The sequence below is a fragment of the Vibrio sp. 1-Bac 57 genome (assembly GCF_037546855.1).
Classification (GTDB): Bacteria; Pseudomonadota; Gammaproteobacteria; order Enterobacterales; family Psychromonadaceae; genus Psychromonas.
Map to the genome: position 1 here is coordinate 1 of NZ_JALAAC010000022.1, position 57,671 is coordinate 57,671.

General features: G+C 37.5%; 42 protein-coding genes and 2 pseudogenes (1 of these 44 running past the window's edge). 26 read left to right on the forward strand and 18 right to left on the reverse strand.

Annotated elements, in window-relative coordinates:
* Together MT391_RS13965 and MT391_RS13970 are read left to right on the forward strand one after the other, a co-directional pair.
* Positions 1–298: pseudogene (locus MT391_RS13965) on the forward strand (site-specific integrase); the annotation flags it as partial.
* A gap of 165 nt (positions 299–463) precedes the next feature.
* Positions 464–715, forward strand: coding sequence for a DUF2498 family protein (locus MT391_RS13970; RefSeq protein WP_166372060.1), 252 nt, complete (start codon positions 464–466; stop codon positions 713–715).
* Between the two features lie 228 nt (positions 716–943).
* On the opposite strand, the gene MT391_RS13975 is transcribed toward MT391_RS13970, so the two are convergent.
* Positions 944–1,195, reverse strand: coding sequence for a hypothetical protein (locus MT391_RS13975; protein WP_499498628.1), 252 nt, complete (start codon positions 1,193–1,195; stop codon positions 944–946).
* A 456-nt stretch (positions 1,196–1,651) separates the two neighbouring features.
* Here MT391_RS13975 and MT391_RS13980 point away from each other — a divergent pair, with 456 nt between their 5' ends.
* Complete coding sequence (locus MT391_RS13980) at positions 1,652–3,073, forward strand: MDR family MFS transporter (protein WP_499498629.1); 1,422 nt, start codon at positions 1,652–1,654, stop codon at positions 3,071–3,073.
* 39 nt (positions 3,074–3,112) lie between these two features.
* Here the strand turns inward: MT391_RS13980 and MT391_RS13985 are convergent, their stop codons facing one another.
* On the reverse strand, positions 3,113–4,837 hold the full coding sequence (locus tag MT391_RS13985; RefSeq protein ID WP_499498631.1) for a GGDEF domain-containing protein: 1,725 nt from the start codon (positions 4,835–4,837) through the stop codon (positions 3,113–3,115).
* Between the two features lie 255 nt (positions 4,838–5,092).
* Between MT391_RS13985 and MT391_RS13990 the strand changes: the two genes are divergently transcribed.
* Positions 5,093–6,325, forward strand: a complete 1,233-nt coding sequence (locus MT391_RS13990) for an NRAMP family divalent metal transporter (RefSeq protein WP_166372064.1) — start codon at positions 5,093–5,095, stop codon at positions 6,323–6,325.
* A gap of 184 nt (positions 6,326–6,509) precedes the next feature.
* On the opposite strand, the gene MT391_RS13995 is transcribed toward MT391_RS13990, so the two are convergent.
* The gene (locus MT391_RS13995) at positions 6,510–8,567 is read right to left on the reverse strand and encodes a bifunctional 2',3'-cyclic-nucleotide 2'-phosphodiesterase/3'-nucleotidase (protein ID WP_499498633.1); all 2,058 of its coding nucleotides are present in this window, start codon (positions 8,565–8,567) and stop codon (positions 6,510–6,512) included.
* Positions 8,568–9,469: 902 nt separating this feature from the next.
* Between MT391_RS13995 and MT391_RS14000 the strand changes: the two genes are divergently transcribed.
* The 3 genes from MT391_RS14000 (at position 9,470) to MT391_RS14010 (ending at position 14,477) form a co-directional block, all read left to right on the forward strand.
* Positions 9,470–11,140 (forward strand): diguanylate cyclase domain-containing protein, encoded by a 1,671-nt coding sequence (locus MT391_RS14000; RefSeq protein ID WP_499498635.1) that lies wholly within the window; start codon positions 9,470–9,472, stop codon positions 11,138–11,140.
* Between the two features lie 194 nt (positions 11,141–11,334).
* On the forward strand, positions 11,335–12,747 hold the full coding sequence (locus MT391_RS14005; protein ID WP_499498637.1) for an esterase-like activity of phytase family protein: 1,413 nt from the start codon (positions 11,335–11,337) through the stop codon (positions 12,745–12,747).
* 893 nt (positions 12,748–13,640) lie between these two features.
* Positions 13,641–14,477 carry a nitrate- and nitrite sensing domain-containing protein gene (locus MT391_RS14010; protein WP_499498638.1) on the forward strand — a complete coding sequence of 279 codons (837 nt, stop codon included), beginning with the start codon at positions 13,641–13,643 and terminating at the stop codon, positions 14,475–14,477.
* A 63-nt stretch (positions 14,478–14,540) separates the two neighbouring features.
* Here the strand turns inward: MT391_RS14010 and MT391_RS14015 are convergent, their stop codons facing one another.
* The 5 genes from MT391_RS14015 to betI all read right to left on the reverse strand — a co-directional run bounded on the left by MT391_RS14015 (position 14,541) and on the right by betI (position 20,413).
* On the reverse strand, positions 14,541–15,020 hold the full coding sequence (locus MT391_RS14015) for a MarR family winged helix-turn-helix transcriptional regulator (RefSeq protein WP_166372072.1): 480 nt from the start codon (positions 15,018–15,020) through the stop codon (positions 14,541–14,543).
* A gap of 149 nt (positions 15,021–15,169) precedes the next feature.
* Positions 15,170–16,387 carry a BCCT family transporter gene (locus MT391_RS14020; protein WP_499441723.1) on the reverse strand — a complete coding sequence of 406 codons (1,218 nt, stop codon included), beginning with the start codon at positions 16,385–16,387 and terminating at the stop codon, positions 15,170–15,172.
* A 269-nt stretch (positions 16,388–16,656) separates the two neighbouring features.
* The gene (gene betA, locus MT391_RS14025; protein WP_499441721.1) at positions 16,657–18,342 is read right to left on the reverse strand and encodes a choline dehydrogenase; all 1,686 of its coding nucleotides are present in this window, start codon (positions 18,340–18,342) and stop codon (positions 16,657–16,659) included.
* Positions 18,343–18,350: 8 nt separating this feature from the next.
* A complete protein-coding gene (gene betB / locus MT391_RS14030; RefSeq protein WP_499498640.1) occupies positions 18,351–19,817 on the reverse strand; it encodes a betaine-aldehyde dehydrogenase in 1,467 nt (488 codons plus the stop codon).
* Positions 19,805–20,413 carry a transcriptional regulator BetI gene (betI, locus tag MT391_RS14035; RefSeq protein WP_166372076.1) on the reverse strand — a complete coding sequence of 203 codons (609 nt, stop codon included), beginning with the start codon at positions 20,411–20,413 and terminating at the stop codon, positions 19,805–19,807. Before betI ends, betB begins: the two co-directional genes overlap by 13 nt.
* 728 nt (positions 20,414–21,141) lie before the next feature.
* On the opposite strand from betI, the gene glpT reads away from it, so the two are divergent.
* Together glpT and glpQ are read left to right on the forward strand one after the other, a co-directional pair.
* Positions 21,142–22,512, forward strand: a complete 1,371-nt coding sequence (gene glpT / locus MT391_RS14040) for a glycerol-3-phosphate transporter (protein ID WP_499498642.1) — start codon at positions 21,142–21,144, stop codon at positions 22,510–22,512.
* A gap of 377 nt (positions 22,513–22,889) precedes the next feature.
* Positions 22,890–23,969 carry a glycerophosphodiester phosphodiesterase gene (glpQ, locus tag MT391_RS14045; RefSeq protein WP_499441718.1) on the forward strand — a complete coding sequence of 360 codons (1,080 nt, stop codon included), beginning with the start codon at positions 22,890–22,892 and terminating at the stop codon, positions 23,967–23,969.
* A gap of 141 nt (positions 23,970–24,110) precedes the next feature.
* Here the strand turns inward: glpQ and MT391_RS14050 are convergent, their stop codons facing one another.
* The 6 genes from MT391_RS14050 to rhlB all read right to left on the reverse strand — a co-directional run bounded on the left by MT391_RS14050 (position 24,111) and on the right by rhlB (position 31,634).
* Complete coding sequence (locus tag MT391_RS14050; RefSeq protein ID WP_499441716.1) at positions 24,111–24,890, reverse strand: DeoR/GlpR family transcriptional regulator; 780 nt, start codon at positions 24,888–24,890, stop codon at positions 24,111–24,113.
* A 262-nt stretch (positions 24,891–25,152) separates the two neighbouring features.
* On the reverse strand, positions 25,153–26,682 hold the full coding sequence (gene glpK, locus MT391_RS14055; RefSeq protein WP_499441715.1) for a glycerol kinase GlpK: 1,530 nt from the start codon (positions 26,680–26,682) through the stop codon (positions 25,153–25,155).
* A gap of 109 nt (positions 26,683–26,791) precedes the next feature.
* Positions 26,792–27,610 (reverse strand): MIP/aquaporin family protein, encoded by an 819-nt coding sequence (locus MT391_RS14060; RefSeq protein ID WP_499441713.1) that lies wholly within the window; start codon positions 27,608–27,610, stop codon positions 26,792–26,794.
* A 676-nt stretch (positions 27,611–28,286) separates the two neighbouring features.
* On the reverse strand, positions 28,287–28,952 hold the full coding sequence (locus MT391_RS14065) for a DUF4136 domain-containing protein (protein WP_499441711.1): 666 nt from the start codon (positions 28,950–28,952) through the stop codon (positions 28,287–28,289).
* Positions 28,953–29,461: 509 nt separating this feature from the next.
* Positions 29,462–30,376, reverse strand: a complete 915-nt coding sequence (locus MT391_RS14070; RefSeq protein ID WP_499498644.1) for a Ppx/GppA phosphatase family protein — start codon at positions 30,374–30,376, stop codon at positions 29,462–29,464.
* 1 nt (position 30,377) lies between these two features.
* Complete coding sequence (gene rhlB, locus MT391_RS14075) at positions 30,378–31,634, reverse strand: ATP-dependent RNA helicase RhlB (RefSeq protein ID WP_166372084.1); 1,257 nt, start codon at positions 31,632–31,634, stop codon at positions 30,378–30,380.
* 124 nt (positions 31,635–31,758) lie between these two features.
* Here rhlB and trxA point away from each other — a divergent pair, with 124 nt between their 5' ends.
* From trxA to polA, 7 genes and pseudogenes are all read left to right on the forward strand, one after another.
* Positions 31,759–32,085: a thioredoxin TrxA gene (gene trxA / locus MT391_RS14080; RefSeq protein ID WP_025563658.1), complete on the forward strand. Its 327-nt coding sequence runs from the start codon at positions 31,759–31,761 to the stop codon at positions 32,083–32,085.
* 165 nt (positions 32,086–32,250) lie between these two features.
* Entirely contained in the window at positions 32,251–33,519 is a 1,269-nt protein-coding gene (gene rho, locus MT391_RS14085) for a transcription termination factor Rho (RefSeq protein WP_166372085.1), read from the forward strand.
* Between the two features lie 248 nt (positions 33,520–33,767).
* Positions 33,768–35,207 (forward strand): annotated as a pseudogene (ubiD, locus tag MT391_RS14090) (4-hydroxy-3-polyprenylbenzoate decarboxylase); the annotation flags it as partial.
* Positions 35,208–35,354: 147 nt separating this feature from the next.
* Positions 35,355–36,050, forward strand: a complete 696-nt coding sequence (gene fre, locus MT391_RS14095) for an NAD(P)H-flavin reductase (RefSeq protein WP_166372087.1) — start codon at positions 35,355–35,357, stop codon at positions 36,048–36,050.
* Between the two features lie 65 nt (positions 36,051–36,115).
* On the forward strand, positions 36,116–37,300 hold the full coding sequence (locus MT391_RS14100) for an HDOD domain-containing protein (protein WP_499498646.1): 1,185 nt from the start codon (positions 36,116–36,118) through the stop codon (positions 37,298–37,300).
* Between the two features lie 73 nt (positions 37,301–37,373).
* Positions 37,374–38,483: a 1-acyl-sn-glycerol-3-phosphate acyltransferase gene (locus MT391_RS14105; RefSeq protein ID WP_166372089.1), complete on the forward strand. Its 1,110-nt coding sequence runs from the start codon at positions 37,374–37,376 to the stop codon at positions 38,481–38,483.
* Positions 38,484–38,864: 381 nt separating this feature from the next.
* On the forward strand, positions 38,865–41,663 hold the full coding sequence (gene polA, locus MT391_RS14110; protein ID WP_499498648.1) for a DNA polymerase I: 2,799 nt from the start codon (positions 38,865–38,867) through the stop codon (positions 41,661–41,663).
* A gap of 206 nt (positions 41,664–41,869) precedes the next feature.
* Here polA and MT391_RS14115 read toward each other — a convergent pair whose 3' ends face one another.
* From MT391_RS14115 to MT391_RS14125, 3 genes are all read right to left on the reverse strand, one after another.
* Entirely contained in the window at positions 41,870–42,340 is a 471-nt protein-coding gene (locus MT391_RS14115; protein WP_166372091.1) for a chemotaxis protein CheX, read from the reverse strand.
* Positions 42,341–42,388: 48 nt separating this feature from the next.
* Positions 42,389–42,868 carry a transcriptional repressor gene (locus MT391_RS14120; RefSeq protein WP_299667499.1) on the reverse strand — a complete coding sequence of 160 codons (480 nt, stop codon included), beginning with the start codon at positions 42,866–42,868 and terminating at the stop codon, positions 42,389–42,391.
* A gap of 84 nt (positions 42,869–42,952) precedes the next feature.
* A complete protein-coding gene (locus tag MT391_RS14125) occupies positions 42,953–44,026 on the reverse strand; it encodes a helix-turn-helix domain-containing protein (protein WP_166372093.1) in 1,074 nt (357 codons plus the stop codon).
* Between the two features lie 158 nt (positions 44,027–44,184).
* Between MT391_RS14125 and MT391_RS14130 the strand changes: the two genes are divergently transcribed.
* The 4 genes from MT391_RS14130 (at position 44,185) to MT391_RS14145 (ending at position 48,963) form a co-directional block, all read left to right on the forward strand.
* A complete protein-coding gene (locus MT391_RS14130; protein WP_499498650.1) occupies positions 44,185–45,585 on the forward strand; it encodes an ethanolamine ammonia-lyase subunit EutB in 1,401 nt (466 codons plus the stop codon).
* Positions 45,582–46,442 carry an ethanolamine ammonia-lyase subunit EutC gene (gene eutC, locus MT391_RS14135; protein WP_499498652.1) on the forward strand — a complete coding sequence of 287 codons (861 nt, stop codon included), beginning with the start codon at positions 45,582–45,584 and terminating at the stop codon, positions 46,440–46,442. Before MT391_RS14130 ends, eutC begins: the two co-directional genes overlap by 4 nt.
* A gap of 29 nt (positions 46,443–46,471) precedes the next feature.
* Complete coding sequence (gene eat, locus MT391_RS14140; RefSeq protein WP_166372096.1) at positions 46,472–47,863, forward strand: ethanolamine permease; 1,392 nt, start codon at positions 46,472–46,474, stop codon at positions 47,861–47,863.
* Between the two features lie 332 nt (positions 47,864–48,195).
* Complete coding sequence (locus MT391_RS14145) at positions 48,196–48,963, forward strand: ferredoxin--NADP reductase (RefSeq protein WP_499498654.1); 768 nt, start codon at positions 48,196–48,198, stop codon at positions 48,961–48,963.
* 165 nt (positions 48,964–49,128) lie between these two features.
* On the opposite strand, the gene norR is transcribed toward MT391_RS14145, so the two are convergent.
* Positions 49,129–50,685 (reverse strand): nitric oxide reductase transcriptional regulator NorR, encoded by a 1,557-nt coding sequence (gene norR / locus MT391_RS14150; RefSeq protein ID WP_499441693.1) that lies wholly within the window; start codon positions 50,683–50,685, stop codon positions 49,129–49,131.
* A 193-nt stretch (positions 50,686–50,878) separates the two neighbouring features.
* Between norR and norV the strand changes: the two genes are divergently transcribed.
* From norV to dsdA, 6 genes are all read left to right on the forward strand, one after another.
* Positions 50,879–52,420, forward strand: coding sequence for an anaerobic nitric oxide reductase flavorubredoxin (norV, locus tag MT391_RS14155; protein ID WP_499498656.1), 1,542 nt, complete (start codon positions 50,879–50,881; stop codon positions 52,418–52,420).
* Positions 52,417–53,592, forward strand: coding sequence for an NADH:flavorubredoxin reductase NorW (gene norW / locus MT391_RS14160; RefSeq protein ID WP_499498658.1), 1,176 nt, complete (start codon positions 52,417–52,419; stop codon positions 53,590–53,592). The genes norV and norW overlap by 4 nt, the downstream gene beginning before the upstream one ends.
* 73 nt (positions 53,593–53,665) lie before the next feature.
* Positions 53,666–54,001: a TehB family protein gene (locus tag MT391_RS14165; RefSeq protein WP_028867844.1), complete on the forward strand. Its 336-nt coding sequence runs from the start codon at positions 53,666–53,668 to the stop codon at positions 53,999–54,001.
* Positions 54,002–54,229: 228 nt separating this feature from the next.
* Complete coding sequence (locus MT391_RS14170; RefSeq protein ID WP_499498660.1) at positions 54,230–55,720, forward strand: RCC1 domain-containing protein; 1,491 nt, start codon at positions 54,230–54,232, stop codon at positions 55,718–55,720.
* A complete protein-coding gene (locus tag MT391_RS14175; protein WP_499498662.1) occupies positions 55,720–57,036 on the forward strand; it encodes a di-heme oxidoredictase family protein in 1,317 nt (438 codons plus the stop codon). The genes MT391_RS14170 and MT391_RS14175 overlap by 1 nt, the downstream gene beginning before the upstream one ends.
* 408 nt (positions 57,037–57,444) lie before the next feature.
* Positions 57,445–57,671, forward strand: partial view of a D-serine ammonia-lyase gene (gene dsdA / locus MT391_RS14180; protein WP_499498664.1) — the 5' portion only. The gene runs 1,108 nt beyond the window's last position; only the first 227 of its 1,335 coding nucleotides appear in the window; the start codon lies at positions 57,445–57,447; the stop codon falls past the right edge of the window.

Sequence of the window (57,671 nt, forward strand, 5' to 3'; positions counted from 1 at the left end):
GTTAATAATAATGAATACATTAGATCATATAATTAGGCGGAATGGTATAAATCGGTTTGAACAATACTCCAAATTTAAGGACTTTAAACTGTTCCACTTTCAACAAGCAGTGGGTTTTAAAAAGCACTTAACGAATCAGAAAAATGAAGCCACAAATAATCCATTAAGTAAGGCAACCCTACATACAACATTACGCCATTTAAAAAGCTTCTTTCAATGGCTAGCAATGCAAGGTGGTTATAAATCACCGATTAATTATAGTGATACTGAATATTTTAATTTATCTCCCAAAACTTAGTTTTAATTTCTAATTTCTAATTTCTAATTTCTAATTTATTAATATTCTTAAATTCGCATAATAATAGCAATCTCGATTATTTAACAGTTTGCTGCTTTAACTTGCGGTTTACCTGTGACTCTGGGTAATATATTACCCATAAGTATTCATTACAGGAATAAAGCAATGAGCAACGATAAACAAACAATTAACAGTGCTGACATTATTAAACTAGCCAATGCACAGTTACCAGAGCATGAAGATTTTATCGAAGGCATTAAGGTAGAAGCTGTGTCAGAACAACATGGTGTGATCACCTTTAAAGGGGAATCCTTTTTAGATGACGAGGGCCTACCAACAGCAAAAAGTATGACTGCATTCAACCTATACAAATGGCTCTGCCACCATTTCTCAAATAAATACACGTTAGTTGATTGAGAGCGTAATAACAAAATACTCCATTCTTCTTATCTTATGTGTCTACTTTTAGAAAAATAAAGTAGGCAAATAAAAAGAACTAACCCCTGAAATTCACACCATGAACTATTTGTCAGAATAAGGCCCTGGATCAGATCTTTGTTTTTGCCTTTTCAACATTAATAAGGACAGCGTTTATTGCTCATCCTCATTATTCCATTTTAAATATTTCTATTTAAATGCTCTGTGTTAGTGCTGAGTGGGGTTGGTGCCATTGCGTACTAAATCTTGGCCTGTTTGAAAAACTTCTTCTGTAACCCAACGTGATAGTAGTAATTGATGCTTATCATCTAATACTGCGACGAAGCGGCGTCCATCTTTATTGTTTGTTGCTAATGCTAAACCTTCGATGTTCGTAAGCCCTAGTCCACCGTTTTCAACGAGTTTTAAAAAATTTTCTAACTCTGTTAACGTTGAAATTATCTCTGCATTGTTATTCATAGTGCTATTCCTATTGTTATTCTTTTTGTTGCCAAATAAATTATTGTTGGAATGTTACGGTGTTTACTTTTTTAAGGCAATCTTTGGCTCAGAGAAGGGGGCTTCTCTGCTATATAACTATTGATAATAATGCCAGGTTATAAAGTGAAATCTGCGTCATCCTTTTATCTCTCTCTGGTTTTATATTTACTAAGTGAATTCTTTACACTGGGGATTACTTACACCTTAAGTTTAATTATGTCAGTTCTGTTGTGCTTATATCTGTAGCTCTTTTACGATCAGAAATAGGTTGATGTGTCTTGGTAATCTGTCATTATTTAAGCTGTTAATTTTTAAACTGCTAATTTTTTGATTTGCTAACTATTATGTGAATCTAAGAAACGATTTGAAACTATTAATCATTAAAATAATGAGCGTCAACTTGAACCTATTATCTTCGTTATCTCTTCCAGTATCATGAGTCAGCCTTTAACGCGACAAGCTTTTTTAGTGTTTTTTTCTGCGGTCTTTTTACCGATGTTTTTGGCTGCCGTTGATCAAACTATTTTGGCAACAGCGACACCTAGTATTGTCGGTGATCTTGGTCAGCTTCATTTATCTTCATGGATAGCGATTGGCTATCTACTTGCTACCGTGGCATCTGTTCCTATATATGGTTGGTTAGGAGACCGTTACGGGCGTCGTAATGTATTGGTCTGGGCGTTAGGTATCTTTTGTATTGGTTCGGTCGTTGGTGGGTTGGCTGAAAACATGTCGCATATGATCATCGGCCGTATTATTCAAGGTCTCGGTGGCGGTGGCTTGATGAGTCTTTCTCAAGCGCTGATCGGTGAACTCATTCCACCCAGACAGCGTGCTAAATACCAGGGTTATTTTGCCTCTATGTTTGCTTGTGCAAGTATTGGCGGACCGGTGATAGGTGGTTTAGTGGTCACCCATTATTCTTGGCATTGGTTATTTTGGGCGAACATTCCATTAGCTGCGATTGCCGCTTGGCGTTTAATGCGTTTAACATCTAAAGTGGATTTAGCACATCGCCATCGACCTATCGATTGGGTTGGGCTGATGACTTTTCCCATTTTATGTTGTTTATTTCTTTATTGGGTCTCGGTTGCAGGGCAAAGTTTTGAATGGTTATCTTTGAACAGTGCTTATTACCTTGTCCTCATTTTGTTATTAGCGGTGGTTTTTTATCGTAATCAAGTTCGCCATTCGACGCCATTTTTACCCAATGAGCTACTCAAAAATCGCGCTATCTATATTCCGTTAATCACTTCGATGTTGTTTGCTGCTTGTATGTTTGCATTGATTTTTTTCTTGCCTATTTATTTACAGTTAGGTTTAAAGACTAATGCTGCTACTTCGGGATTATTGTTATTACCGTTAACTGTTGGGCAAATTTCTGGCGCGTTGATCAGTGGACGTGTGATGGCTAAAACAGGTGTGCCTAAATATATTCCAGTAGTGGGAATGAGCTTATCAACGGCTGGTTTTATTGCATTGGGAAGTATACCGCCTGAGCCTATGTTGATAGCAATACTAGGTATGTTTTGTGGGATTGGCTTTGGTACTGTTATGCCTACTACTCAATTAGTGATTCAAACTGTTGCTGGTAAAGCTAATATAGGCTCAGTGACTGCATTAGCGTCTTTGTCGCGTAATTTAGGTGCTGCGGTAGGTACTGCTTTGTTTGGTGTTTTGATTTATACCTTGCTTCCAGAGTTTGATCATAATACCAGTATTGAGATGTTACGTAGTGGCCCACAGGAACCGATTATTAATGCATTTCAAACGGCTTTTTATGTTGCTGCTGTGATCACTACTTTGGCTGCGCTTAATGCTGCTCGTGCGCCTTTAATTTTACTCGCTAACGAATAAACATAATGGTTTTACTCAAAGTATTTAAGCGGCCTAAGATTAATCAAAGGTAACTTGGTTTTTGCCGTTACCTTTGGAAACATACAAAAAGTTATCGATTCTTTTGAAGATTGAATCTTTATTATCTTGGTCTTTAATTTCAGTTAAACCGATGCTAAGCGTGACATTAGCCTTGTCTTGATAAGTCAGACTTTCATTTATTATGATCCTGATTTTTTCAATCACGGTTTTACTTTCTATCAAGGTCGTATTTGGGAAGATCACAATAAACTCCTCACCCCCTATTCTAAAAAGCATATCGTCATTTCTAATGCTGCACCTTAGCGTTTTGGTGATCGCTTTTAATACGCCATCTCCAAAGCTATGACCGTAAGTATCGTTTATCTCTTTAAAGTCGTCGGCATCAAAAATAGCTATGGAGAATGTTGTGCCATACCTTTTATATAAAGAGACTAATTCTTCAATTTTTTCATCGTAAGCTTTCCTATTTTTAACCTCGGTTAAGGGGTCGATATAGGATAGTTCTTTATTGATTCTAATTTGGTCATTTAACCTTGTTAGCATGCTGTTATAGCTATCGATTAGGATGCTGATATCTTTAATTGCTGATGTTTCATTTTCAATCATCTGATTGGTTTGAATGACCTTGGTGATAGAGGTGATTTTTGATGTTATTTCTCTCTCTTTAAACCACTCACAGAAAATTAACACCAGTAATACTAAAATAGTAATGAATAAAAAGGTACTCAGGTTATCGTTTAAATTTTTATCTAAAGGCTCCATAGGAAAAGACGTTTTGATAAATAATAAGGTGCCACTTTCATTGCCAAATAGTGAACTAGTCGCTGAGTAAAAGTTCATTGTATTTTCTGCTTTATCTACAAAACTTATTAACTCTTCATTCAATGGTATGATTTTTTGTAAGGCTTTATTTAAGCTGATGTCTCTGGTATCGACTTTGGCAAGATCAGCTAATCGTTGATCTTTTAGGGGAATGTTGATGTCTAATAAAAACTCATTGGTGATCTTTTTGCAATATTCATTATGCTCAAACTTAGAACTGAAATCTGTCGATTTTACGTTAATATCTTGAATAAAAAATTCAGTGGCTAGGTATAAATTAGTTTTACTTGCGTCAGAGGTAAGGTAATGTAATTGCTTGTTTATTTCATTACTATAATCCAATGAAAAACCTATTTGAAGAATATATTTTCCATCATCGGATAATTTAATAAGGTATCTTTTGAGTCTTGAATCCATGTCGAGTTTAGGCGATGAAATATCAATGTTAATGGTTTTATTGAATATTTGGTCAAATAGACTTTTGACGCTTTTGAATTGCCCCAGATTAAGCCCTATTTCTTTTTCATAAGAGGCTTTTTCAATAATGTACTCTTTATTGATCATGAATATTTCATACTGACCAAAATCTACATTTTTGTTTAATTCTCTTTCAATTTTTTTGAGGTCGAAGTCTTCTTTCTGGTTTTTATATAATTCGAATAATTGATCTAGTTTTGCAAGGTTTTCTGCTTCAGATTGAATGAATTGATACTCTAGTTTATCGAAGATTAATCTAAATTTTTCTCTTATTTCTAATGATTTGTTGTAGCTAGTATTTTTGAAGTTTGCAGAGGTGTTTTCATTAGATGAAGTATATTGGTAATAGAGACCAGAAAATATAACGATGAAAAGGCTGACGAAGACAAATACGTTAAAAGCTTTTAAGCTAGTTTTGTTACGGGTAGGGTCATATATCCGCATAATATTTCAAAATATTTGTCATTTTCATGATGATTTCACTTTATTGTATATTAATAAATGATATTACATGATTAGTTAACAAAATAAAGTATTTCACTATGAAATAGGTTACTAAGTAAACGCTTATGCCATTCTGCTTCTGACCCCGCTAATTAGCTGGCTTTAAAGGTTTTTAAAAATAACGACTTACTCTTTTTTATTTGCATTAATTTCTGTATCTTAGCTGTCCATATTAATGCACATCTAGAGTTATTCATGAATCAATCCGTATCAACCCTAAAATCACGTCTTAATGCTTTTGGCCCCGGTATATTAATGGCTACTGCTGCCATTGGTGGCTCTCATCTCGTTGCTTCTACACAAGCTGGTGCTATTTTTGGTTGGCAATTGTTATGGTTAATTGTTGCCGTTAACGTCCTTAAATATCCTTTCTTCCGGTTTGGTGTTGAATATACATTGGCCACAGGTAAAAGTTTAATTGAAGGTTATCAGAGTCGAGGCCCATGGTTTTTCTATAGCTTCATCGTACTCAATATTATTGCCGCGATAGTTAATACGGCAGGGGTGATTTTATTAACCGCTAGCCTGTTGCATTATGCCTTGCCCGTTAGTGTTTCTATTACTTTATTATGTTGGTTAATTTTAGCGGTCTGTTTAGTTATTTTATTACTTGGGCACTTCAAAGCGTTAGATAATGTCGCCAAAGTGATTATGGTGATCCTCACGATTACCACTGTGATTGCTTTTATTATTGCCTTTAATAATGGTGCAATGGCGCCTGCTGATTATGTTGGCCCATCTCCCTATGAATTAGTCATGCTAAGTTTTATGGTTGCGTTAATGGGTTGGATGCCAGCACCTATTGAAGTTTCTGCATTAAGCTCTTTATGGTTAAAGGAAAAGCAAACGCAACAGGTGATCAGTAGAGAGCAAGGTTTACTCGACTTTAATGTAGGCTATTGGCTAACGGCTGGACTCGCGTTAGTCTTTTTTGGGTTAGGCGTATTAGTTCAATACGGACAAAGTAGTACGGTTGTATTAGGTGGTGTTGCATTTGCGAAACAACTTATTGATATGTATGCCATGACCATCGGTGAATGGGCACGTCCTTTAGTGTCTATTATTGCTTTCCTGTGTTTATTTGGTACGACCTTAACGGTACTTGATGGTTATGCTCGAACGCTTAACGAATCTCATAAGTTGTTAGGTTTTAAGCAATCTAAGCATAGTTTGAATATTTGGTTATTATTGCAATCTTTTACAGGGATGGCGGTTATTTTATTTTTTAAATCATCGTTAGCCCCAATGCTAACCTTTGCTATGACACTGGCTTTTGTGACGACCCCTGTATTTGCTTGGCTTAATTTTAAGTTGGTTCGTTCTGAAGAAAGTATTAAACATGGTCCATTATTACGAAGCTTAAGTTGGTTAGGTTTATTGTATCTGGTTGGCTTTGCTGCCACCTTTGTTATCTGGAAAATGTTGTAACTTAATCTATTTTACTGGGCATTGGTTAGTGGGTGTTGGCTAGTGAGTAATGGCTAGTGCTTAGGGAATTAAAAAAAGCTTGAAAGCAGACGCTTTCAAGCTTTTTGTTTGGCTCTTTTTACAGGCTAAAAATTGCCTGTTAAAGATTGGTTAGTAGTACACTCTTTAATCTTGTTTAACTGTATTATTTTATTGTAGGTGTTAAATCAATATTATAAACCGCAAATCCTAGTTCATCGCTATCTGCTCGTTTGGTTAATGAACGTTGTCCGTAGGTTGCAATAAAACTATCTGCTGTTTCACTATTTTGTGTTTCAAAACGAACATCTAATATCACTGATGCATCAATATCTAGAAAATCCCAGTTATTATCTGCAGAAGGATTAACAGTTCCGTTAGCCTCTGTTTCAGAAGTTATGTAAGCCGCCAACACATCACGGTTAGTATCTGGTTGCTCCATCACCACATAATTACTACCTGTACCTGCAAACTTACCGCCGAATGCACGATAATTATTGGTCGCAATAATAAATTCTTGGGCTGCTAGCTCGTCGCCTGTGATTTCATTGTCTTGATCATCGGTATAGGTTAAATCAACAATACGTTGAGCATTAGGGTTAATAACGGCACAGTCACCATCAAATTTGCTGGCTTGAGTAACATCGACTTTGTAAGTGACTCCATCAATGACATCAAAGTTATAAGTACGGTGATCTTGCCAATTAATTAAGTATTGAGGTTCGGTACTATTTTTATCAATTTGATTAAACTGATTAACACTACACTCTAGCCAATCTTGTAATTGTGCGCCTGTCACTTTAAGTGCAACGACTGTATTTGGATAAAGGTATAAATCGGCTGCATTTTTGTAAGTTAGGTCGCCGCTCGGTACTTGAACATAAGAATCAGCATCTGAACCTGCACTATGTCGGCCACCTGCTTTAAAGGGAGCAGCAGCAGACAACACTGGTAATCCTTTGAGTGATTGGTTATCCGATGCTGCTACTTGATCTTTAACGTATTGCATCTGTGCATTAGAAACAATCTGAACCGTTGGATCGTCTTGTACCAAGGTTAAGTAACTGTACATATCACTATCAGCTTTACCGATTGGGGCATTTACAAACTCCAAGGTTGCAGCATGTTCGATAGCGACTGCATCTTGTATATCTTTGTCTGCATCAACTACGGCTACATTAATGTTTTCTTGATTGCGAGCATAGATTTGGCGTGACTCGGATGTGGCACTTTTTATTGTCCATTTTTGGTTGCTGTATGTTAAATCAAAATCGATAACGCCTAGGTTATCGCCCCATCGTCCAGGCATTACCGCAGGAATACCGTTAATTAATCCCTTTTCTATATCAACATTTGGGATATCGGCAAACTGTGCACTTGGGAAAACAGAATGGCTGTGGCCAAACATGATGGCGTCGATACCGTCAACGGTTGTTAACGCATAGGTGGCATTTTCTGCATTAACGTCGCTAGGGTTCTCACTTGAACCAATACCAGAGTGAGGAATCGCGATAATAATATCTGCGCCTGCCACTTGCATTTCAGGGATAAATTTCTCAGCGGTTTCGACGATACCTTTAACGGTAACTTTTCCATCAAGATTTTGTTTATCCCACTGCAGGATTTGTGGTGGAACAAAACCAATATAACCAATATTAATACTACGTTCTTCACCATTGTTATCAGTTATTAGCGTTTTTTTAATTAAGTAAGGTGTGAATAAATTATCGCCTGCTTCTTTGTCATCCCAACAGTCTGCTTGACAGTAAACATTGGCGTTTATATAAGGGAAATTTGCACCGTTAATTGCTTTTTCAAGAAAACTTAGTCCGTAGTTGAATTCATGATTACCTATGTTGCCGACTTCGTAATCTAACAAATTCATCGCTTTATGCGTCGGGTGAGTGGTGAACTCATTACCATCATTGAATTCACTTGCGATGTAGTCACCCATTGGGCTGCCCTGTAATAAATCTCCGTTATCAACAAGTAACGTATTATCAACCTCTGATCTAGCAATCTTGATCAAACTTGCTGTACGCGCAAGACCGATTGTGATGTCCATTTTTGTTTGGTAATAATCATAATCCATCACATTGGCATGAATATCTGATGTCTCAAGTACACGTAACTGGGCTGAAAAGGTGTCATCAGTATCGTTAGAGTTACAGCCTTGAAGACCGATTGCTGATGAAATTAACATGGCAAGAAGTGTTTTATTCAAAATATTGTTCCCTTATATTTATATTTAAGATCCGTTTTCAAAAAGTGGTTTAGCTTCAAGTCTGAGGCATCATTCTTCCAATTTTAATTGGCGATATGCATCACTACCGTTACAGGCTAAGGCGATATTATTAATCACGTTAGTTACACTTTTATGTTGGTGCTTATTTAGCCTAAGTAATCAAGACAACCTAAAGTGTGAGCTAGTTAATAGTAACGATGATTATTATTCTGAGGGTGTTATTAATTAACAAAATATGTTGTTTTTGGTGATTGCTGTATTTTTAAGATTATGATTTTAAGGTGTTTTGTTTTGTTTTTATTGAAATTGATGGGTGGAGTTTATTAGCCTATTTTTTTGAAGGCTTTAAAAGCATTGCTTAATTGTATTATTTAAAGTCTTTAGGCATTGGATAATGAATGAAAATAAGGAGTAGAAAGGATCAATAAATATTTTTAATTTACTTTTTTGAGTATTGTAAATACTAAGGGAGTTAGATATTAGAGGGCTATTTCTGCTTTGAACTTTAGGTCATTAAAGTATGACATAATAGCTGTTTTAAATAACACTTTTTAAGTCATCATGAACATTTTATTTTTTGTGTTTTTTATTAAAGCTTAGATTTAAATATTAAAAATTATTTTCAAGGATCTGATCTTTACAATATGAAGTTATGACCGTATGTGATGAGAATACTCATTTAGGGTGGGTAATTTTTGACGTTAATAATATCTATTTATATTAACTTTTACCTCGAATTAGGCTATTTTGCTGTATGCTATTTATTCTTATCTTTGATGTTTTCTATACAGATTCTACTTTTAACCAATATAGGCATGTTATTAGTGAATGTCATTTATTAGCAAAAGACTATCTTCATACTAATAATTAAAGAGGTGGGGATGAATGAAATGAAAAATACTGATAGCGTTAACGCTCTCTCTTTTGTTTTTAAGCACATCAAACACGTTCTTATTGCGTTGGCATTAATTGGTTTTTCTTTATTGTTATTGATTGGGTTGTTGCGGTTTATTGATCAAGAGATCACTTGGTTTGTTTTTTATCCCGCAGTGATAGTCGCAATACTTTATGGTGGCATTGCCGCAGGCTTCATTACAACCTTACTGACTCCCTTCATGTTATTTTTTGCCTGGCCCTGGATCTCTACACACCCTTTAATTAATAGTATTTTTGATGTGGTGGAAATGGGTTCATTCATTATTATTTGTAGTTATATCACTTATCTCCATGGCTTATTACAGCGTAATAAAGCACAACTAGCACAATCTCAATTAGCGCATCAGTCGGATCAACATGAGCATCAATTTATTACTAAACTGATTGATTCTATGCCTAATATGATCGGTTATTGGGATAAAGAATTACATTGTCAATTTGCCAATAAAGCATTCAGCGAATGGCATACACAGCAGCATAAAGATCTAATTGGTATCTCTTTTAAGGAATTGGCCGGTGAAGAACTGTTTCGCCTGAATGAGCCCCATATTAAAAATGTATTAGCGGGCAAAGCACAACGTTTTGAACGTACTCTAAAAAAGACGAATGGCTGTATTGGTAGTATTCTCGCGCAGTATATACCAGATTTTGACAGTGATGGCTCAGTGAAAGGTTTTGCTATTCAATCTAGTGAAGTGACTGAGTTAAAGGAAACAGAAGCAGAGTTAAAACTGGCAACTTGTGTTTTTGATAATACGGTTGATGCTATTTTAATTACCGATGTTAATGGCATTATTTTGTCGGTAAATCCTGCTTTTAGTTATATTACTGGTTACTCTCCAGAAGAAGCAATTGGGGAAACACCACATATTCTTAAGTCATATCGTCAGCACGAAGATTTTTATACGACCTTATGGGCGAAACTTAAGGAGCAAGGAAAGTGGTCTGGTGAAATATGGAATCGGCGTAAAAGTGGTGATATTTTTTTAGTACGTGTCAATATCAATATGGTTAAAGACGAAGAGGGTAAAGTCATCAGGTATATTTCTGTATTCAGCGATATCACCGACCTTTGGCATAAAGATGAAAGCCTAAAACATTTAGCTTTTTACGATGCATTAACTGATTTACCTAATCGCACCTTATTGATGGAGCGTTTGGGTCAAAAAATTATTAGTAGCAAACGTAAAAACAATCAAATTGCAGTGTTGTTTTTAGATCTGGATGGTTTCAAATTAATTAATGATTCATTTGGCCATAATATTGGGGATGAGCTACTTAAAGTTATTGCTAGCCGATTATTAGAACTGGTTAGGCAGTCCGATATCGTGGCGCGCTTAGGAGGAGATGAGTTTATCTTTGTTGTGGATAACCCAAAAAAGAAAGAAGAAATTTTGCATCTTGCCGAACGTATTATAGAAGCGATTAAAAAGCCGATTGAAGTAGATAGTCATAGTCTGCAAATAGGCTCATCAATAGGCATCGCGATATTTCCTGAAGATGGCGCAACTTGCATTGAATTAATTGAAAAAGCAGATCAGGCAATGTATCAATCAAAAGCATCTCAGCAACGTTCCATCCATTTTTATACTTCGAATTCGAATAAAATAGAGTGATAATTTTTCATTTTATAGTTCATTTCAAATCGCATCTCTAAGCACAACCTTCGTTGCTTCTTTACAGTATGTCCCCCTGTGCGATAAAACTGCTCTTAATTTTCTCTCGTTCATTAATTTTCTAACATTCATTAAATCGTCATATTTATTGAGTACTTTTAGCGAATAAATAATAAATTGCTATAAGGTATCAAATGTTAATAAATAAAATTGGTTTAGTGAGTGTTGTTTCTGCATTAGTGTTATTTAGTGCTGCTAATCGTAGTGTAGCTGCGGATATGGATAGTATTTTAGATACCTTTCCTAAGCAGGGCAGTGATTTGCCCTATTCAGTGTTACGCGCAGACTTAAAAGATGCAAAAACGCTGCAGCCTTTTGAAATACGTAACGGTGGATATGGCTCAGCGATGACTTCTCATCCAACTCAAAAAAATCAATTTTATGCATTAACAGACCGCGGTCCTAATGCCAATCATCAAGGTGATTATGGTAAAGGGAAGAGTTTTCCCGTTGCTGATTACACTCCTCGTATTGGACTATTTGAAGTGAAATTGAATGGCGAAATTGTGCAGATAAAGGACATTTTATTAAAGCGTCCTGATGGCAGTGTCATTTCTGGTTTACCTAATAGCTCTGCGCTAGGAGGGACTGGTGAAACTCCTTATCATGCCGATGGAAGTCCCGTATTAGTGAATGACCAACTACCCTATAACGCTGCAACTAACCCTATTAAACTAGATGATTATGGATTAGATGGAGAGGGACTAGTGGCCTTGAAAGATGGAACATTTTGGGTGAGCGATGAATATGGTCCACATATTGTTCACTTTGACCGTGATGGCGAAGAGATTACACGTATTAATGCCTTTAAAGATGACACGCGTTCGTTGTTACATTTACCTGCTGTATTTCAACATCGTCGTGCTAATCGAGGCATGGAAGGTTTAGCGATCACACCGGATCAAACAACGCTGGTGGGTATTATGCAATCAAGCATGAAGAACCCTGATAAAGCTTCACAAAAGGGCGACCTTACTCGAATTGTTAGCGTCAATTTAACTAATGGTGAAACTGAACAATATCTTTATCGCCAAGAGAAAGCCGAAAATGCTAATTCAGAAATAGCGGCATTAACTGCCAATAAATTTTTAGTGATTGAGCGAGATGGTAGCTTCCTTTTTGGTGGCCCTAAAAAAGCCAACCCTAATGCACAAAAGCAGGTATATCGAATTGATCTTACTTCTGGGACTGCGCTTTCTAGTGTGTCGTTATCCTCTTCTATGAAAGAAGATGAAAGCCATGGTTTACTGATTGATGGACTGACGTTAGAGCAATATGTGCAAAAGCATGGTTGGGATGCATTGGCGAAACAGGGCATTAAACCAGTCACCAAAAAATTGATCGTTGATATGGTCGAGGAGGTTGGTTATGCACACGATAAAATGGAAGGTTTGTGGGTCATTGATAATCAACATTTAGGCGTATTAAATGACGATGATTTTGCGACTTGGTCAACGGATGGAAAATTAGAGCAAAAGTATCTGGATAAAAACACCGTGGATGCTAACCGACTTTTCATTATTAAAAAGAATTTATTGGCAGAATAAAGCTCTATTGTTCAAGGGGCTGTTGTAGCAGCTCCTTGAAGTAAAATGGCTATATACCTTTCAAGGTAATTAATTGTTCATCTTGAAAGGTATCTGCTTCATTATATTAATCTACCTATCAATCACCCTATTAATCTGTCTATTAGTCTAATTATGCTTGCTGGTAAAAAAGAGCATTGCTGTGTTGCATGCAATCGCAATAGTTAACTATTACCCAATCATGCCACTAATAATATCTTTTCTCTTCACAATAATTGTTTCTTGAATTCGAGTAATAATCGTCATTATATTAGTTAAGCACGCACTCATCTGATTCTTCATTTCAAAAAAATGCACCATGGTATTGCACTTATTAATTCACTGCTCAGATGTTCTTTATTATTATCAGCAAGTTAAGTTTTGGTATGTTTTTTGTACCTAAATAATAATGATTAGAATTAATAAACAGGATTAATATCGAGCGAATAATATATCGACTGTTTTATTTACTTCTACAAAGGCTAATGCTGAAGATCATATTTATTCCATTAAGTATGTGTTCAAATATTGATTAGAAGCGATATATACCCGTTATCAATCGATATGCTTTATTCAGTCGTTAGCTTGGACAGCAAGGCAAGGCGTGAAATGATGACCTATCGAGCGATTAACTACGTTAATCCTCTGCCGGTAGATGTAAAAACAAGTCTTTACATCTTAAATGGCTAGTCCTTATCGAATGTTGCAACGCTGAATTGCTTTTCGAGCTAACGACCCACAGGGCAAGTTGTGAGGCAAGCATCTTGAATGGTAACGGGTATAGGTTAACCAACAACAACGATCTGTTATTTAGAGGGATGGGTATAAGCTCAATGAAGTTGTTGAATAGCTAGAGGCAAAGTGAGGGCATGGATATGACAATCTATATCATTATTTTATTACTGATGGTGTTGTGTTTGGTACTGTTACATCACTATAAAAATAAGCAAAAAAAAATATTACAAACACAGGGTCTAGCTAATATTACTTATTTAAAGTCGTTGATCGGAGCAGTACAAACTTATCGAGGTTTAAGCTCTGCTTGGTTAAACGGAGATCAAAGTAAAAAAGCGATGCTACTTACTTTTGAGCAACAAGCTAATAGTGATATTAAACACTTGCAACAATATATGCTATCCAATCAAGGTGGGCATTGGGATTCCTTTGTGGATCATTGGGGGCGTGTCAATCAGCCGGGTAATACTAATGATGCCGATAACACCTTTAAACAACATACACAGATGATCGCTAACTTAATATACCTGTTGGAAGATGAAGCGGAGCATAAACATTTAAATGCTATGTCGTTAAAGCAACTAAGGCATATCGGGTTGGTGTGGAGAGAGTTGATAAGAGCAACTGAAACGATTGGGCAGTCTAGAGCCATTGGAGTCGGTGTTGCGACTAAAAAGCAGTGCTCTGATCTGGATAAAGTCCGTTTATCTTTTTTGCAGCAAAAAATGCAAAAAATAATCAATGATGTATTGCCAAAACTAGGTTCACTTGAGAGTGAAAAAGAACAGCATAAACTCTTATTAACCGCTGCGATATCAACAATATTGTGTTTAATGGAAGCAATTGAAAGTAAATTAATTGAAGCAGATAAAATAACCATCAGTCAGAAACAATATTTTACATTGGCTAGCAACAGCATCAAATCACTAGATGACATTTTCAAACATCAAATAGAACAAATAAAGCAGGTTATTTAACTAATATCGTACCTTGTCTCTTTATTAAAGTTCTCTATTAAGGCTCTCTATTAAAGTGATCCATTAAGATTCACCATCTTGGATGGTACCCACCAATAATACTGGTGCTGCATCCAGCTCAGTCGCATCCATCATTGATGCAATACGTTCTACTGCGGATAATAATTGGCTTTGTTCCCACTCTTCAAGGTGCTGATAACGTTTAATGAAGTGTTCTTGCAAAGGTTGGGGTGACGAGCTGAGAACAATTTTTCCGGTTTCGCTTAATGATAAATGAACTTTACGTTTATCTGTTTTGCTACGCGTTCTGATCACGAAGTCGCGTGCTTCTAAGCGATCGATAATAGTGGTCACAGTGGCGGCACTGAGCGTTATTTCTTGGGCAATTTGTTTGGCAAGCGGCGCTTCTAGTTGAGCAATTTTTCTCATTACTAATAGCTGGGGTCCCGTTAACCCTGATTCTTTATTCAATTGACGAGAGTGAATACTGATCGCTCTGATCACTCGGCGTAAAGAAATTAATAATTGCTCGTGCTTTTCCATAAATTCAACCTTATTTTTTGCGTAGCATAACAAAAATAACCGTAACTCTCATATAAAAAAAGCAGAATAATGAAGGTCATTATTCTGCTTTTTTGATCATCTGCTTATTAATTAACGCAGAAGGTTAAACTTATAAAGTTCTGATGGTATTAATCCATTAACTCAATTTTAGTAAAGTCAATTTTGTTCTCTTTTGGAGAGCGTTCAATATCAGATACTTTACGGTAATGGCCTATCAAGATGTAACCAAAACAACCTAAAATTAAGCCAATTGCTAGCGCGCCTACCCATTGGATTTGTAAAAAATCTAATTTGAATAGTAAAGTTAAAGCGCTCAATAACGTAATGTTACCAACGATATAAGGAATTTTACCAAAGCGTTGTACGGTTAAGTTTAAGTTATCAGTGTATAAACGAACCAGTGAATCAAGTGAATTTATTACAAAGGTAATACCTACAATGACCATAGCTAAGTTATAAAATCCTGCTGTCGAGATTGCATTTGCACTGTAGTAGTAAAGTACAGTAAACCAAATCGCAATTGGGATAGAAGGGAATATCATCATTGCTGCTAGTACTTGATAAGTTCTCATACCACTTACAAAACGAGAGGTAAATTGACCAATCATGATGCTCCAAGCGAACCACCAGAAAAGGTAAAACTCATGGTAGTCATTAAGCGGTAAGACAAAATGATTTATATTAGCAAAGTAATCACCTATCAATCCAAAGGTAGTAAAGAACTCACCAACACTTGAGTTATCAGATAAGAAAGCGCCAGACCACATAATGAGGATTAGTGCAAAGAATAACCAGCTACTACCTAAACTTAAAATGCGTACGTAACGAATACTTGTGCTTGAATATACAGCCGCTGCGATCGCTAAGAATACGATTAAGTAAAAGCTACCAACGATCGATTCACCATCACCAATACCTGGTAAATACCAAGGTAAGTTAGTTAATAGTAAGTATGCGGTAAAGGCACAGGTACCAATAATAACAACATTGTTAATAAATTTGATCAGCGGCACTTCGAAAAATTTAACTCTTGGCTCAATGACACAAAAGTAGAAACAAGTCACAAAGTAGAAAGCCCAAATCAAGAATGCCCAAAATCCAAACTCAATAGAGAGCGGATTAGTGAAGCCATATTCAGGACTTGTCGCTATATCCGCATAACCTGCAAACTCAGTGAGCGGGAACATGATCAAACCTACATCTAAACCAGAGGTAAATAAGATTGCGATAAAGGTAAATTTACGCACTGGCGTGACACCAATACATTGCATATTACCCCAACGATATAAGATAAAGGCAATGGCGGCAAAAACGAACAAAATACCGGTTGATAACCAAAGAGTCATTATGTAGCCTCCCAGTGGATAGTGTTGATAAACATAGATAATTCCTTGTTTTATGTTTTAAAACGCTACGCCATTATTTTTAAGACAGTCTTGCCCTCAAACCTTAAGTATCGTATTGATAATGGATATCGGTCACGATAGTTAAACCCTGAAAAATAACGTAGTTTAATAGGTCATTTGCATTAATTGCTTAGGCTGACCTTTTACCTCGCTTTTGCCATCGTTTGTTGTAACGCATTTGATGACAAAAGATTAAAAGCTGGTGGCTATTAACTAGTTTTACGCTTTGGTGCGGTTAGTCGCTGACTAGTTTGCCAATCATCGGCTACGATTACTTTTGCCGTACTAGGCGCTAGTAATGTCTTCCCTAAAATAATATCTGCTGCCCGCTCTGCGACCATGATCGTTGGCGAGTTCAGGTTACCGTTAGGGATAGTTGGGAAAATCGATGAATCAACAACACGAAGTCCTTCGATGCCATGCACCTTAGTTTCTGAGTTAACTACTGCCATCTCATCTTCACCCATTTTGCATGAGCAAGAAGGATGGTAAGCACTTTCAACAGAGCTTCTGACAAACTCATCAATTTCTTCGTTTGTTTGTATTGTTAGTCCAGGTTGGATCTCTTCACCACGATATTCATCTAAACCCGGTTGATTAATAATTTCACGTGTTAAACGAACACAGGCTCTAAAGCCTTCAATATCATCTTGGTGTGATAAATAGTTGAATTGAATCTGTGGCGCTACATTGACATCACTTGAAACAACTTTGACTGCACCACGGCTTTTAGGCTTGTTATGGCCAATATGTACTTGGAAACCGTGCCCGGCAAACGCTTCTTTACCGTCATAACGCATTGCTGCAGGTAAAAAGTGATATTGAAGATCTGGCCATTCTAAACTCGCTTTAGATCGTATAAATCCACATGATTCAAAGTGATTGGTTGCACCTAAACCTGATTTATTTAAGATCCAACGAATACCAATTAATAATTTATTAAGCGGATCTATTTTACCGTTCAGTGAAATAGGCTTTAAACATTTGAACTGGAAGTAAAACTCAAGATGATCCTGCAGATTTTCACCGACACCAGGTAATTCATGTTGTTGCTCAATACCCGCTGCTTGTAATGTTTCTGCTTTACCGATACCTGATAATTGCAAAATATGTGGCGAGCCAATCGAGCCTGCGCTCAATAACACTTCTTTATTACAAAGCTGATCGATTATTTGTCCCTTCACTTCATAACGAACACCAACTGCTTTTTTATCTTCAAGCAATACTTTATGCACTAATGCGTGAGTCACGACGGTGAGGTTGTTACGTTTCATTGCAGGTCTTAAGTAAGCATTTGCAGTCGACCAACGCACACCATTTTTGACGGTCATGTGCATGGGGCCAAAACCCTCTTGTTGTTCCGCATTATAATCAGCAGTTGCTAAATAACCGGCATCTACACCGGCATCAACAAACGCTTGATATAATGGGTTTTTCATATTGTTGCCATTATTAGTGGCAAGTGGACCTGTGTCACCACGGTAATCATTACCGCCAAATGACCAAGTCTCTGCTTTCTTAAAATAAGGTAAGCAGTGAGCGTAATCCCAATTATCAGCACCTGCTTGCTGCCATTCATCGAAATCACGTGCATGGCCACGTACATAAACCATACCGTTGATTGACGATGAACCGCCTAATACTTTACCGCGAGGGCAATGCATACGACGATTATTCAAAAAGGGTTCAGCTTCAGTTTCAAACTGCCATGCATACTTTTTGGTGTTCATTGGAATCGAGAGGGCAGTTGGCATTTGAATAAAAATGCTCTTATCACTACCACCTGTTTCTAGTAGTAAAACTTGATTGTTTGCATCTTCTGATAAACGGTTTGCAAGTACGCAACCTGCGCTACCTGCACCCACAATAATATAATCATAATTTGTTGTAGTCATAGTCATCCTTAAAATGGGCTTTCAAGATTTTGCATGCCAACATATACCGCTTTAATTTGGGTATAAGCTTTTAATGTTTCACTGCCATTCTCTCGGCCAATACCTGACATTTTGTAACCACCGACAGGCATTTCAGCAGGTGAAGCACCGTAAGCATTGATCCAGCAAATACCGGCTTTAATTTGGTGTATCACACGGTGAGCGCGGGTAATATCTTGGGTAAAGACGGCCGCTGCTAACCCTAGGTGAGTATCGTTTGCACGTTTCACAACTTCTTCTTCTTCAGAGAAGGTAAGTACAGACATAACAGGACCAAATATCTCTTCTTTAGCGATTGTCATTTGGTCTGTACAGTCAGTGAAAATTGTCGGTGCTACGAAATAACCGTGAGGGGCATTGTCTGGTTGTAATGCTGTACCGCCAGTCAATAATGTTGCACCTTCTTTTTTACCTATTTCAATATAATCCAATACTTTTTGCTGGTGGTCTTTTGAAATCAACGCACCGAAGTTTGTTTCCGGCTGCATTGGGTCACCACAAATAATATTTTGCTGTGTACGCTCAACCAGACGCTCAATAAATTGTGGGTAAATATCTTTTTGTACAAATACACGTGTACCATTGGTACATACTTCGCCCTGTGTATAGAAGTTGCCTAGCATTGCAGCAGAAACGGCATTTTCTATATCAGCATCATTAAAAATGATTAACGGTGATTTACCGCCTAATTCCATGGTCACTTCTTTCAGTGAGCTAGCGGCTGCTGCCATTACTTTTTTACCAGTACCAACTTCACCAGTGAAAGAAACTTTAGCGATATCTTCATTACCGGTTAACCAAGCACCAACGCGTCCATCACCTTGTACAACATTAAAAACACCATCTGGCACACCAGCTTCAGTAAAAATTTCTGCTAGGCGCATCGCCCCGCGTGGTGTTTCTTCTGAAGGTTTAAAGATCATTACATTGCCACAGGCTAAAGCAGGAGCTGCTTTCCAACATGCAATTTGTAATGGATAGTTCCAAGCGCCAATACCGGCACAAATACCCAAAGGCTCACGACGGGTATAATAAAAATCGTCGCCGACGGTTTGTTGATTACCTTCAATACTTGGCGCAAGCCCTGCAAAAAATTCAATAGAATCAGCGCCTGTTACAACGTCAACTTCTGAAGCTTCTTGCCATGGTTTACCCGTATCTAATACTTCGCCTGCTGCAAGGTCATCATTGTTTTCACGTAATAAAGCCACTGCTTTAAGTAAAATTCGGCTTCGTTCTATTGCTGTCATTGCTGACCAAGTAGCAAACCCTGCTTTTGAGCTGGCGATCACTGCTTGTTGTACTGCTTCTGTCGCAGTTTCTACTAAGTAACTAACTTGCCCTGTCGCAGGGTTAATCACTTCAAATGTTTCACCGGTTCCGTTGGCGATATATTGGCCATGTACGTAATTTTGATAAACGATTAATGATGACATTGATTTTCTCCATACTGCTTAAGAACAGTATTAATAAAGGCTTTAGATAAAATTTGAGCTTGTTTGAAGTCTTCTTCTGGTGCGGGGCTTAACGCACTGCGAAGCCAGAAACCATCAATTACAGCGGCAGTTTGTTTGGCTGCGTCAATGGCTGCTGAAGGCGGTAATAACTGTTTAAAACAAAACAGTAAATTACTGTATAAACGCTGACTATTGATGTTTTGCAATCTTGCTAAGCCTGGTTCATGCATCGCTTGAGACCAAAAACTTAACCAGGTTTTTGTTGCTGCACTTGAACGCTGTAATTCGGTAAAGTTTGCTTCGACGATCATTGCAAGGCGATCCACAGGGGATAACTGCTTATCTGAAATTCTGATTAATAATGCTTGTTTTAATTGATCGAGAAGATATCTGAGTGCGGCTTCTATTAAGCCCTGCTTACCACCGAAGTAATGACTAATAATGCCCGACGACATACCTGCTATGGCACTGATGGTATTGATAGTGGTGTGTTGTAAACCATGATGCTCAACTGACGTTAATGTGGCGTCGATCAGTTGCTGTTGTCGCACTTCTTTAACAGCCGGTCTGGCCATAAATAACTTCCCTTTTATTTATTATGAGTCATAAAACGTTATTAATTGAACGTTCAATTAATAACAATCCTAATGATTAGTGCACTAACTATCAAGGTCTAATTTTAATTATCTTGACATTTTTTGTTAATGGAATGAGTGTTTTTTGTTGCTTTTAAATCTCTTTTTTTGTTGTAAGTTATTGTTTAATAATGATTTGAACCTGTATTTGTAAGCTAAATGTAAAAAAATAGTTGTAGTTAAAATAGTTCTTGTTGTAACTATTTTTTCTGTTTTATTTGTCGGATAGTACAAGTTGTATGTTTTTGTTAAGCGCGATCTTTGTTTATTATTGGTTAAATTTTACTTAGAAAGGGGAGGAAATGATGTCGTGGGTGTTAATTAAATAGCTTGATTAATGGTATTCGTTTTCGAATACTTTCGAGTTTCATTTGGGGTGAAGGTAATAACTTAAAAATGCTATTGTCGCTTTATTTACTTTATTTACTTTATTTTTTTAATTTTTTAATCAATTTTTTCAAGGTATTACCGTGATTAGCATGTTATTGTGCTTTTTTTGTTGATTTGAATCATTTTGTTTTCGATTGTGATCCATTTGGCAGTATTTTATGTTCGTTCGAACTATATTGCGCTCATAAAGCAGTTGATGTCGCGAGAGGAATATTCTCTTGTATAAAAACTAGCCAATGATTCTTATACCGTCCTCATTTACCCAAGGAATACCCGTTATGTTAAACATTTTTCGGCCAATGGCGCATATTGATCGCCTGCCTGAAAACCAAGTAGATCCATTGTACAAACGCTTACGTTGGCAATTGTTCTTAAGTATCTTTATTGGTTACGCAGGTTATTATTTAGTACGTAAAAACTTCAGTTTGGCGATGCCTTTTTTGATTGAAGAATATGGTTATAGTCGCGGTGATCTTGGGGTTGCGCTGGCATCTGTTTCTATTGCCTATGGGTTATCTAAATTTTTAATGGGGAATATCTCAGATCGTTCTAATCCTCGTTATTTTTTGAGCGCCGGTTTGATGATGTCTGCTTTAGTGATGCTGTGTTTTGGTTTCATGCCTTGGGCAACCAGCAGTATTACCGCTATGTTTATCCTTTTATTCTTAAATGGATGGTTCCAAGGAATGGGGTGGCCTGCTTGTGGTCGAACCATGGTGCATTGGTGGTCGCATAAAGAACGTGGTGGCATAGTGTCGGTTTGGAATGTTGCACATAATGTTGGTGGTGGGTTAATTGGTCCATTATTCCTTTTAGGCTTATGGGCTTTTAATGATGATTGGCGTGCCGCTTTTTATGTTCCAGCTTTCTTTGCTTTATTAGTTGCTGTTTTTACTTTCTTAACAATGAAAGATACTCCACAGTCTTGTGGTTTACCGGCCATCGAAGAATACAAAGATGATTACCCTGATAACTATACAGAGTCTTTTGAAAAAGAGATGACAGCAAAAGAAATCTTCTTTAAGTACGTATTCAATAATAAATTATTATGGTTTATCGCGATCGCCAACGCATTTGTTTACTTAATTCGTTACGGTGTACTTGACTGGGCACCTGTTTATTTAAGTGAAGTAAAAGAGTTCTCTGTTGATAAATCTTCATGGGCTTACTTTTTATACGAGTGGGCTGGTATTCCTGGCACGTTATTGTGCGGTGTAATTTCTGATAAATTATTTAAAGGTCGTCGTGCACCAGCTGGTATTTTATTCATGCTATTAGTAACTATTGCTGTGTTAATTTATTGGTTCAACCCTGCTGGTAATCCAATGGTTGATATGGCTGCCTTAGTTGCGATTGGTTTCTTAATTTATGGTCCTGTTATGTTAATCGGTTTATACGCGCTGGAACTTGCGCCTAAAAAAGCAGCGGGTACAGCGGCTGGTTTAACTGGATTATTTGGTTACCTTGGTGGTGCGGTAGCGGCTAATGCATTATTAGGTTACACGGTAGATATATTCGGTTGGGATGGTGGATTCTTAGTCATCGTAATTGCATGTGGTTTATCTATATTCTTCTTAACGCTTGCTATGCTTGGCGAAAATAAGATCCATAAGCAACGTAAGTTAGATTTAGAAAGTAAAACCGTTTAAGTCTATGTAATTAAATGTTATACATATGAATTAAAACAATCTTAACTTATTGAAATTAAGACTAAAACCCGTATTGGTTCATCGCTAATACGGGTTTGTTTTTTTAACCATAGCAATCTATGAATGCTTAATTGCATTAAGGATTGGTAATAATACCAATACTGTTAAATAGCCGATCATTTTTGTTGGTTAGAATGCTTCACTTCTGCGTTAGAAGTTTTGCAAAGGGAATAACAGTTTAGCGCAATCTTTGCTTTAAACCTTTGCTTTAAATTGAAGCATTTTTCCTGCCCAATGATTGATCAAATAGTTAATAAAGTTGGTATAAGTCAGCCGTTATTTAGCGGTTACATTTTATGATAAGGATGGATCAAACGATGTTTACAAAATTACCCCGTTTTAAAAAATTATGCTTAGGAATAATTGTAGCACTACCTATTATCAGCAGTGCTTATGCAGATAAAATCGTGGTTGCCCATCGTGGTGCAAGTGGTTACTTACCTGAGCACAGCATGGCAGCAAAATCTATGGCTTATGCTATGGGCGTTGATTATATCGAACAAGATGTAGTGATGACTAAAGATAACGCGTTAGTTATTTTACATGATCATTATCTAGATGGTGTTACTAACGTTGCTGATGTTTACCCAGATCGTAAACGTGAAGATGGCCGTTATTACGCTATAGATTTCACCTTGGATGAAATTAAAAAGCTAAATATGACAGAAGCCTTTAAGATCAAAGATGGCAAAGCAACGGCTGTTTATCCTAAACGCTTCCCTCTTTGGAAATCGCAGTTCAAAGTACATACTTTAGAAAATGAAATTGAATTGATTCAAGGTTTGAATGCTAGCACTGGTAACAATGTAGGTATTTATGTTGAAGTGAAAGCGCCTTGGTTACATCGTCATGAAGGTAAGGATATTAGTGCAGCAGTATTAAAGGTCTTTAAAAAATATGGTTATACGAAAAAATCCGACTTAGCTTATTTTCAATCCTTTGATGCGAATGAATTAAAGCGTGTTAAAACGCAACTATTACCTGAATTAGGCTTGGATGTTAAATTGGTTCAATTGATGGCTGAAACCAGCTGGAATGAGACAATGGAATATCAAGATGGTAAGGCGCAACCTTATAATTATGATTGGATGTTCAAACCTGATGCAATGAAAAAGATTGCTGAATATGCTGATGGTGTGGGTCCATGGAAGCCAATGGTCGTTGCTCCTGAGTCCACTAAAGATGAGCTTGTATTCACTTCTTTAGTTAAGGATGCACATGATGCTGGTATGGAAGTTCATCCTTATACTTTCAGGTTGGATGAAGGAAGAATTCCTGCTTATGCAGAAAACTTTGAAGATTTATTAGATATTTTCTACAACAAAGCCAATGTTGATGGTGTCTTCACTGATTTCCCTGATCGTGCGGTTAACTTTTTAAAGCTAGATAAACAATAAATCGAGCGTCTTTCGCATGCTCAATGAAGTTTAATGTGAAAAAAGTCTAATCTGAAAAGCACTTAGCATGTTGTAAGTGCTTTTATTTTTTCCCTATATTCTTTCCTATAAAAGGATAAAATTAAGTCGTTTTTAGACCTATTAAAGCTTGGCTTTAGACGAAGTTACTTCCAAAGGAATGTTATGTTCTTTTAAGATGGCGACAATTTCATCTGGCGGTGTAAGGTCCGTTATTAACATATCTAACTCGCTGATATTTCCTAAGTTAACCATCGCATTACGGCCAAATTTAGTATGATCTACTGCCAAATAAATACGGCGGCTATTCTCTATAATCGCTTTTTTAACACGTACTTCATGGTAGTCAAAGTCTAATAAAGAACCGTCATAATCAATACCACTAATCCCGAGAATACCAAAATCTAGTCGAAACTGTTTAATGAAATCCAGTGTTGCCTCACCGACAATCCCACCATCCTTGTTGCGTACTTCGCCACCGGCGAGAATGACTTTAAAGTCTTCATTACCCATTAAAATACCGGCAACATTAATATTATTCGTTACAACACGTAAATCCTTGTGTTTTTTGACCAATTCTTTAGCAATTGATTCCGGTGTAGTACCAATATCAATAAATAAAGTAGCGCCATCGGGAATGTGTTTGACTAATGCCTCTGCAATGGAGTCTTTTTCATGTGATTGCATTACTTTACGAGCACTATAAGCGGTATTAACAGAGCTTTGTTGTGTTGTTGCTCCACCGTGATGACGGCGTATTTTATTCTCGTCTGCGAGTTCGTTAAGATCGCGTCGAATGGTTTGCGGGCTAACGTTGAAGTGTTCAACTAGATTATCAGTACTGATATATCCATTTTTTTGTACGAGTTTTATTATTTCCTTATGTCTTGTTGTCTGCTTCACGAATATTGTTCCTTGCGTTACTGGCTAAATTCAATAAAACAAGTTTACTGCGCCATCGGTGAATAGCAAGAAATTACAAAATTTATGAGTGCTAGGCAACGCTTTATTTTCGAATTAGAAATAAATCGTCTTTTGTTGCGTGTAATGATGCCCTTTTGAAAAGGGAAGAGGGGATTTATATCAAAAAGAGCATCCTAAGATGCTCTTTTTATTGTTAATTAGTCAATTTTCTCATTAATAAAATCAACTTTATATGTGTGACTTATGGTGTCTCTTCGTTGTTTTCGTTGTGAAGATCAGCCCATACCATGGCACATTTGATTGCTCGTTTCCAACCGTTGTAACGTTGCTGACGTTTTTCTTGCACGGCTTTAGGTTCAAATGAACGTTCTATAGTTGCTTTATCTTTTAGCTCTTCTAAACCATCCCAGAAACCAACAGCAATACCTGCAAGGTAGGCTGCACCCAGCGCTGTTACTTCAGTAACTGCAGGGCGATGAACCGCAGTATTTAGTACATCAGATTGGAACTGCATTAAGAAGTTATTTGCTACTGCACCACCATCAACTCGTAATGAAGCTAGCTGGATCTTTGAATCTGCTTGCATTGCGTCAAGCACATCACGTGTTTGATAAGCAATACTTTCTAATGTTGCTCGAATAATATGGTTAGAATTAGTGCCTCGATTTAAACCTACGATTGTTCCTCGAGCATACGGGTCCCAATATGGTGCGCCTAAACCTGTAAAGGCAGGGACTACATAAACGCCGTTAGAAGAGTCAACTTTAGTTGCAAAGTATTCAGAATCTTTTGCATCCGAGATTAACTTCAGTTCATCACGTAACCATTGGATTGAAGCGCCACCCATGAATACTGCACCTTCCAGTGCGTAAGCTGCTTCACCTCTAGGACCACAAGCTATTGTTGTTAATAGGCCATTTGCTGATGTTATTTTCTCTTTACCTGTATTCATTAACAAGAAACAACCTGTGCCGTAAGTGTTTTTTGCTTGGCCTTTTTCTACACACATGTGTCCGTACAATGCTGCCTGTTGGTCCCCAGCAATACCGGCAATAGGAATACGAGTTCCACCTTTACCACCAATGTTCGTTTTACCGTAAACTTCTGAAGAGCTTTTCACTTCAGCCATCATGGATCTTGGAATGCCGAAATCTTTTAATAGTTTCTCATCCCATTCTAATGTGTTGATGTTGAATAACATCGTACGTGATGCGTTGGTGTAGTCCGTTACATGTACTTTACCCTGTGTCATTTTCCAAATTAACCAAGTATCAACGGTACCAAATAATAATTTTCCAGCTTCAGCATCTTCACGAGCACCCTCTACATTGTCCAAAATCCATTTTATTTTGGTACCTGAGAAGTAAGGGTCAAGCATTAAGCCTGTGTTTTCACGCACGTATTCTTCTAACCCTTGTGCTTTTAATTCTTCACAAATAGCCGCTGTACGACGACATTGCCAAACAATCGCATTATAAACTGGCTTACCTGTTTCTTTGTTCCATACAATTGCAGTTTCACGTTGGTTAGTGATACCAATACCTGCGACTTGATCACTGCTAATACTTGCTTTTGCTAATGCTTCAGTTAGTACGCCACTTTGTGTCGCATAAATTTCCATAGGGTCATGCTCAACCCAGCCTGAATGTGGATAAATTTGTGTGAATTCACGCTGGGAAACACTGACAATGTTGGCATCGTGGTCAAGAATTACTGCGCGAGAGCTAGTTGTACCTGAGTCCAGCGCAACAATATATTTTTTATCTGTCATTATATTTTTCCTTTTTTCAGTTGGTTTGAGTAATATAATCACTCTTTAAAAATTTTATAGTTATCTATGTAAAGGTTTTGATCTTTACCTATTTGTATTTTATTGTTTTTTAATCACATTCATTTGGAATAGTGCAACCATGCCCTGTTTCTGGTAGGTAGGGAGAGATTACTTTCGGGTATACCCATGCACCAAAACAAGCACCGCAGATTGGACCTAAGATAGGCACTATAAAGTACGGTATGTCTTTAGCTCCGCTTAATGCAAAATCCCATCCTGCTAAATAAGCAAATAATTTTGGTCCGAAGTCACGCGCAGGGTTCATCGCAAAGCCCGTTAGCGGGCCTAAAGAACCACCAATGACGGCAATTAAAACACCGATCAATACAGGGTTTAGTGCGCCACGAGGTGCGCCATTGTTTTCATCACCTAATGCTAAAATTACGAACATTAGTACTGCCGTGATTACAAATTCAACAGAGAATGCACCAAATATAGATAATGATGGATGTGGATAAGTTGAGAAAATACCTGCGGTAGACAAAGCCGCTTCACTGCTGCGCAAGAAACCATGTGCGATTTCATAATCAGTAAACAGGTTGCTGTAAAGAGCGTAGATCAATGCTGCTGAACAAAATGCACCTAACAGTTGTGAGATAACATACGGTAATACTTTCTGTTTATCAAAACCATGAAATATAGCCAGTGCGATTGTTACTGCTGGATTAATATGTGCACCTGATACTCCCGCTGTACAGTAAATAGCAATTGCCACTCCCATACCCCACATGATGCTAATTTCCCATTGGCCAAAACTTGCACCGGCTAATACTAGCGCAGCAACGCATCCTACACCAAAAAATATTAATAGCCCTGTACCTATAAACTCTGCAATACATTGGCCTAGTAATGAATGTTGTTTACTCATTTTAACCCCTTCCCTTATCTCAATGTGTGAATGTGTTTTGATGTAAGCAAAGATACTTATGATTAACAAATTAGCTACATTTTCAATCATTTTTTGAGCGTTCGGTCGCGTTTTGTTCTAAATCGAGCTTTTTTATGCGCTTTCTGAGGTGAGGGTTGTTGCGTGGATGTAAAGCTTAAATTATTTATTTAGTGATTTTGGGCGCTTTTTTGCTGATTTAATTTGGTTTTTTAGAGGTTAATCTACTATTTTTGCTTATTGGGGAGGTGAGTGATTAATTAAATGATTGATCTATTACTCGGTTAAATAATGTTCGAATGTGCGCATTTTAAAGGGGCTTGAGTTATTTAAGCCATTTCAACAAATGAAAGAGAAAGGTTTTAATGTGTGCAGGGGAGACGTATTGATTGATGTCGTTGTTTAAATACCAAAGTTTATTAACATTCATACGCTCTTATCTATTTTGCCCGAGAACTATAATTTTAGGTAGTCTATGCCGCTCTAGGTGGTTTTAAATTGTCCTCTCTTGTTGTAGGTTAGGTGAGAGTGAAGAAAATCGCACAGCGTTAAACTGCAAAACTTAAAACTTAAAACTTAAAACTAAAATTTTCAAATTCAAGTGTAGATATAATGTTACTTTTCACTTTTATTATTTTTGTACTTGTTTAAGTAAAAATTAACATTCGCCCTCATAACGAATAGTTTGGGCTTTTGTTTTGCCATTTTCTCCTGGGAAGTCTTTAAACATAGCGGCTAATAATTGATCGAATACACCTGCAATAACATCGCACTCTCCGATGCTTTTCACTCGTGATTCATAGACTTTCTTTGCTTGATTTTTGTTGGCGACAGATGTGGAACTAGGTTTTAAAGATTCAGCTTCGACAATGTCTAATGCAAAAGAAATAGTGTACAGCGTAATTAAGTTAGCAGGTTTACTGGTTGCTGCGTATTGCGGCATGACATAACGACGACCAGGAAAGGCGCTTCGCTTGTCATCTTCATCTGTATAAAAGGCATAGGGGCCAAAAATGGGTGTTAGCACAACGGAGGTTTTACCATTGTCTATTCCATAGGCGACAATAGCTATGTATTGGGCTGCGTTTGCATTGTTTACAATTGAATAACCCACCATTGCGAGTTGGGTTTCAATTTTCTTTTTATAATTCGCAAACTCTAATGAGTTGTTTTTATCAATATCCGCAGACACTACAAATATGTTACCTGAGCTATTGTAATTCTGTTGATAAAAAGCGGTCGTTTTAGTGTCAACCTTAAGCGTTGAACAGGCCGAAATAAAAAGTATTAATGAAAGTAGGACAAATCGTTGTAGGTATTCCATTATAAATCCTCATTAATAACTTAACATTTTATTCATAGCGTACGATTGATGACCCTTTGATTAATGTATTTCTACTCAGGATAAGCAAAGCGCTGATGAGACTATGTTGCAACTAAGTTTCAATTATATTTCAGCTTCGCACTTCATACATTCATGAATGAATAATCTAGCATAGTGTCTATGATGTAAAACATGATGACAGAAAAGACTGTTTGAACCGTGAGTTGGCTCTAATAGTCATATCAAATCATTAAACAATATTGTAATGATCAGAGATGATTTTTACCTTAAATATTTATTTTTAACACGGTTTTTAACTTTAATTTTAATGTTGATTTTTAACATAGGTTTTTAACTTTAGTTTTAACATTGGTCTTTTTAATACTAATTTTTAATATGACGTGGAATTTAGCTTTGTATCGAATGAAGCGTATTGAGGTTGCTAGTTAACAACTCACTAGACCAATAAAAGTAAATCCTGCTTAGCAAAAAAGGGTGTTCACATTTGCTTAAAAATGCGTTTGTCCATTAAACATCATACTGATTAAACCTTCACGAAGTGCGCCATTGGAAAGATGCATTGACCGAATATTCAAGGATTCAAATAGTGCGATTAAAATAGCTAACCCACTAGCAAAAACAGGCATTCTAGATTCTTCTAAGCCAATAATATTCAGGCCTTGTATGGTGTGGCATTGTATACATTGTTGTTTAATGTTGTGTAGCAGTTGTAACGACAACTCTTGGCTTAAGTGCTGTACTTGATTGACTTCATTAACCGCTTGAATAGTGCCTGATGCGCCTAACGTTAGTTGCCATTGGTGTGTTGTATATTGTGATTTGACAGTTGAAATCACCTGCTTTGCTGCATTTATTGCATTATTAAAATTATATTCACTTAACAAACCGTCAGCAAAATAATGATTTAACCAAGTAACACAGCCAATATCCAAACTATTAGCGACATGAATGTGGTTACCTTTTCCTAATACCAACTCAGTACTTGCGCCACCAATGTCGATCACTAACAGTTCTTTTTCAGTTTTTTCAGTAAAAGAAACGCCTTTAAAAATCGTTTCAGCTTCTTGAATACCTGAAATAAGATTAATAGGGTGATTGAGAATATCTTGTGCAGTATTTAAGAAAAGTTGTTTATTAGTAGCAATACGCAGGGCTGCGGTGGCAGTAATGAGAATACAGACAGGTTGAATCTCATCCAACAATAGTCTGAAGTCTTGTAGGCAAGCCCAACCTTTTTCCATGGTGGCTAAATCAAGTTGTTTTTGCCCATTTAATCCGGCAGCTAAGCGTACTTTTTGCTTATGCTTTGAGACGACGTTAAAACCATTAGCTTGTTTGGTGACTGTAAGCATGTGGAAACTGTTCGAGCCTAAATCAATAATGGTATAACGCGCTGTTGCCATATTATCTTTTATGTGACCTATGATAGTTGTCTTTGCGATTATTTGGATGAACTTTATATTTAGTTACTTTCATCACTGGTAAAGAATCTAATAGTGAGTCTTTATCGTATTCGCTAACCGGAATATTATGCTTAATATACTCTTCAATGGCAGGTAAATTAAACACATATTTTTCACAGGCTAAACTTATCGCTAATCCTTTTTCACCCGCACGGCCAGTTCGACCAATTCGATGAACATAATCTTCACAGTCATCGGGTAAGTCAAAGTTAAAAACGTGTGATACTTTTGGGATGTGTAAACCACGTGCTGCAACATCCGTTGCGATCAGAATATCCACATCACCTTGAGTGAATTGTTCGAGAATATGCTCACGTTTTTTCTGCGGTACATCGCCAGTTAATAGGCCTGCACGGTGACCGTCACCCGCTAAATATCCCCATACTTTTTCACAAGCATGTTTAGTATTAGCGAAAACAATCGCTTTTTCTGGCCATTCATCTTCCATTAAACTAAGTAATAACAACATTTTATCTTCGTTTGATGGGTAAAATAGTTCTTCAGTGATATTAGCTGAAGTCATCACTTCAGGTTCAATTTGAACATGCTCTGGGCTGTTCATATGTTCAAATGCAAGCTCTTGTACTTTGTGTGACAAGGTAGCAGAAAATAATAGGTTTAAACGCTTATCAGCGGCTGGCATACGACGGAATAAATAACGAATATCTTTAATAAAGCCCAAATCGAACATACGATCTGCTTCATCTAGGACAACACTTTGTATCGAATCTAAGTTAATGACACCTTGTTTAACGAAGTCGATGATACGCCCCGTAGTGCCAATTAAGATATCAACGCCTTTTTCTAGTTTATTTTGTTGAATTTCAACTTTCTCGCCCCCATATGCTAAACCAAGGCGTAAAGAAGTTGACTCTGAAAGAGTAATTGCATCTTTATGTATTTGAATCGCAAGTTCACGTGTAGGTGCTAGAATAATAGCCCTAGGTTGGTTCTTACGGCGATTTTCAGGTACATCGTTAGTTAATAGGTGATGGAAAACGGCAGGTAGAAATGCCAAAGTTTTGCCTGTACCCGTCTGAGCTTGGCCTGCAATATCTTTACCTTGTAAGGTAATTGGCAGTGACAAAGCTTGAATCGGCGTACAGTATTCAAAACCTATAGCAGTTAAACCTGAAAGTAGACTTGGCTCTAGAGGCAAGTCTGAAAATTTTGTTTGAGTTAGGTGTGTTTTATTCATTTGCAGAGCATAGCAGTTTATACTTGCAATAAATATTGAGATCGATTCAAATATCAAAAAATATATTTTACCAGTGAGCATGTTATAATAACTTTCTACTAGTAAATCTTTTCTGGAGATAAAAATGAGCGAAAATATCGTAACTTTAAGTGATGCAAGTTTTGACACTGACGTTGTAAATGCAGCTGGTCCTGTTTTAGTGGACTTTTGGGCTGAATGGTGTGGTCCTTGTAAAATGATTGCACCAATTTTAAGTGAAGTCGCTGTTGAATATGCAGGGAAAGTAACTGTTGGTAAATTAAACATCGATCAAAACAGTGAAACACCACCAAAATTTGGTATTCGTGGTATCCCAACTTTATTATTATTTAAAGATGGAAAAGTGGCTGCAACTAAGGTTGGCGCACTTTCTAAATCACAACTTACAGAGTTTTTAGACGCTAACGTTTAAATACTCTACTCAGAATGAGGTTAAGTTAATCTAGCTTAATCTTCATTCTGGACAGTTCCAATTATTAATGCTACCTTTACGCTCAAATTATGAGCAATTCATATTTAAGCTATTCAAACACACGTTATCTACCCATTTAATCCATATTAAAACATCAAAAGAATTATGAATCTAACCGAATTAAAAAATACTCCCGTTCCTGAGCTTGTTGAGCTTGGAAGTTCTATGGGGCTTGAAAATTTAGCCCGCCTTAGAAAACAAGATATTATCTTCGCAATATTAAAAGCCCATGCTAAAAGTGGTGCTGATATTTTCGGTGCTGGTGTTTTAGAAATTTTACAAGATGGTTTTGGCTTCTTACGTAGCTCTGACAGCTCTTATTTAGCTGGCCCAGATGATATCTACATTTCTCCTAGTCAAATTCGTCGTTTCAATTTACGAACTGGTGACAGTGTTGAAGGTAAAATAAGACCGCCTAAAGAAGGCGAACGTTATTTTGCATTGCTGAAAATTATGCAAGTCAATTTCGACAAACCAGAAAGCTCCCGTAATAAAATCTTATTTGAAAACTTAACTCCTATCCATCCAGATGAGCGTTTCCGTTTAGAGAATGGTAGTGGTAGTACTGAAGATATTACTGCACGTATTTTAGATTTAGTTTCACCGATTGGTAAAGGTCAACGTGGTTTGATCGTGGCACCGCCAAAAGCCGGTAAAACGATGTTGCTACAAAATATCGCGCAAAGTATTTCAATTAATTATCCTGAAGCTGAACTGATTGTTTTATTAATCGATGAGCGCCCAGAAGAAGTAACTGAAATGCGTCGCTTAGTACGTGGTGAAGTAGTGGCATCAACATTTGATGAGCCTGCTAGTCGACACGTTCAAGTTGCTGAAATGGTTATCGAAAAAGCAAAACGTCTTGTTGAACATAAAAAAGACGTGGTTATTTTACTGGATTCAATTACACGTCTCGCACGTGCTTATAACACCGTTATTCCAAGCTCAGGTAAAGTACTAACAGGTGGTGTTGATGCTAATGCATTACATCGTCCTAAGCGTTTCTTTGGTGCTGCTCGTAATGTAGAAGAAGGTGGTAGTTTAACTATCCTTGCTACTGCACTTATCGATACGGGTTCTAAAATGGATGAAGTTATCTATGAAGAATTTAAAGGTACAGGTAACTCTGAAATTCATCTAAATCGTAAGTTAGCTGAAAAACGTGTTTATCCTGCGATTGATATCACTCGCTCTGGTACTCGTCGTGAAGAGTTATTGACTAAGTCTGACGAATTACAGCGTATGTGGATCCTGCGTAAGATTGTTCATCCTATGGGTGAAATTGGCGCAACTGAATTCATGATCGATAAGTTAGGCTTGAGTAAAACCAACGATAGCTTCTTTGATGCAATGAAAAATCAAAAAGCAAAATAATTGATTTTGTCTTATCGAATAATAACGCTACTTAGGTAGCGTTTTTTTTACTTTAAATTTTGTCTTGGATACTTATCGCAAGAGTATGGATAAGCAATTGAGTCGAATTATCAAGATTCTTCTATTCAATTAAGACATTACTTATTTTTATCAGTAAACTTGATCAGTTATTGACTATCTTTCGTATTAATCTTAGATAATGACTCACATAACAAGATGTAATCGTTCAATATAATAAGCAGGTGAATATGAAGTTTGATGATTTGCGTGATTTTTTAAATCAACTAGAAGAAAAAGGGCTATTAAAACGTATTAGCCAAGAAATAGACCCGAATTTAGAAATGACTGAAATATCCGACCGTACGCTACGTGCTGGCGGACCTGCTTTGTTGTTTGAAAATCCTAAAGGTTACGACACGCCTGTATTAACTAATCTCTTTGGCACCACTGAACGTGTTGCATTAGCAATGGGTAAAGAAAAAGTGAGTGAATTACGTGAAGTTGGTGAATGGCTTGCTTATTTAAAAGAGCCTGAGCCACCTAAAGGCTTAAAGGCGATGTGGGAAAAGTTGCCTATTTTCAAGCAAGTATTAAATATGCCAACCAAAAAGGTAAGTTCGCCTGCTTGTCAAGAAGTGGTGATGCAAGGTGATGATGTTGATTTAACTAAATTACCTATTATGAAATGCTGGCCTGGTGACGTTGCTCCGTTAATTACTTGGGGGTTAACAATCACTAGAGGTCCTTATAAAAAACGCCAAAACCTCGGTATCTATCGTCAACAGTTGATCTCTAAAAATAAAATTATCATGCGTTGGTTATCACACCGTGGTGGTGCAATTGATTTTCGTGAATGGCAAGAAGCAAATCCGGGTAAACCGTTCCACGTGAGTGTTGCTTTAGGAGCTGATCCTGCGACTATTTTAGGGGCTGTAACACCTGTTCCAGATACCTTATCTGAATATGCTTTTGCTGGTTTGTTACGTGGTTCCCGTACTAAAGTCGCTAGTTGTTTAAGCAATGATTTAGATGTGCCTGCCACGGCTGAAATGATTTTAGAAGGTTATTTGATGCCAGGTGAAGAAGCACCTGAAGGACCCTATGGCGATCATACTGGTTATTACAATGAAGTTGATGACTTTCAAGTGATGACAGTAACCCATGTTACAACTAGAAAAGACCCTATTTATCACAGTACTTATACTGGACGTCCGCCAGATGAACCAGCAATACTTGGCGTGGCGCTTAATGAAGTGTTTGTACCTATTATTAAAAAACAATTCCCTGAAATTGTTGATTTCTATTTGCCACCTGAAGGCTGTTCATACCGAATGGCTGTTGTATCGATGAAGAAAAGTTATCCTGGTCATGCGAAAAGGGTGATGTTAGGGATTTGGTCTTTCTTACGCCAGTTTATGTACACTAAATTTATTATCGTATGTGATGATGATGTTAATGTTCGAGATTGGAATGATGTTATGTGGGCTGTGACCACACGGATGGATCCAAGTCGCGATACCACATTGATTGATAATACTCCTATCGATTATTTAGATTTTGCTTCTCCAGTATCTGGCTTAGGTTCAAAAATGGGCTTAGATGCAACTAACAAATGGCCTGGTGAAACTACCCGTGAATGGGGTACGCCTATTGTGATGGATGAAGCCGTAAAAGAAAAAATAGATGATCTTTGGAATGAGTTGGATATTTTGTCATAATATACTCATTATATATTGAATGATCACAAGTATAGATAGTTGATTAAATGTTAATGATATGATCAGCTATCATCACCCAAATCATCATTACCGCCAACACAATTAAAAGAGAAATTAATGCCACAAATTACTTGTAATGTTGCTTCGATTGAGAAGTTAAATGCGTTTTTATATCGTGTTTTTTTAGCGCCAACCAGTAGTGCACCTTTTAAAGCGGGTCAATATGTTTCAGTGGTAATGGGAGAAGGCGATAAACGCCATTTCTCAATTGCAAATACACCTTCAAGCGATTTAATTGAATTACATATCGGTGCCACTGAAGATAATAAATATGCAATGCAAGTTGTTGAGAAAATGCAGTCAGGTGAGTCATTAGAAGTTGAAATTGCTAACGGGGCAGCTTATTTACGTGAATCTTCAACTCGTCCTATTATCTTAATGGCAGGTGGAACGGGCTTCTCTTATGTGAAATCGATTTTAGAGCAAATTGTTGAATCTGAATTGAAGAATCCTGTTTACCTATACTGGGGAGTTAAGGAATATTCACATTTTTATTTTGAAGAGCAAGCTATCAACTGGTCTACCGAGCATAAAAATATCCATTTTCATCCCGTTGTTGAATTACCTGAAGCATTTTGGCAGGGTAAAAAAGGTTATGTTCATCAAGCAGTATTAGATGAATTTAGTGACTTGTCTGAGTTTGATATTTATATTGTAGGTCGCTTTGAAATGGCAAAAATTGCTCGTGAAGATTTCATTAAACAAGGTGCTTTAATCGATAATATCTATGGCGATGCGTTTGCATTCATTTAATGCTCCAGCAAGTGATAACGTTTGTTATCACTTGCTAACACCTACTACTGGGTTTAAATCGTTTGATGGTAAATAAAGTACTCTCTGCAGCAACAGATATCGATCAATTATTTCTTCGCTTCTTAGTCGGCAAAAGTAAAGTCTATAAAGAAGAGGACTATAATGACGGTCTAAATGAACAAGAAATTGATCAACAAGGTAGCGATCCTAATCAACCAAGTGGTTGGCATCAACGTACTTTATTAAGCGTTGAAAAAGAACGTAAAATGCGTGTGTTAGAGGAAAAAAAATTACAACAAAGACGTGAGGCATTATTAGTCCGTGATTTTCAGAAATTACTATTAACAACCATCGATGAAAAGCTGGGTAATACTCAACGTGTATTGTGTGACCACTTACAAATGCATCAACAATGTGTTGATTTACTAACGGCACTGATTGCGAAAGAAACGCGATATTCAGTATTGGCTGAGTTATTAGATCGTAACCCATATGCGCGTAATCATGTGATTGGCCTTGTTTCTAGTCAAGATTTTATGGCTTTATTAGGCAGACAAAAACGTATTGTTCATGATGTGCAAACTGCTGTTGGCATGATTGGTACTAATGGATTACGGTATTTAATTCCTGCGTTGATGTTTAAACATCGTATTAATATTTATAATCAGCATAATCGTTTGTTTACCAAAAAATTGTGGCGCTATCAATTGACCTTAGGTCAAACTTGTACTTCGTTAATGTTAGAAGCGGGATACCGTCATCCCTATGAAGGGCAGATGTTATCTGCGATGCTCAATTTTGCTTATACTGCCGCTTTCCATCAATACCTCGTCTCATTTGAAAATGTCCGCTCGCGCTTTATTCTAGAAGCTCGTGAACAAGGTGAAAGTATGCGCCATGACTTTTTTCATGACCTCAAGTCTGATCTTGCCTCATTGCAGGCGTTATTGATCACTAAATCCGATCTAATGATGAGCGTTAAGCTTGCGACTCCAGTATTCTCCAAGGACTTTCCTCATTTAGTCACTGCATTAACTGAAGAAGTAGAAAATATCGATTTTGACTCTCGTTCTGTGTTGGGACAAATTCTATTTAAAGCCGTTTATTTTGCAAAATATGAGCAATTGCGTGCTTCTCGTTTATTCAAGAATGAGTGGTTAGCAAGTTATTTTAAAACTGCTCATATTGATCAAGCAACTTTTAAACTCTTGTCTAAACAAGAGTTATTTCGATTTAAGCCCGACTGGTAGATGTTTGAAATATACTCGCTGAAATAGTCAAAATCGTGTAAAATACGTCATCCATTTTATAGAGAATTAAAACATGCCAAGTAACGTCGATAAGTTTAGCGATATTCGTCCATATAATGACCAAGAGATACAGCCTGCTATCAAGCGTGTCATTAATAGCGAAGAGTTTATTGATGCGATATTAAGTTTTCGTTTTTCTAAGTTATCTAAGTTTTTAGGGTTTTTACTAAAACCATTAATACGTCGCTACTTTTTGTATAAGTGGGGCAATATCAATAGCATCGATCAAATGCAAAAAATCATGGGTCATTACGTGCAACGTATGATCGATTCTACGACCACTAATTTCACTTATTCTGGATTACAAAATCTAGACCCAAATAAAAGCTACCTTTTTGTTTCAAATCATCGAGATATAGCAATGGATCCTTCTTTTGTAAACTGGGCTCTATATTCAGAAAACTTTAAAACAGTACGTATTGCGATAGGTGATAATTTACTTAGTAAACCATTTGTCGCAGATTTAATGCGCATGAATAAAAGCTTTGTTGTGAAACGTTCTGTGGTTGGTGTACGTGAAATGATGAAATCACTATCACATTTATCAGATTATATTTGTAGCTCATTAAAGGAAGATAGCAGTATTTGGATTGCACAAAAAGAAGGACGTGCAAAAGATGGTTTTGATAAAACTGATCCTGCAATCATTAAAATGTTTTATGTGAATGGTAAAAAACAGAAAATCCCTTTTGCTGAATATATTAATTCTTTGAATATTGTTCCTGTCGCTGTTTCTTACGAGTTGGATCCTTGCGATCAACAAAAAGCGCGTGAGTTATATGAAAAAGCAGAGTTTGGAGAATACAAAAAAACTGAATTTGAAGATATCGAAAGTATTGTTAGTGGCATTATAGGTCAAAAAGGCCATGTCCATGTCTCATTCGGTACCCCATTACAAAGTGAGTTTGAGAATGCGGATCAAGTAGCGGAAGAAATTGATACACAAATTTACCAGAACTACTTTTTACACCCTTCTAATTTGATTGCTGCAGAGCAAGATGTTGATAATATTTCAGCAGAAGAAATCGCCGCCTTTAAGGCTCGTATTCAAGCGATAAAACCAGAGTTGCAGGATACCGTATTAAAAATGTATGCAAACCCTGTAGGGCATTACACAAGCTAATTTCTCCTAAATAACTGATTTACTCTATTTGTTATGCACATTCAACAAAATGTTGAATGTGCATTTTTCATTTTTATTTCATCTCTATCTAATTGAAAAATAAAGTTTAATTTCAATGTTTTGTGCTGCCTCAAATTTTCAACAAATTCATTAACAGAGTTATCCACAGATTGTTCCATGTTGAAAGTAAATGTTTATTTCTCATTAATACCTATTAGTAGGCGATAATTAATAGTTAACTTCTACTGTTGGTTAACACTTCACCTATTACCTTTATTTAATAACTTACGATTTGTCGAAGACAATATAATAAAACGTGATCACTATTTTATGTCGTGTAGGTATACTAGGTAACAATTTTATCTGATTGGTAGTTAATCTATGGCTGTAGTTCCTGAAAATCCCTTTGTACTTGTTGATGGGTCCTCTTATTTATATCGTGCTTTCTTCTCTCCACCACACTTAACTAATTCTGCAGGCGAAGCGACTGGTGCTGTTTACGGCGTTGTTAACATGCTACAAAGCCTATTAAAGCAATTTAGTCCGACTCACATCGTGGTGGTCTTTGATGCGAAGGGAAAAACCTTCCGTGACGATATGTATGGTGAATACAAAGCCAATCGTCCGAGTATGCCTGATGATTTACGTAGCCAAATAGAACCGTTACATGCGGTGATCAAAGCAATGGGCTTACCTATTTTAACTATTCCGGGTGTTGAAGCGGATGATGTGATCGGTACCTTAGCGTTACAAGCGAGTAAGATGGGAGTAAAGACTCTGATCAGTACTGGTGATAAAGATATGGCGCAATTAGTTGATGAACATACCTTCTTAATTAACACCATGACTAATACCACTTTAGATGTTGAAGGGGTTAAAGAAAAATTTGGTATCCCACCTGAAATGATCATCGATTATTTAGCGCTAATGGGTGATAAGGTCGATAATATTCCTGGTGTACCAGGTGTGGGTGAAAAGACTGCGTTAGCTATGTTACAAGGTTTAGGCAACATGGATAGTATCTATGAAAACTTAGATAAACTAGCTGATTTAGGTTTCCGTGGCAGTAAAACCATGGCTAAAAAAATGCAAGATAACGAAGCAATGGCGCGTTTGTCTTACTTATTGGCTACCATTAAATTAGATGTTGAATTAGACCAAGGCTATGAAGATTTTAAACCTTCTCCGCAAGATACTGATGAGCTGATTAAACTATTTGGAAAATTGGAGTTTAAACGTTGGTTAGCATCATTATTAGCAGGTGATAATTTAGTCGCTAAAGCTTCTTCATCTCAAGAAGGGCAGTTTGTTGCGCCTATAGAAGCCGCTAAATCAATGGTAGATCGTGATAGTTATAAAACGATTTACACAAAAGGCCAATTATTACAGTGGATTAAAAAATTAAAGCAAGCAGACGTATTCGCTTTTGATACTGAAACAACCAGCTTAGATTACATGCAAGCTAAAATCGTTGGATTATCTTTTGCTATTCAGACTAATGTGGGTGAAGAAGCCGCGCCTATTATTGAAGCCGCTTACCTACCATTAATGCATGATTACATTGATGCACCTACACAATTAGATTTTACTGAGACACTTGAATTGCTAACGCCTTTGTTAACCTCAGATGAACATAAAAAAGTAGGTCAAAATCTTAAATACGATCGCAGTGTCTTACTTAACCATGGTATTACATTAGGCGGTATCGCTTTTGATACTATGCTGGAGTCATATGTATTAGATAGTACCGGTAAGCATGATATGGATACCTTAGCGTTAAAATATCTAGGCCATAAATGTATCAGCTTTGAAGATATTGCTGGTAAAGGTAAGAAACAACTGACCTTTAATCAAATAGCGATTAAAGAAGCGGCTCCTTATGCAGCTGAAGACGCAGATATTACGTTGCGTTTACATCTTGAGTTACAAACACGCTTAAAAGAAACGCCTGAGTTATTGAAGGTATTAGATGAAATAGAAATGCCGCTATTAACTGTCTTATCTGACATAGAAAGAGGCGGCGTAGAAATTGATAGTAAATTACTGGGTGTGCAAAGTGTTGAAATTGCAAAACGTTTATTAGAGCTAGAAGAATTAGCTTATGAAGAAGCTGGTAAACCTTTTAACTTGAGTTCACCGAAGCAATTACAGACTATTTTATTTGAAGAGCTCAATATTCCTGTTATTAAGAAAACACCTAAAGGTGCCCCTTCTACAGCAGAAGAAGTGCTTCAAGAGTTAGCGTTAACTTACCCGTTACCTAAGTTGATTATTGAGCACCGTGGTTTAAGTAAATTAAAATCGACTTATACTGATAAATTGCCATTAATGGTCAATGAACAAACAGGTCGAGTACATACTTCTTACCATCAAGCAGTCACAGTGACTGGTCGTCTATCATCAAGCGATCCAAATTTACAAAATATTCCAATCCGTAGTGCAGAAGGCCGTCGTATTCGCCAAGCGTTTATTGCACAACCGGGATATAAAATTGTTGCTGCCGATTACAGCCAAATTGAATTACGTATTATGGCGCATTTGTCTCAAGATGATGGCCTATTAACGGCTTTCTCAACGGGTAAAGATATCCATAAGGCAACTGCTGCTGAAGTATTCTCTGTATCACTTGATGAAGTGACGGTTGATCAGCGTCGTAGTGCTAAAGCGATTAACTTTGGTTTGATTTACGGTATGAGCGCATTCGGCTTAGCAAAACAGTTAAATATTGGTCGTCAAGAAGCACAAACTTACATGGATCGTTATTTTAGTCGCTACCCAGCAGTATTAACTTACATGGAAGATACGCGTTTGTTAGCGAATGAAAAAGCCTATGTAGAGACTGTCTTTGGACGTCGCCTACAGTTACCTAATATCAATGCTAAAAATGGTATGTTGAAGAAAGCGGCAGAACGCGCAGCTATCAATGCGCCGATGCAAGGTACCGCTGCTGATATTATCAAAAAAGCGATGATCAAAATGGCAGAGTGGGTGAAACAAAAGCCGGCTGGTAGCGTTCAAATACTCATGCAAGTACACGATGAATTAGTGTTTGCGATTAAAGAAGAATGCGTCGAAGAGTATACAAAAGAGATTCAAGCCATTATGGCGAATGCAGCTGATTTAGCTGTGCCATTAATTGCTGACGCAGATGTTGGTAATAATTGGGATGAAGCGCATTAATTTTGAACTTAATTAAAAATAATAGGACAAATAATATGAAGATATAACATTGTCCATGCTTTCTTCTCATTCCCCTCAATATGTGTTGCGTGTATTGAGGGTTTTTTTTGGCTATTTTTTTTAGATGTTTTCTGGGAGTGGATTTGCACTAGAGGTTAACTTTAGGGAGTTAACTTAAAGGAAGTTAACGTAAAGCTTGAAAGGGATTAATTAGGTTTAGTAAAACAAATCTCGATATAGGCATTACCTTTATCTGATTTAAAAGGCATTAATACTTTAGAACCATTAACTTGATGGCTAATTGAATGGTTTTCACCGGTAACAACAATAGGTGTTGCCATGTCAAATTCAAAGCCTTTTTCACCGAGTTGACGCTTGGCACCACCTGCGACCATGTTAGTGATTTCACCCACCATATCCGTAATATCATCAGAGATATCCTCGATTTTTTCACCTACCATCATTTCAAATACATTTAATGCTAATTTTTTCTCAAAACTAATTGAAAATGATCCTGAAGTAGTTGGGCCAACCATACCAATTAATCCTGAAACATCACCACGTGCGACGGTATCTTTTTTTAGGCTTGGACGCCCTGGTTTAATATCCAACATCGCCATGGTTTTTAAAACATTAATAAATGAGGATAAAAACGGGTTAACAAATTCTGCATTCATAGTTTAATTACTGCTCATAATGATTAAGTGGGTTAATTTTTTATGAGACTAATTATAGAGGCAGGTTTCACAAATTCCATGCGCTTCTAACACTTTATTGGTAATTTTAAAGCCAAACTGTGAAGCTTTCGCAGAAAATGCCTCATCAATAACAGGATCACTTAATTCAATGACCTTTTTACACTTATTACAGATCAACAATTGCATCGCATGTTCGCAACCTAAATGACAGCACATTAAATAAGAATTCAAAGATTCTATACGATGAATAAAGTGGTTTTCTAGCAGAAACTCTAATGCACGATAGATAGTCGGTGGCTTAGCTTTGCTATCAAATACTTGTAATTGCTCTAATAACTCATATGCCGTGATCGCGCCTTTATGTTCAGCCATTAAAGTGAAAACTTGTTGTCGTACTGCTGTAAAACGTACGTTGTTAGCTTTGCAGATATCGATAGCACGAGCAAGTAGTGGAGATGGCTTTATTGGTGGTATTGTTAGCGACGTTGTTGACTGCGTTATTGACATAGTTACGTACTTTTTTCAGTGAAAGAATCAAGATAATAACATAGCAGTAGCAGATTAAAGAGCGCAATTCATATACGTTAATACTTACTTATCAATAATTGAGGGCTTTAATGTATTTTTGCTGATATTGGCATCCTGGTAGCGTTCTGAACGTTGCAACGTTTGAGTCGGCGTTTCTGCAAATAATTGTTTATATTGCGCATTAAAAGTACCAAGGTGAAAAAATCCAAAATTTAATGCAAGATCAGCGATTGTATTCTGCTGACCACTACCTAATAAAACGCGCCTTATTTCGTTGAGACGACATTCTCTTATATATTGTATGGGTGAGATACCTAAACCTTGTTCAAAACAATACTGTAATGCTCTCCTGCTGACATGAGCAATTTGGCATAATTCAGTGATTGTTAATGGGTAATGATTGGTCTGCTTAATATAGTTGGTGATCTCTGTAATCACTCTTTGTGTCGTTTGGTAGTGACCAAAATGTTGTTCATTTGTATATTCAGTTTGTGCCAGTAGGTCGGCAACTTTAGATGTGATCAATGGCTTTAACGTGGTTAAGCGAGACAGGTTGTGTTCATTGATAATGCTATTTTTACCACTTGGTGAGTTGTTATTATTGAGGAGTAAACTGATTAGCTTAGCAAGTTCATAACTTACGTAATGATTGGGTGCAGAAGCTTGCATTGTATTATCTCGGTTTTCCCATAATGCTTGGTCAGGACCAACCATTTCTTGGCTTATGCTGTCTTTATTCACAACTAAACCATAAATATGAAAGTCGGCAGGAGTAAGCAACTCAAACTCAACGCCCGATGGGCGTGTCATTATCTGACCTGCTTCTATTTGATAATTATTAATTTTTGGACGCTGCGTTTGCAACGAAAAACCTAACCATAAATTATCGTCTTTTACTGCACATTGTTGTAGTAATGTTTGATTGGTGAATTCTTCAAAAAAATGGATACCCGCTAACTTCAATTCATCTAAATAACCGCTAAAAGTCCCACTACTATGTTGGTTATAGCGCTGTTCCCATTGCACCAAGCTTTCGGCTTGTTGGTTCACATCAAAAGTAAATGATTTGCACCTATCTAGTGCAGAGGTAGTACTACCTTGGTGCTGCTCTAAAAATTTTAAATTTTCACTTTTCATCTCGATGCCTTAATTTGATGCAATGCAAATATAACTTTATGTTTTAAAAGTATTTTATTGTTTGCGCAATAGCGTCACTCAGTTGGAATGATCCTCGCTAATTATTACTTATCTAGTTTGCAATGTTTGCGCCCAATTTTATGTTTGAGGTCTTTTATATGTCCAATTACCGTTATCAGCTTGGTAGCCATGTTTATAAATTTAATGATCTTGCTGATTTGATGGCCAAAGCATCACCAATGCGCTCGGGCGATCAACTAGCCGGTGTAGCAGCACTTTCATCGGAGCAACGTGTTGTCGCGCAAATGTTATTAGCAGACTTGCCATTAAGTACATTTTTACAAGAAACATTAATCCCCTATGAAAGTGATGAAATCACGCGTCTTATTATTGATGAACACGATGCTAATGCATTTGCAGAAATCGCTCATTTGACGGTAGGTGATTTTCGCAATTGGTTATTACAAGAAGCCATAACGGAAGTCGACTTTAAGCGTATTCGAGCGGGTATTACACCTGAGATGGTTGCTGCGGTGAGTAAAATCATGCGTAACCAAGATCTAATTTTAGTGGCTAAAAAGTGCAATATTACGACGCAATTTCGCAACACGATTGGTCTACCGGGACACCTTTCTACGCGTTTACAGCCTAATCACCCCACGGATGACGTTAATGGGATTGCTGCGACTATTTTTGATGGTTTGATGTACGGCAGTGGTGATGCAGTTTTAGGAATTAACCCTGCAACTGATAGCGTTTCACAAGCGGTTAAATTAATGAAGTTGATGGATGACGTTATTCAACATTATGAAATACCAACACAGTCTTGTGTATTAACGCATGTTACTAACACCATCGAAGCAATAGAACTTGGCGCGCCTGTGGATCTGGTTTTTCAGTCGATTGGTGGTACTGAAGCCACCAATCAAGGATTTGGTGTAAATCTCAACGTATTAAATGAAGCGCATCAAGCCGCATTAGAGTTAAAACGCGGGACTGTCGGTAATAATGTGATGTATTTTGAAACCGGACAGGGAAGTGCTCTTTCTGCTAACGGCCATCACGGTGTGGATCAACAAACTTGTGAAACACGTGCTTACGCAGTCGCACGCAAATTTAAACCTTTATTAGTGAATACTGTGGTTGGCTTTATAGGTCCTGAATACCTTTTTGATGGGAAGCAAATTATTCGAGCAGGTTTAGAAGATCATTTCTGTGGGAAGTTATTAGGTTTACCGATGGGGTGTGATATTTGTTATACCAACCACGCCTACGCCGATCAAAATGATATGGACAACTTACTAACGCTATTAGGGGTTGCAGAGTGTTCATTTATCATGGGCATTCCCGGCTCTGATGACATCATGCTTAACTATCAAACAACGTCTTTCCATGATGCACTTTATGCGCGTCAAGTATTAGGGCTGCGTCCTGCACCAGAGTTTGACCAGTGGCTTAAAAAAATGCAATTGGCACCCGCTGATAACCTTACCCAATTAAGTAACACATTACCTGAACGCTTTGCTCATCCATTAAATATGATCAAGGAGCTTTTATGAGTGACATTAAACCCAACGACTCGAAAATAATACATAAAGACCCTTGGGAAAAGTTACGTCAGTTTACTAATGCTCGTATTGGATTAGGTCGCGTTGGTACAAGTCTTCCAACATCTGAACTACTGCGTTTTCAGCTTTCTCATGCACAAGCTATTGATGCGGTTCATGTACCACTGGATGTCGATAAATTATGTGAACAATTTGCAGAATCTGAAATATTAAAGCCTTACTTACCAATACAAAAGTTACATAGTAAAGCACGTGACCGCATGGAATATCTGCAACGTCCCGATTTAGGGCGTCAATTGGATGAAAAGTCTATTTCTTCTTTACAACCTACATCAGGTGAACGCTACGATTTAGTGTTTGTGCTTGCTGACGGTTTATCTTCTTACGCGATTAGCCACCATGCTAAAAACTTTGTTGAGCTTTTTATTCGTCGTCTCAATGAAGAGTCCAACAAAAAATTAAATATCGCTCCTATCTGCGTTGTTCAACAAGGTCGTGTTGCTGTAGGAGACGATGTTTGTGAAGCCTTGAATGCTAAACAGGTTGTACTTCTGATTGGTGAACGTCCGGGATTAAGTTCACCTGACAGTATGGGGATGTATTTAACATGGAATGCTAAACGCGGTATTGAAGATTCATTACGTAATTGCATTTCAAATATTCGCCCTGAAGGCTTGAAGTACCAAGCTGCGGTACATAAGGGGCATTATTTACTCACTGAGTCCCTTCGTCTTGAATTAACAGGTGTGAATTTAAAAGATCGTTCTGAAGATTCATTACTTGATAACACTGAGCAACAGCATTTCTGTTTGACCAGTGACAACAACGATTTACTGTTTAATCATTAATTATCTAACCACAATAAAAAGGAAGTCTTATGTCTACTAATAAAGAGTATCTTGCTCAAAGACAATTAAAAAAGGGAGCAGCGGGTTGGATCTTACTTGCGGGTCTAGGTGTTTCATATGTTATTTCTGGTGATTTTGCCGGATGGAACTTTGGTATCGCACAAGCTGGATGGGGTGGTTTTGTTATTGCTGCTGTTTTGATGGGCGTAATGTATTTAACCTTAGTTTTATCATTAGCAGAAATGTCCTCTGCCATTCCTGCCGCGGGTGGTGGTTATAGTTTTGCACGTCAAGCAATGGGACCTGTTGGTGGTTATCTTACTGGGTTGGCTGTATTAATTGAATATACACTTGCGCCTGCTGCGATTGTTATTTTTATTGGTTCTGCTGTGAATGAACTCATAGGTATGGACGGTCCCATTGTTTATGCTGTTTTTTATCTGATTTTTGTAGGTATCCATATTTTTGGTGCTGGCGAAGCCTTAAAAGTAATGATGGTGATCAGTGCATTAGCGGTGGTTGCTATTATTGCTACTGGCGTGGTTTTATTACCTGCTTTTAATACGGAAAATTTATTTGATGTGGCACCACTTGCCAATGGCAGTGAATTTTTACCGATGGGGTATTACGGTGTTTGGGCTGCTTTGCCTTTTGCAATGTGGTTATTCTTAGCTGTTGAAGGCGTACCGCTAGCAGCAGAAGAAGCAAAAGATCCTGCTAAAGATGTGCCTAAAGGAATTATTGCAGCTATGATTTTTTTATTAGGGACTGCGACATTAGTGGTCGTGCTGGTGGCAGGCGCTGCTGGTGCAAAAGCGACGGGATCAAGTGCGGTACCGTTGGTAGATGCACTGAATATGACTGGAAATACTAACCTTGCAACCGTTGTTAACGTGTTAGGTTTAGCGGGCTTAGTTGCGTCGTTCTTCTCAATTATTTATGGTTATAGCCGCTTGGTATTTGCATTATCCCGTGCAGGTTACTTACCACAAAAATTATCATTAACTAGTAAACGTAAAGTGCCCGTTCGCTCATTAATTTTCCCTGGTATCTTAGGCTTCCTATTATCATTAACTGGTGAAGGTGACTTGATGTTATCAATGGCTGTCGTAGGGGCAACGGTATCGTATGCCATGATGTCGGGCAGTCATATATTATTGCGCATTAAACAACCTAATTTAAATCGTCCTTATAAAACTCCAGGTGGTGTAGTGACTTCAGGTATTTCATTTGTATTGTCTTTACTCGCATTAACCGGAGTTTATGCCTACGACGTAAGAGCCTTTTATTTTACATTGGCATTGTTTGCTGTGGGCATGTTGTATTACGTATTAATTGGCCGTAATAATTTAGTGGCGAATTCTGCAGAAGAGGAGTTTGCTTTATTATCTCAGGCTGAAGGAGAGCTGGCTGTCAGTTAGTACTTTTCCATTCATCATAAAACTTAAAGCTTGCATTATTGAGTGAGCTTTAAGTTTTGCATATCTTCCCTTTCACTATTCTTTTCTCTCTTTCTTATTGGATTTTTTAATTGATAGTCAGCTTGTAAAAAAATATTCATTGGTGGCGGTTATATTATTGCTAGACTTGTGATAATGCTTGTTTTCTACAAAGCCTTCATCGCGTAACTTTATCTACAATATTAAAATAAACACAATCTAATTTTCTCATTGCTTGATAATTTTTCTGGGTATAACCTGTATATGTAATGCATGTCATGGTTAACCTTGGATTTTAATCTTGGAGAAACACTATGGATAATAATTCTATTCCCCCGCGTTTAATTGAAGGCACTGTTGTTGGTCGAACTGATTGGACAGAAAAACTTTTCAGTTTAAAAATACAGGCTTCAATGATGCCCTTTAAAGCAGGGCAATTCACTAAGCTAGCACTCCCGACACCTGAAGGAGAGTGGCAGCGTAGAGCCTATTCAATGATCAATGCTCCTAATGAAAAAATACTAGAGTTTTTGTTAGTGACGGTACCAGAAGGGGACTTATCGCCTCGACTAGATATTTTACAACCGGGAGATAAGCTCTATGTTGGTGAAGATCCCGCGGGATTTATGACATTGGATGAGATCCCAGAAACCGCTCGTGATTTGTGGTTGTTATCTACTGGTACTGCCATTGGTCCTTTCCTATCGATACTTGCCGATCCGGCTTCTCAACAACAATTTGAGCGAGTGGTATTAGTACATGCAGTTCGTAAAGAAGAAGAGTTAATTTATCGCGAACGAATAGCGGAAATACAACAACGCTTTGGTGATCGCTTTCATTATATTCCAGTCGTTTCACGTGAAAAAGTATCCTACGCTCTGAGTGGCAGGATCCCTCAATTATTATCATCCGGTGCTTTATCTGAATTTGCAGGCGTTGAATTAGATCCCATTAATAGTTTCTTTTTACTCTGTGGTAACCCTGAAATGGTTCATGACAGCCGCGACACATTGCAAGAAATGGGTTATAAAAAGCATTTGCGTCGTGAAGTAGGACAGTTCAGTTCTGAAAATTATTGGTAATTGTTAATAAATAAGTGCTAATAAATAATTATTTTATTACTAATAGATGATTGAGCTTGTAACAAATAAAGACTATTTTCTACAAGCTCATCATTGATGAGATGTGCTGATCATTATATGTAAAGGCGAATAATCTAAAGCCTTCCACATAATAAGCAATGAACTTTATTTCAAATTAAGTCGTTTAGCTAAACGATGGAGATTACCGGTATCCAGCTTAAGTTGCTTTGCTGTTGCTACCCAGTTGTTAGCATTTTCTTGGTATGCCTGTTTAATGATAGTCGCTTGAAAGTCATTGGTTGCTTCGCGTAATCCTTGATCATCTGTAGTGCAAAATAGTTTACTATTTTCAGTCGATGTTGTATTTGTTAATGATTGATCCTGTGTGAGCAGATGTTCTGCATTGAGTTGAAAGTGGCTTGCTTTTAATTGTAGGTATGAATCTGCAGCTTGTGATTTTGCAATCACCGCCGCACGATTGATGGCATGCTCTAACTCTCGCACATTACCCGGCCACGAATATTGTTGTAAAATATTGATAGCAGCGGGGTCAATGGTCAAACGTTTAAAACCTAATTTTGCACGGCATCGTTCAGCAAAGAACCCTGATAATAATACGACATCATTATCTCGCTCTCTCAGTGGGGGAACATGTACAGGGAATACATTCAATCGATGGTAAAGATCTGCACGAAAACGTCCTGCTTTCACTTCCTTATGCAATGTACGATTAGTTGCTGCGACAATTCGTGTATTTACTTTTAAACTCTTTTCGTCACCAACACGTTGTATATCGCCGTATTGTAAAGCACGAAGCAGTTTTGCTTGTAACGATAGCGGCAACTCCCCAACTTCGTCTAGAAAAAGTGTGCTGTTATTGGCAAGTTCAAATTTACCTTTACGATCACTTATTGCTCCAGTAAATGCCCCCTTCACATGTCCAAATAGTTCACTTTCTGCGACCGATTCTGGCAATGCTGCACAGTTTAAATAGATCAGGTTATTATCGCAACGTGTAGACTGTTGATGGATGGAAGAGGCTACTAGCTCTTTACCCACACCTGTTTCACCAGTGATCAAAACCGACAATTCAGTGTCAGCTACTGCTTTAATTTGTGATTTAAGATCTAAAATCCCCTGTGACTGACCAATCATGCCACTTGCCTGTTGCGTAAATGCGTCAAGTGGGTCGCTATTACTGAATACGCCTGCTTGGTTTTCTAACTTCTCCATTAACAGTGAAGTATGCAAGCTTGCTGCGGCTAGAGCACTGATAATACGTAGGTCATCATTACTAAATTGATCAAATTGGTGAGGGTCGAAAGCATCGATTGTTAATGCACCAATTAAACTATCGTTAGCAAGTAATGGTAGCCCGATACAAGAATGAACATTTAACTCTCCATGATGATTCGGAATAAGCCCATCATAGGGGTCGGGTAATGTGCTGTCAGCAGGAAAGCGGACAACATCGCCTGCTCTAGCAATCGCCTCTAATCTTGGGTGTTCTTGAATATTAAAGCGTCGTCCTAATACTTCATCATAAAGGCCATTAATCGCTAGTGGGGAAAATTGTTGGTGCTGAAAAGCTAATAATGCTGAAGCATTACAATTAAATAGCTTACGGATAACTGACAGCAGACGATCAAATCTATCCTGACTAGAAACGCTGACTGTTAGATCAATCGCTAATTGTGTTAATGCCTGGTATTTATTACTCATGTTAAACCTACTATAAAGTGATTTGCTATTGTCATTATGACACTTTTATTGTTTAAATGACATTGTTTAAGTGGTGTCATAATGACAATTTAAATTAATAAGTGTCATTAAATCAGTGCTTTATGTTTTGGCATGTAATCTGCAATATAGGAGATAACTTTTTAAATCTTTTATAAATTATGCAGGTAACAATATGACTATTCACATTAAAAATAACATTCATTGGGTTGGACAACGTGATTGGGAAGTAGAAAACTTCCATGGTATGGAATTCAAATTAACAAAAGGTACTAGCTATAACAGCTATTTGATTCGTGAACAAAAAAATGTATTGATTGATACGGTTGATCATCGTTTTAGCTTACAGTTTGTGCAAAATCTAGAGATGGAAATTGATCTAAATGAGATTGATTTTATTGTTATTAATCATGCGGAAGAAGATCACTCAGGTGCATTACCCGCGCTAATGGCAAAAATTCCTAATACCCCTATTTACTGTACAGAAAATGCAATTGATTCAATTACAGGTCAGCATCATCATCCTGAATGGAATTTTAATATCGTAAAAACCGGTGACTCATTGGATATTGGTAACGGCAAACAATTGATATTTGTAGAAACGCCAATGTTGCACTGGCCAGATAGTATGATGACTTATCTGACCGATGATGCCGTGCTGTTTAGTAATGATGCATTTGGTCAACATTATTGTGATGAGCATTTGTTTAATGACGAAGTTGATCAAAATGAATTAAAAGAACAATGTTTACGTTATTACGCAAATATTTTAACGCCTTTTAGTTCGCTCGTGACTGCTAAGATTAAAGAGGTACTTAGCTTCAACCTACCTGTTGATATGATTGCAACTGCCCATGGTGTTATTTGGCGCGATGACCCTACGCAAATTATCCATCAATACCTAGAGTGGGCAGATAATTATCAAGAAGACCGCATCACTATTTTTTACGACTCTATGTCTAACAATACACGCATGATGGCTGACGCCATGGCACAGGGGATTCATGATGTTGACCCTGGTGTTGCGGTTAAGGTATTCAATGTTTCACGCCAAGATAAAAACGAAATATTATCTAATGTATTCCGTTCTAAGGGTGTATTAGTGGGATCACCAAGCATGAACAACGTGATGATGCCGCAAATCGCTGCGATGCTAGAAGAGATAACAGGATTACGTTTTAAAGATAAAAAAGCCGCTGCATTTGGTAGTTATGGTTGGAATGGCGGTGCCGTTGACCGTATTAATATACGTTTAATGGATGCAGGTTTTGAAACTGCTGACAGCTTAAAAACAAAATGGCGACCTGATGGTAAAGCAATGAACGAATGTCGTGAATATGGCCGCGGCATTGCAAAAAGCTGGGCATTACATTATATCAGTAATATTCAGTCTATCACTGCTAACCAACCTATGACTATCAAACCTATTATTGCAGAGCCTATTGTAAAGGCTAGTGTACAGGGCGATCCAGCACCTCAAGTAGCACCTTCTACAACTCAAGCAGCGCCTTCTAAAACTGAAGCCGTTCAAGTTGATGATGCTCAAGATATGTTATGTACGGTTTGTAACTGGGTTTATGAGCCTGCTATTGGTGAGCCAAATCAAGATGTTGCAGCTGGTACTGCTTGGAACGATGTGCCGGACTTCTTCCTTTGTCCTGAATGTGGATTAGGTAAAGATGTATTTGTTGCGGTTGCACAGAGCAAAGCATCATGAGTGCACCGATCATTATTATTGGTAGCGGCTTTGCCGCTTACCAATTAATCAAAACCATTAGACGCACGGATCAAACGATAGCAATTTCTGTTTTCACGCTAGATGCAGGGCATGATTACAACAAACCAGATTTAAGTCATGTATTTACTAATGAACAGAGTAGCGCAGATCTTATCCGGCTAACTGGAGAAGACTTTGCCACTGAATTTAATTTTGATTTACATGCATTTACTGAAGTTGAGCAGATCAATTTCGAACACCAAGAAATTTTGGTTGCAGGTGTCACGTATCCTTATTCAAAACTTGTTTTAGCGACGGGAGCACGGGCCTTTATTCCGACTATGTTAGGTGATGCAACTGACAAAGTGATCACGCTTAATAGTTTACGTGAGTTTGAAAGTGCACAACAACAGTTGCAGCAAGCTCAACGTGTTTTAGTTATTGGTGCAGGGTTGATTGGCACTGAGATTGCGATGGATCTATCGAGTAGCGGTAAAAAGGTGCTGGTGGTTGATCCTAGTAAAGGTTTGATGGCAAATATGCTACCAGACTTGGTCGCGAATCAACTTCGCAATAAAATGACTGACGCAGGTGTTGTGTTTGAATTGGGAAAAACCGTCCATTCATTGAATAACTGTTTATCAGACAAAAGCGCATTAAATACAAACAAAACAGGTATTTGTGTCACGCTTAGCTCAGGTGAAACACAGATTGTTGATTGTGTTATTTCTGCGGCAGGTTTAAAAGCAAATACAGGCTTAGCACGAAAATCAGGTATCAACGTCAACAATGGTTTAGTTGTTAATTTGCAGTTACAAACATCTGTCAACAATATTTATGCCTTGGGAGATTGTGCTGAGATAAATGGCAAGGTGATGTCGTACTTACAACCCATAATGTTAAGTGCGAATGCGTTAGCTAAAACATTATTGGGGCAAGCTACTGAGGTCACCTTACCGGCGATGTTAGTTAAAGTAAAAACACCGAAAATGCCAATGCAGTTAGGTGGCAACATGGTAAACGGTGTCACTTCTTGGCAAGCGGATATCGATACCGAGGGGTGCTCAGTAAAGGCGTATAACGAAGACAAAAAAATGGTTGGATTTATCGTAACAGAAGGGCACATGAAAAAAGCTTTTCCATTACTAAGAGAATTACCTGCGGCACTTTGATCTTTATTCGATGGAAATCTAGGTTTAGGTTCGTTAGATCAAATCTGCCATATTATAAAATTAGGAGAATATTATGAGTCATTTACGAATTCCAACAAATTGGACAATTCAACGCTCCACCCCTTTTTTCACTGTTGATACTGTGCCAAAAGCATTATTAACTCATCATAATACGGCGGCAGATGTTTTCGGACAATTATGTGTCATGGAAGGCGTTGTCACATATTTTGGTTTTGCAGATAGCGAAGCGACTGAGCCAGAAGTAACAGTGGTTATTGAAGCCGGACAATTTGCTACGAGTCCTCCACAATATTGGCATAGAATAGAGTTAAGTGAAGATGCACAGTTCAATATTAATTTCTGGTCAGACCAAGATAAAACAGGACAAGCGCTATACAATAAAAAATAAAGAGCTATTTTTACTGATCGCTTATACCCGATATTTACTCATTACGTTGTTTGTTGATCGTGATGAATGATAGCGGGTATTTGCTTTTATGATCGTTAAACTAAACTAATAAATTTTATAATAAGCAGAGCAAATTTTATAACTTACTAGAATAAAAGAGCTTGAAATCATCAACCTTTGGATCAATAATGATATTCATTATCATTAAATTGGCCATTGGAAGGTTGCATGAAGTTACAACATAGTTTTTTATCGGTTTGCATTTTAACATTTATTGCTGGGTGCGATTCTAACGATAGCCCTGCTTCTGCGGAAGTTAATAAAGATACGACAGAACCTGAGATCACATTATCTACACTCGCCGCTAATCGCAGCATATATTCCTCCACTTATTCTATTAACGGTACCGTTACTGACAATCAAGAGGTAACTTCTTTACAGTTGAAAGTTAACGATCTAACCAAAAACGTAACTTTTAATGGAGGGGATTTTGATGTTTCTTTTGTTTTAACACCAGGATTAAACAATTATGAATTAATCGCCTTAGATGCTGCCGGTAATGTAGCATCTATGACTGATAGTATTTATTTTGGACAACAAGTTGCAGCTGGAGGTGCTCACTCTGGGGCCATTATAGATGGTCAGATTTGGACATGGGGTAGGAATAACCTTGGTCAAACCGGAGTAGGGTTTACTAGTAAATTAAATACAGATGAAAATCATCCAACCACGCCGCAAAAAATTGAAGTCTTAGATAACGAAGAACTAGTTACTTTTACTTCTTTAGCATTTAACCAAAATGCATCCATCGCATTGGATAATGAAGGTGATGTATGGGCTTGGGGAGATGGTGATGGCGGTCAATTAGGGTTAGGAGATCAAGATAGTGTAGTTTTAGATGTTGATTATTATACACCTCAAAAAATTAACGCCCTTAAAGATATTGTTTCAATCACTCGTGGTTATGACCATACCGTTGCATTAGATAAAAATGGCCAAGTTTTTACATTTGGTGAGAATGATAAAGGCCAATTAGGCAATAGCTCTAACGAAGACGCTGACTATCCTCAACTTGTTACGTTAACTAATATTGTTCTAATCACTGCCGCTTCAGATTCCACTTACGCTATCGATTCAGATGGTATTCTTTGGGGATGGGGGGAAAATGATAATGGTCAATTAGGCCAAGGTAGTGATGATACAAACGATTATAATACGCCAGTACAAATTCCTTTACTCGAAAAAGTTATTTCTGTTGCAGCAGGTAAAGCACATGTTCTTGCGCTAGGTGAAAGTGGAAAAGTCTACGGTTGGGGATTAAATGCGAGTAATCAAATAGGCAACACAGTTGAAGATACATGGCCTGATGAAATCTACGAAGCAGTTGAATTACCTTGGATAACACAAGCTAAGGCAGTTTGGGCAAATGGCAATCAAAGTTTCGTAGAAAAAAGCGATCAATTAATTTATCCATGGGGTTTTAATGGAACAGGGACATTAGGCCTTGAATCAGATCAAGACCCGATCTCTCCAACTGTCGCAATAGCCGATCTTAATAATGTGCAGGATATTGCACCTGGCGCATTACATACCATCGCCCTACGTAAAGATCGCTCTATATTTAGTTGGGGATGGAGCTTCGAAGGATCGTTAGGAATTAAAGAACCAATCAACATCTGGGGATACACTGTTCCACAAAAAGTAGAGTTTAATCAGTAATGAAAAGTAAATTATATTTATTACTTAATATCTTATTGGTGGGCTGTGGTGGTTCGGATGGGGCTTCTGACTCTGTCGTTGATAACACCTTAGTACTTGGAGCTACTGGGGGAGTTGCAACGGTAGAATATCAAGAAAATAATGGTTTTTTACAGTTCATTCCTGACCTTGATATTCAAGAATATAATGGGGCTTCCCAAGGCCGAGAGTTATTTATCGCTACTTGGGGCCCTGCTCCTGGGGCGCGAGATCTACTTGATGGTTATGGTCCGCTTGCAATCACTGACTCATGTGCAAATTGCCATGAATCTTCAAGTAGAGCTGAATCATTAAAAAGTGATGGTTCCACTGGCAATGGAATATTGTTCAGATTACGGGATATAGAGGGCAATGTAGATTCTATGTTGGGTGCACAACTGCAAACTTATTCCGCAGATGGAGTGCCCGAAGGAAGTGTAAGCTGGTCCGAAGGAAGTTCAAATGAGATCCTTTTCCATTTAAACGATAATGTAAATGCGCTTGATGAAGGCATAGTTTTAGCACCTAGACTATCGCCTCAATTGATTGGAATGGGATTATTAGATCTAGTGCCTGAATCGGTTATTCTTGAGTATCAAGATATTAATGATACTGATATGAATGGCATATCTGGTAGAGCAAACCAACAACAGCAATGTATTGGTCGTTTCGGCTGGAAAGCTATCCATTGTTCATTGGATGGGCAAATAGTAGGTGCACTTCAACAGGATATGGGATTAACTTCAACGTTGAACCCAGCAGAACCTTGCTCTGATAATCAAGGAATATGTAATATTTATCCATCGGGAGGTGACCCTGAAGTATCTGATAAGTCGGTACAGGATATTAATGACTTTTTAACTATACTCGCGGTGCCAGAAAGGCGAATTAATAAACAGGAAACATTCCTTGCGGGAAGAGCACTTTTTAATTCTACTGGTTGTAATGCATGCCACCGAGAAACGTTAAGTACTGGTGAAGTGGAAAGATTCCCTATTCTCAGTAATCAAACATTTTACCCTTACACTGACTTATTGCTTCACAATATGGGCCCTGAGCTTAGTGATGGTGCAAAAGAGTCCGGTGCAGAAGCTGATGAATGGCGTACACCACCATTATGGGGATTAGGTTTAATTGAAGGAGATGGGAAAAGTCGATTCTTGCATGATGGTCGAGCCCTCACCATTGAGCAAGCAATCTTGTGGCATGGTGGTGAATCAGAGAGTGCTAAAGAAACTTATTCTCAACTGACGAATGATGAAAAAGATGCATTATTAGCTTTTTTAAGGGCTATTTAATTTAAATTCACTGCGCTGATTTATTTTGTTTGTCACGAGTTGAAGATCTTAAACTGAAATTGCTCACGTTAAAACTACTGAAGTTAAAGCTGCTATAAATTGAGAGTCTAACCTGCTAACAGAGAGTAGGTTAGACTCTGCTTCTCGCAACTGCTGTACCTACATTAATGAGTTAATTAGTTTAGGCAATATTTTCTGCCCCAGCTCAACAGTACTAAACGTTTGCTTATTTGGGCCCGAAGCCTCCGTTTTTTAAATGACCCAAAGCCCATTATTTTGCATTTTTATTAACCTCATGATAAATCTATCTATACCCTTCATTTTTTGACTTCATTAAATATTGTGACTTTCCAAGGCTGCAATTGATGACTGTTGTATTCGATTATTTAATTTAAGGTGTTAAAACTAATGTCGCTGAATATACAAAAGCTTATTACTGAATTCCCTTTACTTGAGCAATTGATTGCATTGCAAGAAATAAGTTGGTTCAACCCTAATATAACTAGTTTAGAAGAAGGTCTGCCTTATGTTGGGCTCAATCATAATGATATTAAAGCAGCCAGTGATAGGTTAACAAGATTTGCACCTTATTTAGCACAGGTCTTTCCTGAGACGGCTGCAAGCAATGGCATTAT

Coding starts and splice junctions, on each gene's coding strand:
- MT391_RS13970 (WP_166372060.1), top strand. CDS start 464: ATGAGCAACGATAAACAAACAATTAACAGTGCTGACATTATTAAACTA.
- MT391_RS13975 (WP_499498628.1), bottom strand. CDS start 1,195: ATGAATAACAATGCAGAGATAATTTCAACGTTAACAGAGTTAGAAAAT.
- MT391_RS13980 (WP_499498629.1), top strand. CDS start 1,652: ATGAGTCAGCCTTTAACGCGACAAGCTTTTTTAGTGTTTTTTTCTGCG.
- MT391_RS13985 (WP_499498631.1), bottom strand. CDS start 4,837: ATGCGGATATATGACCCTACCCGTAACAAAACTAGCTTAAAAGCTTTT.
- MT391_RS13990 (WP_166372064.1), top strand. CDS start 5,093: ATGAATCAATCCGTATCAACCCTAAAATCACGTCTTAATGCTTTTGGC.
- MT391_RS14000 (WP_499498635.1), top strand. CDS start 9,470: ATGAATGAAATGAAAAATACTGATAGCGTTAACGCTCTCTCTTTTGTT.
- MT391_RS14005 (WP_499498637.1), top strand. CDS start 11,335: ATGTTAATAAATAAAATTGGTTTAGTGAGTGTTGTTTCTGCATTAGTG.
- MT391_RS14010 (WP_499498638.1), top strand. CDS start 13,641: ATGACAATCTATATCATTATTTTATTACTGATGGTGTTGTGTTTGGTA.
- MT391_RS14015 (WP_166372072.1), bottom strand. CDS start 15,020: ATGGAAAAGCACGAGCAATTATTAATTTCTTTACGCCGAGTGATCAGA.
- MT391_RS14020 (WP_499441723.1), bottom strand. CDS start 16,387: ATGACTCTTTGGTTATCAACCGGTATTTTGTTCGTTTTTGCCGCCATT.
- betA (WP_499441721.1), bottom strand. CDS start 18,342: ATGACTACAACAAATTATGATTATATTATTGTGGGTGCAGGTAGCGCA.
- betB (WP_499498640.1), bottom strand. CDS start 19,817: ATGTCATCATTAATCGTTTATCAAAATTACGTACATGGCCAATATATC.
- betI (WP_166372076.1), bottom strand. CDS start 20,413: ATGGCCAGACCGGCTGTTAAAGAAGTGCGACAACAGCAACTGATCGAC.
- glpT (WP_499498642.1), top strand. CDS start 21,142: ATGTTAAACATTTTTCGGCCAATGGCGCATATTGATCGCCTGCCTGAA.
- glpQ (WP_499441718.1), top strand. CDS start 22,890: ATGTTTACAAAATTACCCCGTTTTAAAAAATTATGCTTAGGAATAATT.
- glpK (WP_499441715.1), bottom strand. CDS start 26,682: ATGACAGATAAAAAATATATTGTTGCGCTGGACTCAGGTACAACTAGC.
- MT391_RS14060 (WP_499441713.1), bottom strand. CDS start 27,610: ATGAGTAAACAACATTCATTACTAGGCCAATGTATTGCAGAGTTTATA.
- MT391_RS14065 (WP_499441711.1), bottom strand. CDS start 28,952: ATGGAATACCTACAACGATTTGTCCTACTTTCATTAATACTTTTTATT.
- MT391_RS14070 (WP_499498644.1), bottom strand. CDS start 30,376: ATGGCAACAGCGCGTTATACCATTATTGATTTAGGCTCGAACAGTTTC.
- rhlB (WP_166372084.1), bottom strand. CDS start 31,634: ATGAATAAAACACACCTAACTCAAACAAAATTTTCAGACTTGCCTCTA.
- trxA (WP_025563658.1), top strand. CDS start 31,759: ATGAGCGAAAATATCGTAACTTTAAGTGATGCAAGTTTTGACACTGAC.
- rho (WP_166372085.1), top strand. CDS start 32,251: ATGAATCTAACCGAATTAAAAAATACTCCCGTTCCTGAGCTTGTTGAG.
- fre (WP_166372087.1), top strand. CDS start 35,355: ATGCCACAAATTACTTGTAATGTTGCTTCGATTGAGAAGTTAAATGCG.
- MT391_RS14100 (WP_499498646.1), top strand. CDS start 36,116: ATGGTAAATAAAGTACTCTCTGCAGCAACAGATATCGATCAATTATTT.
- MT391_RS14105 (WP_166372089.1), top strand. CDS start 37,374: ATGCCAAGTAACGTCGATAAGTTTAGCGATATTCGTCCATATAATGAC.
- polA (WP_499498648.1), top strand. CDS start 38,865: ATGGCTGTAGTTCCTGAAAATCCCTTTGTACTTGTTGATGGGTCCTCT.
- MT391_RS14115 (WP_166372091.1), bottom strand. CDS start 42,340: ATGAATGCAGAATTTGTTAACCCGTTTTTATCCTCATTTATTAATGTT.
- MT391_RS14120 (WP_299667499.1), bottom strand. CDS start 42,868: ATGTCAATAACGCAGTCAACAACGTCGCTAACAATACCACCAATAAAG.
- MT391_RS14125 (WP_166372093.1), bottom strand. CDS start 44,026: ATGAAAAGTGAAAATTTAAAATTTTTAGAGCAGCACCAAGGTAGTACT.
- MT391_RS14130 (WP_499498650.1), top strand. CDS start 44,185: ATGTCCAATTACCGTTATCAGCTTGGTAGCCATGTTTATAAATTTAAT.
- eutC (WP_499498652.1), top strand. CDS start 45,582: ATGAGTGACATTAAACCCAACGACTCGAAAATAATACATAAAGACCCT.
- eat (WP_166372096.1), top strand. CDS start 46,472: ATGTCTACTAATAAAGAGTATCTTGCTCAAAGACAATTAAAAAAGGGA.
- MT391_RS14145 (WP_499498654.1), top strand. CDS start 48,196: ATGGATAATAATTCTATTCCCCCGCGTTTAATTGAAGGCACTGTTGTT.
- norR (WP_499441693.1), bottom strand. CDS start 50,685: ATGAGTAATAAATACCAGGCATTAACACAATTAGCGATTGATCTAACA.
- norV (WP_499498656.1), top strand. CDS start 50,879: ATGACTATTCACATTAAAAATAACATTCATTGGGTTGGACAACGTGAT.
- norW (WP_499498658.1), top strand. CDS start 52,417: ATGAGTGCACCGATCATTATTATTGGTAGCGGCTTTGCCGCTTACCAA.
- MT391_RS14165 (WP_028867844.1), top strand. CDS start 53,666: ATGAGTCATTTACGAATTCCAACAAATTGGACAATTCAACGCTCCACC.
- MT391_RS14170 (WP_499498660.1), top strand. CDS start 54,230: ATGAAGTTACAACATAGTTTTTTATCGGTTTGCATTTTAACATTTATT.
- MT391_RS14175 (WP_499498662.1), top strand. CDS start 55,720: ATGAAAAGTAAATTATATTTATTACTTAATATCTTATTGGTGGGCTGT.